This is a genomic window from Thioalkalivibrio sp. AKL19, assembly GCF_000420165.1.
Lineage (GTDB): Bacteria > Pseudomonadota > Gammaproteobacteria > Ectothiorhodospirales > Ectothiorhodospiraceae > Thioalkalivibrio.
Genome location: NZ_ATUK01000017.1, coordinates 57672 through 115342, shown reverse-complemented (window position 1 = coordinate 115342; position 57671 = coordinate 57672). Strand labels below are relative to the sequence as shown.

At 67.3% G+C, this 57671-nt stretch carries 51 protein-coding genes (2 of these 51 cut by a window edge); 14 read left to right on the top strand and 37 right to left on the bottom strand.

Annotated features, from left to right (window positions below):
• The 10 genes from F817_RS14450 to F817_RS0113055 all read right to left on the bottom strand — a co-directional run.
• Positions 1-2352, bottom strand: the 5' portion of a protein-coding gene (locus F817_RS14450; protein WP_024328071.1) for a retention module-containing protein. 708 nt of this gene lie to the left of the window's left edge; 2352 of the gene's 3060 nt are visible here — the first part of the coding sequence; its start codon is at positions 2350-2352; its stop codon lies beyond the left edge, outside the window.
• 316 nt (positions 2353-2668) lie between these two features.
• Entirely contained in the window at positions 2669-3283 is a 615-nt protein-coding gene (locus F817_RS0113095) for a response regulator transcription factor (RefSeq protein ID WP_019563532.1), read from the bottom strand.
• A gap of 5 nt (positions 3284-3288) precedes the next feature.
• Positions 3289-4707 (bottom strand): HlyD family type I secretion periplasmic adaptor subunit, encoded by a 1419-nt coding sequence (locus F817_RS0113090; protein ID WP_024328070.1) that lies wholly within the window; start codon positions 4705-4707, stop codon positions 3289-3291.
• Entirely contained in the window at positions 4704-6836 is a 2133-nt protein-coding gene (locus F817_RS0113085; RefSeq protein ID WP_024328069.1) for a type I secretion system permease/ATPase, read from the bottom strand. The genes F817_RS0113090 and F817_RS0113085 overlap by 4 nt, the downstream gene beginning before the upstream one ends.
• Positions 6837-7083: 247 nt before the next feature.
• Positions 7084-7605 carry a tRNA adenosine(34) deaminase TadA gene (gene tadA, locus F817_RS0113080; RefSeq protein ID WP_024328068.1) on the bottom strand — a complete coding sequence of 174 codons (522 nt, stop codon included), beginning with the start codon at positions 7603-7605 and terminating at the stop codon, positions 7084-7086.
• The gene (locus tag F817_RS0113075; RefSeq protein WP_024328067.1) at positions 7592-8101 is read right to left on the bottom strand and encodes a glutathione peroxidase; all 510 of its coding nucleotides are present in this window, start codon (positions 8099-8101) and stop codon (positions 7592-7594) included. Before F817_RS0113075 ends, tadA begins: the two co-directional genes overlap by 14 nt.
• Complete coding sequence (locus F817_RS0113070; RefSeq protein WP_024328066.1) at positions 8098-8769, bottom strand: membrane integrity-associated transporter subunit PqiC; 672 nt, start codon at positions 8767-8769, stop codon at positions 8098-8100. The genes F817_RS0113075 and F817_RS0113070 overlap by 4 nt, the downstream gene beginning before the upstream one ends.
• Positions 8770-8772: 3 nt before the next feature.
• Entirely contained in the window at positions 8773-9786 is a 1014-nt protein-coding gene (locus F817_RS0113065; RefSeq protein ID WP_024328065.1) for an MlaD family protein, read from the bottom strand.
• Positions 9783-10583, bottom strand: coding sequence for an ABC transporter ATP-binding protein (locus F817_RS0113060; RefSeq protein WP_024328064.1), 801 nt, complete (start codon positions 10581-10583; stop codon positions 9783-9785). Before F817_RS0113060 ends, F817_RS0113065 begins: the two co-directional genes overlap by 4 nt.
• 3 nt (positions 10584-10586) lie before the next feature.
• Positions 10587-11735, bottom strand: coding sequence for an MlaE family lipid ABC transporter permease subunit (locus F817_RS0113055; protein ID WP_024328063.1), 1149 nt, complete (start codon positions 11733-11735; stop codon positions 10587-10589).
• Positions 11736-11859: 124 nt separating this feature from the next.
• Here F817_RS0113055 and F817_RS0113050 point away from each other — a divergent pair, with 124 nt between their 5' ends.
• The 3 genes from F817_RS0113050 to F817_RS0113040 are packed head-to-tail and all read left to right on the top strand — an operon-like array spanning position 11860 to position 15844.
• Positions 11860-12798, top strand: coding sequence for a MoxR family ATPase (locus F817_RS0113050; protein WP_024328062.1), 939 nt, complete (start codon positions 11860-11862; stop codon positions 12796-12798).
• Entirely contained in the window at positions 12780-13799 is a 1020-nt protein-coding gene (locus tag F817_RS0113045; protein WP_024328061.1) for a DUF58 domain-containing protein, read from the top strand. The genes F817_RS0113050 and F817_RS0113045 overlap by 19 nt, the downstream gene beginning before the upstream one ends.
• Positions 13796-15844, top strand: coding sequence for a DUF3488 and transglutaminase-like domain-containing protein (locus tag F817_RS0113040; protein WP_024328060.1), 2049 nt, complete (start codon positions 13796-13798; stop codon positions 15842-15844). The genes F817_RS0113045 and F817_RS0113040 overlap by 4 nt, the downstream gene beginning before the upstream one ends.
• 106 nt (positions 15845-15950) lie before the next feature.
• On the opposite strand, the gene iscR is transcribed toward F817_RS0113040, so the two are convergent.
• The 17 genes from iscR to leuC all read right to left on the bottom strand — a co-directional run bounded on the left by iscR (position 15951) and on the right by leuC (position 34247).
• On the bottom strand, positions 15951-16430 hold the full coding sequence (iscR, locus tag F817_RS0113035; RefSeq protein WP_018145846.1) for a Fe-S cluster assembly transcriptional regulator IscR: 480 nt from the start codon (positions 16428-16430) through the stop codon (positions 15951-15953).
• 377 nt (positions 16431-16807) lie between these two features.
• Positions 16808-17383 (bottom strand): L,D-transpeptidase, encoded by a 576-nt coding sequence (locus F817_RS0113030; protein ID WP_024328059.1) that lies wholly within the window; start codon positions 17381-17383, stop codon positions 16808-16810.
• A 13-nt stretch (positions 17384-17396) separates the two neighbouring features.
• A complete protein-coding gene (purF, locus tag F817_RS0113025; RefSeq protein ID WP_024328058.1) occupies positions 17397-18905 on the bottom strand; it encodes an amidophosphoribosyltransferase in 1509 nt (502 codons plus the stop codon).
• A gap of 95 nt (positions 18906-19000) precedes the next feature.
• Positions 19001-19552 (bottom strand): CvpA family protein, encoded by a 552-nt coding sequence (locus tag F817_RS0113020; protein ID WP_024328057.1) that lies wholly within the window; start codon positions 19550-19552, stop codon positions 19001-19003.
• 79 nt (positions 19553-19631) lie between these two features.
• Positions 19632-20228 carry an SPOR domain-containing protein gene (locus F817_RS0113015; protein ID WP_024328056.1) on the bottom strand — a complete coding sequence of 199 codons (597 nt, stop codon included), beginning with the start codon at positions 20226-20228 and terminating at the stop codon, positions 19632-19634.
• 114 nt (positions 20229-20342) lie between these two features.
• Positions 20343-21680 carry a bifunctional tetrahydrofolate synthase/dihydrofolate synthase gene (gene folC / locus F817_RS0113010; protein ID WP_024328055.1) on the bottom strand — a complete coding sequence of 446 codons (1338 nt, stop codon included), beginning with the start codon at positions 21678-21680 and terminating at the stop codon, positions 20343-20345.
• 8 nt (positions 21681-21688) lie between these two features.
• On the bottom strand, positions 21689-22654 hold the full coding sequence (accD, locus tag F817_RS0113005; protein WP_024328054.1) for an acetyl-CoA carboxylase, carboxyltransferase subunit beta: 966 nt from the start codon (positions 22652-22654) through the stop codon (positions 21689-21691).
• Between the two features lie 36 nt (positions 22655-22690).
• Positions 22691-23524, bottom strand: coding sequence for a tryptophan synthase subunit alpha (gene trpA / locus F817_RS0113000; protein WP_024328053.1), 834 nt, complete (start codon positions 23522-23524; stop codon positions 22691-22693).
• The gene (gene trpB / locus F817_RS0112995) at positions 23521-24729 is read right to left on the bottom strand and encodes a tryptophan synthase subunit beta (RefSeq protein ID WP_024328052.1); all 1209 of its coding nucleotides are present in this window, start codon (positions 24727-24729) and stop codon (positions 23521-23523) included. The genes trpA and trpB overlap by 4 nt, the downstream gene beginning before the upstream one ends.
• On the bottom strand, positions 24716-25357 hold the full coding sequence (locus F817_RS0112990) for a phosphoribosylanthranilate isomerase (protein WP_024328051.1): 642 nt from the start codon (positions 25355-25357) through the stop codon (positions 24716-24718). The genes trpB and F817_RS0112990 overlap by 14 nt, the downstream gene beginning before the upstream one ends.
• 68 nt (positions 25358-25425) lie before the next feature.
• Positions 25426-26268 carry a tRNA pseudouridine(38-40) synthase TruA gene (gene truA, locus F817_RS0112985; RefSeq protein ID WP_024328050.1) on the bottom strand — a complete coding sequence of 281 codons (843 nt, stop codon included), beginning with the start codon at positions 26266-26268 and terminating at the stop codon, positions 25426-25428.
• Between the two features lie 7 nt (positions 26269-26275).
• Positions 26276-26977, bottom strand: a complete 702-nt coding sequence (locus tag F817_RS0112980) for a hypothetical protein (RefSeq protein ID WP_024328049.1) — start codon at positions 26975-26977, stop codon at positions 26276-26278.
• A gap of 156 nt (positions 26978-27133) precedes the next feature.
• Entirely contained in the window at positions 27134-29629 is a 2496-nt protein-coding gene (locus F817_RS0112975; RefSeq protein WP_024328048.1) for a FimV/HubP family polar landmark protein, read from the bottom strand.
• Positions 29630-29738: 109 nt separating this feature from the next.
• The gene (locus F817_RS0112970) at positions 29739-30764 is read right to left on the bottom strand and encodes an aspartate-semialdehyde dehydrogenase (RefSeq protein WP_024328047.1); all 1026 of its coding nucleotides are present in this window, start codon (positions 30762-30764) and stop codon (positions 29739-29741) included.
• 211 nt (positions 30765-30975) lie between these two features.
• Positions 30976-32049: a 3-isopropylmalate dehydrogenase gene (gene leuB, locus F817_RS0112965; RefSeq protein WP_196801221.1), complete on the bottom strand. Its 1074-nt coding sequence runs from the start codon at positions 32047-32049 to the stop codon at positions 30976-30978.
• A 131-nt stretch (positions 32050-32180) separates the two neighbouring features.
• Positions 32181-32831 (bottom strand): 3-isopropylmalate dehydratase small subunit, encoded by a 651-nt coding sequence (gene leuD / locus F817_RS0112960; protein WP_024328045.1) that lies wholly within the window; start codon positions 32829-32831, stop codon positions 32181-32183.
• A gap of 3 nt (positions 32832-32834) precedes the next feature.
• Positions 32835-34247, bottom strand: a complete 1413-nt coding sequence (leuC, locus tag F817_RS0112955) for a 3-isopropylmalate dehydratase large subunit (RefSeq protein WP_024328044.1) — start codon at positions 34245-34247, stop codon at positions 32835-32837.
• A 503-nt stretch (positions 34248-34750) separates the two neighbouring features.
• On the opposite strand from leuC, the gene F817_RS0112950 reads away from it, so the two are divergent.
• Entirely contained in the window at positions 34751-35632 is an 882-nt protein-coding gene (locus F817_RS0112950; protein ID WP_024328043.1) for a LysR family transcriptional regulator, read from the top strand.
• Between the two features lie 38 nt (positions 35633-35670).
• Here the strand turns inward: F817_RS0112950 and arsJ are convergent, their stop codons facing one another.
• From arsJ to F817_RS0112935, 3 genes are all read right to left on the bottom strand, one after another.
• Complete coding sequence (arsJ, locus tag F817_RS0112945; protein WP_024328042.1) at positions 35671-36906, bottom strand: organoarsenical effux MFS transporter ArsJ; 1236 nt, start codon at positions 36904-36906, stop codon at positions 35671-35673.
• A gap of 7 nt (positions 36907-36913) precedes the next feature.
• On the bottom strand, positions 36914-37927 hold the full coding sequence (locus F817_RS0112940) for an ArsJ-associated glyceraldehyde-3-phosphate dehydrogenase (RefSeq protein WP_024328041.1): 1014 nt from the start codon (positions 37925-37927) through the stop codon (positions 36914-36916).
• 84 nt (positions 37928-38011) lie between these two features.
• On the bottom strand, positions 38012-38470 hold the full coding sequence (locus tag F817_RS0112935; RefSeq protein ID WP_029681140.1) for a TspO/MBR family protein: 459 nt from the start codon (positions 38468-38470) through the stop codon (positions 38012-38014).
• 194 nt (positions 38471-38664) lie between these two features.
• Between F817_RS0112935 and F817_RS0112930 the strand changes: the two genes are divergently transcribed.
• The 3 genes from F817_RS0112930 to F817_RS0112920 are packed head-to-tail and all read left to right on the top strand — an operon-like array spanning position 38665 to position 44520.
• Entirely contained in the window at positions 38665-39885 is a 1221-nt protein-coding gene (locus F817_RS0112930; protein WP_024328039.1) for an efflux RND transporter periplasmic adaptor subunit, read from the top strand.
• On the top strand, positions 39882-42962 hold the full coding sequence (locus F817_RS0112925) for an efflux RND transporter permease subunit (protein WP_024328038.1): 3081 nt from the start codon (positions 39882-39884) through the stop codon (positions 42960-42962). Before F817_RS0112930 ends, F817_RS0112925 begins: the two co-directional genes overlap by 4 nt.
• The gene (locus F817_RS0112920; protein ID WP_024328037.1) at positions 42955-44520 is read left to right on the top strand and encodes a TolC family protein; all 1566 of its coding nucleotides are present in this window, start codon (positions 42955-42957) and stop codon (positions 44518-44520) included. Before F817_RS0112925 ends, F817_RS0112920 begins: the two co-directional genes overlap by 8 nt.
• Before the next feature lie 45 nt (positions 44521-44565).
• On the opposite strand, the gene F817_RS0112915 is transcribed toward F817_RS0112920, so the two are convergent.
• The 4 genes from F817_RS0112915 to F817_RS0112905 are packed head-to-tail and all read right to left on the bottom strand — an operon-like array spanning position 44566 to position 46043.
• Complete coding sequence (locus tag F817_RS0112915; RefSeq protein WP_024328036.1) at positions 44566-45144, bottom strand: histidine phosphatase family protein; 579 nt, start codon at positions 45142-45144, stop codon at positions 44566-44568.
• Complete coding sequence (locus F817_RS14445) at positions 45141-45293, bottom strand: DUF2256 domain-containing protein (RefSeq protein ID WP_081644512.1); 153 nt, start codon at positions 45291-45293, stop codon at positions 45141-45143. The genes F817_RS0112915 and F817_RS14445 overlap by 4 nt, the downstream gene beginning before the upstream one ends.
• 14 nt (positions 45294-45307) lie before the next feature.
• Positions 45308-45721, bottom strand: a complete 414-nt coding sequence (locus F817_RS0112910; protein WP_042799181.1) for a thiol-disulfide oxidoreductase DCC family protein — start codon at positions 45719-45721, stop codon at positions 45308-45310.
• Positions 45714-46043, bottom strand: coding sequence for a hypothetical protein (locus tag F817_RS0112905; protein WP_024328034.1), 330 nt, complete (start codon positions 46041-46043; stop codon positions 45714-45716). Before F817_RS0112905 ends, F817_RS0112910 begins: the two co-directional genes overlap by 8 nt.
• A 239-nt stretch (positions 46044-46282) precedes the next feature.
• On the opposite strand from F817_RS0112905, the gene mtgA reads away from it, so the two are divergent.
• The 6 genes from mtgA to F817_RS0112870 all read left to right on the top strand — a co-directional run bounded on the left by mtgA (position 46283) and on the right by F817_RS0112870 (position 52092).
• The gene (gene mtgA, locus F817_RS0112895; protein ID WP_024328033.1) at positions 46283-47005 is read left to right on the top strand and encodes a monofunctional biosynthetic peptidoglycan transglycosylase; all 723 of its coding nucleotides are present in this window, start codon (positions 46283-46285) and stop codon (positions 47003-47005) included.
• Between the two features lie 118 nt (positions 47006-47123).
• Entirely contained in the window at positions 47124-49436 is a 2313-nt protein-coding gene (locus F817_RS0112890) for a mechanosensitive ion channel domain-containing protein (protein WP_024328032.1), read from the top strand.
• A gap of 107 nt (positions 49437-49543) precedes the next feature.
• On the top strand, positions 49544-50230 hold the full coding sequence (locus tag F817_RS0112885; protein WP_024328031.1) for a zinc metallopeptidase: 687 nt from the start codon (positions 49544-49546) through the stop codon (positions 50228-50230).
• Positions 50227-50907 carry a class I SAM-dependent methyltransferase gene (locus tag F817_RS0112880; protein WP_369774227.1) on the top strand — a complete coding sequence of 227 codons (681 nt, stop codon included), beginning with the start codon at positions 50227-50229 and terminating at the stop codon, positions 50905-50907. Before F817_RS0112885 ends, F817_RS0112880 begins: the two co-directional genes overlap by 4 nt.
• Entirely contained in the window at positions 50904-51419 is a 516-nt protein-coding gene (locus tag F817_RS0112875; protein WP_024328029.1) for an MOSC domain-containing protein, read from the top strand. Before F817_RS0112880 ends, F817_RS0112875 begins: the two co-directional genes overlap by 4 nt.
• Before the next feature lie 73 nt (positions 51420-51492).
• Positions 51493-52092: a hypothetical protein gene (locus tag F817_RS0112870; protein WP_024328028.1), complete on the top strand. Its 600-nt coding sequence runs from the start codon at positions 51493-51495 to the stop codon at positions 52090-52092.
• 79 nt (positions 52093-52171) lie between these two features.
• On the opposite strand, the gene malQ is transcribed toward F817_RS0112870, so the two are convergent.
• From malQ to glgC, 3 genes are read right to left on the bottom strand one after another with little or no spacing between them, the layout of a single operon-like run.
• Positions 52172-53647 (bottom strand): 4-alpha-glucanotransferase, encoded by a 1476-nt coding sequence (gene malQ, locus F817_RS0112865; protein WP_024328027.1) that lies wholly within the window; start codon positions 53645-53647, stop codon positions 52172-52174.
• A gap of 3 nt (positions 53648-53650) precedes the next feature.
• On the bottom strand, positions 53651-55399 hold the full coding sequence (locus F817_RS0112860; protein ID WP_024328026.1) for a glycoside hydrolase family 57 protein: 1749 nt from the start codon (positions 55397-55399) through the stop codon (positions 53651-53653).
• Positions 55389-56654, bottom strand: coding sequence for a glucose-1-phosphate adenylyltransferase (glgC, locus tag F817_RS0112855; RefSeq protein ID WP_024328025.1), 1266 nt, complete (start codon positions 56652-56654; stop codon positions 55389-55391). The genes F817_RS0112860 and glgC overlap by 11 nt, the downstream gene beginning before the upstream one ends.
• A gap of 96 nt (positions 56655-56750) precedes the next feature.
• Between glgC and glgB the strand changes: the two genes are divergently transcribed.
• Positions 56751-57671: the beginning of a 1,4-alpha-glucan branching protein GlgB gene (glgB, locus tag F817_RS0112850; protein WP_081644511.1), read on the top strand. The gene runs 1293 nt beyond the window's last position; only the first 921 of its 2214 coding nucleotides appear in the window; the start codon lies at positions 56751-56753; the stop codon falls past the right edge of the window.

Sequence of the window (57671 nt, the reverse complement as noted above, 5' to 3'; positions counted from 1 at the left end):
CGTTCCGCTCTTCTGTTCCCCATTTGTGTAGATTACCGTGTACTCCACCTCAGTCGTCCCAGAAAATCGAATCTCCAAGGAGCTAAATAGGTTGGGATCACCGCTTTCAGCCGTATCATCGAGATCAAAGGTAACGCTATCGTTCACACTGTACTCGGGGGTACTAACACCGAACTCATTCGCATTCGAATTCAGTCGATTCGCTTGTGCTCCGTTCGCCTCGCTCGTTCCAGAGATCCGGATCGCCCAGGAATCCGAGCCAAGATCGGTCGAGAATTCTCCACTATCAGTGACATAAAAGAAGTCTTTTGGTCCACTGGCATTTTCGAAATTACCCTCCGAGATGTCCCGATCAACCGACGTAGTCAGGTCAATAGGACCAACCTGCTCAAACGTGTAGGAACCATCCGGGTGGCCAGTCAGTGTGAAGACCAAATCGCCATCTTCGCCGGCGAAGCCCTTGAGCACCGAACTATCGACCCCTTCGTAGTGTAGTGACACACCACCGGACGAAAGACCTTCGGGCGCCTTCGTCCATTTTAGTTCTGCCCCATCCTGATCGGCCCCCATTTGTACGGCCGCACCCTGGAAAACAGCCTCGCCGGTGTTCTCAAAAGTCACCACACGCGAGTCATCAACCGGCATATCGTCCACTATCGTGACGTCAATGCTGTTCTCGACCGTGCGGTCGTCATCATCCAGCACTGTCACAGTGATAGCATCCTTCTCCAACTTGTCCCGACCCTCGTCCGGGTGGTCCGCAGCCTCAGTCAACTCGTAGCTGTAGTTGACGGTATAGGTTCCGTCTCCGTCGTCAGTGAAGCTGGTGATCGACAACACCCCCTTGGTGGTGTCGATGGTCAGCGGATCAGACTCGGACGCCCCATTGAGCGCGTCGATGTCGAATAGCTCGTTGAAATCCGTACCAGCGTCCGCGTCACCTCCGGCGAACGTTAGGCTCGCCAGGCCCGAAACGGCGGTAATAGTAAAGCTTCCACCACTGGTAGTACCCGCATCATCCGGTGCATCATCCACGACGCCGGTGCCACCCTCAAGGAAAGCCTCGTAAACGATGGCGTCACCACCAGCGCCCACCAGCCCTTGGATGCTAGGTGCAGGGATGACTTCGATCGTGGCGGTGTCGCTGGCCGTGCGGCCGTCACCATCGCTGGCGGTGACTTCGATCTGCGGCAGCTCGTTGCCGCCATTCACGTGATCCGCACCCGCTTCGGTCAGGGTCACCGTCCCGGTGGCCGGATCGATCGCGTAGAAGCCAGCCTCATTGCTGTTCCCGGTGAACGCGTAGTCCAGCCCTGCACCCAGCGGATCCGAACTTTCCGTGATGGTGGCGACTTCATTGCCTGCCTCAGCATTGCCTTCCAGCAGGTCATCACCCGCCGTCAAGGTGATCGATGGCCCCCCGACCGTGCCGATCGTGGCGGTGTCGCTGGCCGTGCGGCCGTCACCATCGCTGGCGGTGACCTCGATCGTCGGCAGCTCGTTGCCGACATTCACGTGATCCGCACCCGCTTCGGTCAGGGTCACCGTCCCGGTGGCCGGGTCGATCGCGTAGAAGCCAGCCTCATTGCTGTTCCCGGTGAACGCGTAGTCCAGCCCTGCACCCAGCGGATCCGAACTTTCCGTGATGGTGGCGACTTCATTACCTGCCTCAGCATTGCCTTCCAGCAGGTCATCACCCGCCGTCAAGGTGATCGATGGGGCAGCGACTTCTTCCGGTTCGTCTTCTACCGGTTCGTCTTCTACCGGTTCGTCTTCTACCGGTTCGTCTTCTACCGGTTCGTCTTCTACCGGTTCGTCCTGCTCTGGATCATCCACAGTCGGCTCATCCACTGCCGCAGTATCTGCAGCGGCCAGTATGGCCCCGCCATCCGGGCCCTCACCCGCGCCACGGAGCGCGTTGGAGTCATAGGCGTAGGTGACCTCGCCCACTTCCTCGGAGCCGCGCGCGATACGGACGAAGCTACCGCCCTCACCGGCGACACCGCCGTCCAGACCGGCGGCCGGGGCCTCGATCAGATCGGTGATGTCTTCTCCCCGATCCAGAGCCGCAATGATCTCCTCAACGGTGGCGTCGGCCACCTCGGCGTCCTGGGGTTCGGGTTCGGCGGATTCGGCAAGGTCCGGGGTGATGGTGGCCGATTCGTTGCCGGCCAGCGTCATGGTGGACCCGTCCTCGAAGGCCATTTCGATGAAGGCGCCGTCTTCGGCGATCACTTCTTCGCCATGGAAGATTTGGTCGCCCGGCTGCAGGACGCGGGTGTTGCCGTCCTCGTCCCGCGCAATGACAGTGCCGACAATGGATTCAACGGTCGCTACGACGACTTCGGACATGACGATCCCCTTGGATACGGTACTAGTTGAAAGTTTTTGCTGGATAAGATGCTAGGGAAGCAGCCGCTGGCGCGACAGCTGTACTGAAGTACAGGGGGGCAGAAGGAACGGCCGTAGGACTCGACCGGGAAAACCAGATGCACTCGTAACGATGTGGGTCTCGATTTCGGGCGAGATGATTCGCCACATCCACGAACCGAGCGAGTCGAGCCCCGAAGGCGAGCCACCCGTCAGGCGGCGCGGCCCGCAGGATGGTCATGTGGGTCGCGAACCCCATCACCCCCGGACGACGACCAGAAGGATCGCCTGGACCGGATCAGGCCGTGGGCCAGGACTCGCGCAGACGCGTAAGGTGCAGGACGAGCTGGACGCGATCGTCGACGTTGAGCTTCTTGAAGACCGAACCTAGGTGCATCTTGACCGTGCGCTCGGTCATCCCGAGCTGGCGTGCGATTTCCTTGTTGTGCGCGCCTGTGGTCACGGCAAGGGCGACCTGGCGTTCGCGCGGGGTCAGTTCCTCGAAGCCCTCGGGCGGTGTTTCCGGATCACGCGGCTGCGCGCTGCGCACTGTGCGGATCATGCGGGTCATCAAATCCGGGCCCACCCACAGACCGCCCCCGGTGACGGTGGCTGCAATCGTTCGCAGCTGGGCGACGTTCGCCAGGGTGTGGCAGTAACCGTGCGCGCCGGCGTCGAAGGCACGGATGCCTTCTTCGTCGTTCGGGTGGCGGGAGTGCACGATCACGCGGTGCACCCGCGTGCGCTGCTTGACGTGCTGCTCCCAGTCGGCCAGATCCGTGCCCACCCAGCACGCCTCGGCGCCCTCGGGCAACGCCGCGGGAAACGGCGGCCGGAGTACCTGCGCGTCCGGAAACGCCGCCTCCCAGCGCGGCGACGGCCGCGAATCTCGATCGATCAGGAAGATCTGCATGTCTCTCAGCGCTCCGTAAAGGCCAGATCGCCCGCGCGGAGGATCGGCTTCAGCAGGTACTGCAGGATCGTTCGCCGACCGGTGATGATATCCACCTGGGCGACCATGCCGGTCATGATCTGATGTTCGTCGTCAAAGCCGGTCTCTTCGGTCCGCACGCGGACCTTGTAGAAGGTGTTGCCATCGTCGTCCGTGATCGTGTCCGGGCTGATGTGTTCGACCGTCGCCTCCAGCCCGCCATAGATCGCGAAGTCATACGCCGTGAACTTCACCCGCGCCTGCAGGCCCGGCCGTAGATAGGCGATATCCTGTGGCGATACTCGGGCCTCGATCAGGAGTTCGTCCTCCAACGGGACCACCTCCGCCACCTCGCGCCCCGGCGAGATCACGCCGCCCCGAGTGGTCACGAACATCCTCTGCACAATCCCGGTCATCGGGGAGCGCACCTCGGACAGGCGCACACGGTCCTCGAGCCCTTCGGTCCCCTCGGCCAGCTCCTGCAGGCGTCCAAGCGTGTCGGCCAGCTCGGCGCGCCACTGGTTGCGGAAATTGAGCCGCACCTCGCGGATCTTCTCTTCCGCCTCCTCGATGGCGGCATTCAGGCGGGCGATCTGCGCCGTAGCCTGGTCGCGATCCCCACGCGCGTTGGACACCTCCCGCTGCAGGCGGAGCACTTCCACCTCTGAAACCGCCCCGCTTTGAACCAGCGGCTCGGTAACGTCCAGTTCCCGGCTGGCCAGTTCCAGTGCCCGCACAGCCTGGGTGCGGCGCGCCCGTACCTCGTTCAACTCCTCCTGGCGCTGGCGCATCTGTTCCTCGGCAATCCGGATGCGCGAGTTCAGTTCCGCCAGGCTTTCTTCATACAGTTGCTGTTCCTGCTCGACGATAGCGGGTGGGCCCTGCTGCAAGTCCGGCGTAACCAGGAAGGGCGTATCCGAAAGCAACGCGATCAGCCGGGCTTGCCGGGCGCGGAGCGAAAATTCGCTCGCGCGCGCTTCGCCCAGATCGGAAAGGAAGCGGGTGGGGTCGATCCGCACCAGGACATCGCCGCGCTCAACGACGTCACCCTCGCGCGCCAGAATCTCCGAGACCACACCCCCATCCATCGATTGCAGCACCTGGAGGTTCTGTGAGGGGATCACGCGCCCATCGCCCCGCGCGACCTCGTCGATCTCCGCCACCGAGGCCCAGTACACGAGCAAGGCCAGCGTCACCAGAATCCCGTACAGCAGCGCACGGGCGCGCAAGGGCTTCTCCTGGATCTGGGTCCAGTCGGCATCCGAAGCCCAGTTCCGGTGGTCCGAGCCCCCCTTGGCCAGCCAGGGCCGAAAGATCCGGTCCACCATGGGCGCGCCAACCTTGCCGGCGCGATCCATCCCGCGCCCGAGGTCTTCGAACCCCTGTCCTTCCTTTCGCTTGCTCACGCCTGTGCCTTCCCGACGCGGCCTTCCCGCAGGGCCTGGACGACCTGGTCCTTCGGCCCATCCGCCACCACGCGGCCCTGATCCAGCACGATAATGCGGTCCACCAGTTCGAGCAGCGAAGTGCGATGGGTCACGATCACCGCCGTACGGCCCTCCATGAATTCGGCCAGGCGACGCTTCATCGCCTGCTCAGTCGAGTTGTCCATGGAGCTGGTAGGTTCGTCCAGCAGGAGCATGTTCGGCTCGTGCAGCACCGCGCGGGCCACCCCGACACTCTGTTTCTGGCCTCCCGACAGGCGCCCGCCGCGTTCCCCGACCTGCATGTCGATGCCCTGCGGATGGGTGTTGATCAGGTCCTCGATACCGGATATCCCGATCGCCTTCCGGATCGCCTCGTCCGACGCCAGCGGATCACTGGCGACCAGGTTTTCCCGGAGGCTGCCGTAGAACAGCGTCACTTCCTGGCCCACATACCCCATGGAACGACGCAGCTCCGCCGGGTCGAGCTGACGCACGTCGATGCCGTCGACCATCACCGCGCCGCCAGTCGGCTGGTACAGGCCCATGATCAGCTTGGCCAGTGTGCTCTTGCCGGAGCCCACCCGCCCCAGGATCGCCACATGCTCCCCCGGCTGGATGCGCAGCGAGACGTTGCGCAAGGCCGGGTTGGGCTGCTCGGGGTAGGCAAAATCCACATTGCGGAACTCGATCGCCCCCTCGAAGCGATCACGGCTGAGGAAATTGGATTCCGGTGGCCGCTCCACCGGCAGCGTCATGATCTCGTTAAGGGAGCCCAGCGCGGTGGAAGCCTGGTGATACTGCATCAACAGCCCCGCGGTCTGGCTGATCGGCGCCATGGCCCGGGAGGAAATCAGGTAGGCGGCAATCAGGCCGCCCATCGACAGATCGCCCTCCATCAGCAGGAACACCCCGAGGACAATAATGGCCACCCCGACCGTGTGCTGCGCCCATAGCGCGGTATGGGTAACGCTCGCCGTGAGCAGGCGATTCTGCGCGCTGGTACGGGCCAGGTGGGCCGTCGAACGCTCCCAGGTCGCCTGGACTCGCCCCTCGGCGCTCAGCGCCTTCAGGGTTTCCGCACCGGCAAGGCTTTCCACCAGCGTGGAGTTGCGCTGCGCTGCAACGCGGTAGCTCTCCTCCGCCAGCGCATGCAGCTTGCGGTGGATCGCCGTCGCGTACAGCAGCAGCACCAGCGCACCAATGACCACCGGTACCGCCAGCGGCCAGGCGATCAGCGCGATGATCGCAATGAACAACAGCGAAAAAGGCAGATCGACAAAGGCGATGATCGTCGCCGAAGAGATGAAGCTGCGCACCGACTCGAACGCGCCGATATTGGACGCGAACGAGCCCACCGAGGCCGGCCGATGCTCCATGCGCAGCCCCAGCACCCGCTCCATGATGTGCGAGGACAGCTTTACGTCCGCCCGCATCGCGGCCTTGTCGACAAAATGACTGCGCATGGTGCGCAAGATCAGGTCCGCGATCAGCACGATCACCACGCCCGCGGCGAACATGAAGAGTGTTTCCGTCGCGTGGTTGGGGACGACGCGGTCGTACACGTTCAGCACGAACAGCGGCATCGCCAGGGCAAAGAGATTGATCATGACCGCCGCCACGAGCACGTCGCGGTACAGCGGCCGATTCTCGCGAATGACCCGCCAGAACCAGTGCCCCTTGTCTTCCTTCGACACGCGTGGCGCCCGCGCGTCCATCCGGAATTCGGGGCGAACGTAGATCGCGCGGCCCAGATAGCGTGCCTTCAGGCGGTCGAGCGGGACTTCGATCACCGCGTCACCCACCTCCGGGTCGACGACGCGGGCCACGCTCTTGTCCTCGTTCCACCCCACCAGGACCCAGGCCTCGTGGTTGTCGAGCAGCAACAGCGCGGGCAGGAGGTCCTCTTTCAGCGCCCGCGGCTCGCGGCTCACCGTGCGCGTGGTCATGCCGGCGCGCCGGGCCGCACGATCCACCAGCGCCGGGCTGAGACGCCCGTCTTCCAACGGAAGGCCAGCACGGGCCGAGTCCGCCGTCAGGTTCAGGCCATGGGTACGCGCGATGAGAATCAGCCCCCCTAGAAGGGGGTCGGGACGATCGCTCCCATCCAGGACCGGTAGGGACTCCGTGGCGGCCGTTGCACCGACCGCAGGTTCTGCCGCGGCCCCTTGCTCGCCCGACTCCGGCCCGGCGGTGTCGTCCCGTTCATCGTGATCTTGGCGGTTGATAGGTATTCCTCGGAAGGCAGCTTCATCGCGGGAGGCGCGACCGATCCATCAACGCCCCCCGGTAACGTTAACCACGTCACAACCTTGCCCCGCACGGCCTCACAGCACAAGGCGGCCGCCCTCCCCCAACTCACGGCGAGCTAACGCCCCGGCGGGCACGAAAGAAACGGCGTAGCCGCTCGCCCGCCTCTTCTCCCCGAACACCGCGTAAAACCTCGATATGATGGTTGTGAGAGGGATGTTCAATCAGGTCCAGGGCGCCGCCGGCAGCCCCCGTCCGGGGGTCGGTGGCGCCGAAAACCAGGCGCCCCACCCTCGCGTGAATCATGGCTCCGGCACACATACTGCATGGCTCCAGGGTCACATAGAGCGTGGTACCCGGAAGCCGGTAATTCCCCAGTCGTTCGCCTGCCGCGCGCAACGCGCGGATCTCGGCGTGGGCGGTCGGGTCGTGCTGCGCGATGGGGGCATTGTGACAGGACGCCAGACAGGTTCCGTCGGCGGCCACCAGCACGGCCCCGACCGGGACCTCGCCCGATTCGGCGGCACGTTCGGCCTCCTCCAGGGCCCGAGCCATCCAGAAGTCGTGGGCCTCCGGTTGCTCCGGCCGAGGTCCATCGGCCCCGGCGGGCGCCGGACTAGCGTCCGCCATCGGCCTGCGGGCCGGGCTCGGCCAGCGCCGCCTCGATCGCGGGCACCAGGTCGGCCGGCTTTTTCTGCGGGGCAAACCGGTCAATCACGCGACCGTCGCGGCCGACCAGGAACTTGGTGAAATTCCACTTGATGCCCTGCGTGCCGAGGGCACCCGGCGCCTGTGCCTTGAGGTGCCGGTAGAGCGGATGCGCACCGTCCCCGTTCACTTCGATCCTGGCGAATACCGGGAACGAGGCCCCGAATTTCACCCCGCAGGCCCGAATCTGGTCCGCATCACCCGGTTCCTGCCCGCCAAACTGGTTGCAGGGAAACCCCAGCACCCGGAGCCCTTGTTCGGCGTAGCGATCATGCAGGGCCTGCAGGCCCTCGTACTGGGGGGTAAAACCGCACTCGCTCGCGACGTTCACGATGAGCAGGACATCGCCCCGCCAGTGGGCCAACGGCTGCTCGCCCCCCTCCGGCAACGGCGCGGAAAAGTCGAAGACGTCGCTCATTCGCGGGCCTCCCCTTCGGCTTCGCGCAGCAGTTCGTGCTCCAGCTCCGCGAGGACATCAGCGGTCGCCTGCGACAACGCGGAGACCAGGCGCGCCGCCGAACGCCGGTCGATGGTGTGTTGTGCCTCCATATGGGCCAGACGGGAACGTTCCGCCGTGCGCAACTGCGTGCGAAGGCCGACGCGACCCATTCCCCGCACGGGGTCATCCGCACCCGCCTCCGGGAGCGCGTCCAGGTTCGCACCGTCCAGATCGCCGTACAGGGCCGTTACCAGCAGGTGAAGCTGCACCGCGGGTCGCCCCTCGGCCCAGACGTCGGATGCGTTGTCGACCAGTTCGATGGCCGCACCCTCCCGCGTCCAGCGCTCGCGCAACAACTGCTCGATCTGATCGGCCGGGGTCAGAAACCATTCGTTGTAGTAGTCGGATTCGTAACGATGGTCGCCCAGACGATAGACCAACCCCTTGCCGGAGTAGGCGGGTGCCACGCGTACCGAACCCAGCTCGACCGCCAGGGGACGATCCGTTTCGGTCTGCAGGGGGGCCGGTTCGGCCGGCAGCTCCAGCAGGAACCATGACCGGTCCACCGCCTCGCGCTCGGGAATCAGCGTGCACCCGCCCAGAAGCCAGGCCGTCAGCAGCACTGCGGGTAAGGTCCATCGGATCATCAGCTACTCCTCGTCCATCGTGCTGCGCGGCGGCGGCGCACCAAACAGTGCACCGCCCGGATTGCGGCGGACATCGTCCGACAGGCTGCGCAATCCACCGATCGCGGCCTGCAGTTCGTCGAGGGTTTCCAGCAACTTGCCCTCGCTCACGTCCATTCCCCGATTCAGGCGCTCCACCATCGAATCCATCCGGTCCACCAGGCGGCCGACGTCCGCGGCCTCGGCCGTCTCGCGCAATTCGCGCAGCGCGGCGCGGGTCTCGCTGGGCAGTGCCTGGGTATCCGGGTGCTCGACCAGACGCTCCACCGACTCCATCACCCGGTTCGCCGTTCGCGCCGTGGCCTTCAGTTCCTCGATCATCTCATCCGCCTGCCCGGCCAGGCGCTCGGTGTCGAGGTCGCCGATGGTCGAATCCACTGTGACCAGCAGGTTCGTCAGGTTGTCGACGACCCCCTCGATATCCAGCTCGTCGATGCGGCGCAGGAAATTTTCCGCGTACTCCAGAAACTGCATCGCGGTACTCGGTGACGACGGGATGTAGATCGCCTCCGGCTCCCAGTCATGGACCAGCGGCGGGTGCGCCCCCGGGTCCGCGAAGTCGGCCTCGAGGTAGTTCATGCCGGTGATGCCCTGGGCCGCCATGCGGACCCGCAACCCGGCATCGATCAGCGTCTGGAAGACATCGGCCCGGAACTCGCCCTCCTGCGCGCTCGCGGCGAAGCGGTCGGGATACAGCCTTGCCCGCACCATCACGTAGCGCTTGCGGTCGCGCGGGGCCACGTCGGATTCGTAAACCACCGAGGTGAACGTCAGATCGGTCACCTCGCCAATGTTTACCCCGCGGAACTTCACCGGCGCGCCGATCTCCAGTCCCTGGATCGAGGAGTCCATGTAGGTCTCGATCTGGATCGACGGGCGCAGCAGGTTACCCGCGGTCAGGATCAGCAACGCCGCCACCAGCGCCGCCAGACCGCCGAGAATGAAAAGCCCCAGCCGGAAATGATGTCGGGCACTCATGCGGGCCTCTCCTCGTCGGAATCCGTCCGCCGCAGGAAACGCTGCACCCACGGATGGTTCGATGTATCGCGCAGGGTGGCCGGGTCACCCTCGGCCGCAATCCCCTGACTCTCCTTGTCGAGCATAATCACCCGGTCGGCGATCGCAAAAATGCTGGCCAGCTCGTGACTGACGATCACGATGGTCATGTCCAGGGTGCGGGCCAGACGCTGGATCAGCCGGTCCAGGTCCGCCGAGGTGATCGGGTCGAGCCCCGCCGAGGGCTCGTCCAGGAACAGGACCTCCGGGTCCCGCACCATGGCCCGCGCAATCGCCGCGCGCTTCTGCATGCCGCCGCTGATCTCCGACGGCATGAAGTCGGCAAACGCGCCCAGCCCCACCAGTTGCAGGCGGGCCCGCGCGATCGCGTCGATCGCCTCGCGTGGCAGATCAGTATGCACCTCCAGCGGCAGACGCACGTTCTCCAGCAGCGTCATCGACCCGAACAGCGCGCCCATCTGGTACATCACGCCGACCCGCTGGAGGATCGCCTCGCGCTGCGCACCGTCGGCCTCCGCGATATCCGCGCCCGCCACCCAGATGTGTCCGGCCAGCGGCTGGTAAAGCCCGATCATGTGCTTGAGCAGCGTACTCTTGCCACTACCGGAACCGCCGAGAATCACGAAAATCTCGCCCCGGCGCACGTCGAAATCCAGATCGCGCATCAGCACCAGATCGTCGAAGCCCATGGTCAGGCCCCGGACGCGGATCACCACATCGGCGTCCTCGCTCACCCTGGCCATCCCCGAGTCCGTCATGCCTCAGACCCCCAGATGGTAGAACAGCACGGCGAACACACCGTCCAGCACCACGATCAGGATAATGGACGTCACCACCGCACTGGTGGTCGACAGCCCCACCGAGGCGGCCCCGCTGCCGGTCTGCAGCCCGCGCAGGCACCCCACTCCCGCAACTACCAGACCGAACACCACGGCCTTGACCAGGCCGGAAACCAGGTCCGAAAGTGTCAGCGCGGATGTGACCTGATTGAAGAACGCCACCCACGGGATGCCGAAGCCCTGCATCACCACCGCGGCGCCGATCAGGCCGATCATGTTGGCGTACAGCGCCAGCAGCGGTGCCACCAGCAAGCCGGCCAGCACCTTGGGCAGCACGAGAAAGCGCATCGGGTCCAGCCCCATGGTCTTCAGGGCGTTCACCTCCTCGTTCACCTTCATCGTCCCGATCTCGGCCGCGAACGCCGCCCCCGAGCGGCCCGCCAGAAGGATCGCCATCATCAACGGGCCCAGTTCCCGGAACAGCGAGACCGCCACCAGGTTCGCCACGAAGATCTCGCCGCCGAACTGGCGCATGGCGATGGCCGACTGGAAGGCCAGAATCACCCCCAGCAGGAAGGCAATCAGCGAGACGATCGGCAATGCCTGAAAGCCCGCGGCCTCCGCCACGCGCAGGGTATCGCCCCAGCGCACCTGGCGCGGATGACGCAGCGAGCTGCCGATCGCGCGGGTCAGCTCGCCGACGAACGAGAATTGCGAATGCGCCGCCTGTCCCACCCGGTCAATGCCGTCCAGCAGCCCCGGCCACCAGCCACGCCCATGCACCCCGCGCGCCGGTTCGACCGACTCCAGCTCGCGATACGGAGCCAGCTGCTCCCGCACCATCCGGCCCATGCCCTCGAACCAGACCTCGGCACCCCCCGTCGCCAGGTCCTGCTCCAGCGCGTGCAGAAGGGCCGCCCCCGCACCGTCGCAGTACTCGACCCCGTCCAGGTCCACGGATACCGCACCCGCCCCCTGACGGGCCAGTTCGCGGGCACGGCGGCGCAACGGGCCCCAGTGCCGCTCCACCGCGTGCACATCCAGCCGCCCCGCCAGGCGCAGGCGGGGCCCAGGCTCGGCTGTGGCATCATATTCGAACGGGTGTTCCGCACCGGCGGCCGTGGAATCCATCGCGTGACTCGCGGAGAACGTGTCTTCATGGTAGCCGCATCCTGGTACCTGGAACCATTCGCCGGTGAAGTACTCTTCACGGCAGACTGCCAACCCATCCGCCGCAACCAACAACGAGGCTCGAATGTCATCGGCCAAGGACACCCTGCAACAGGTAGAACACGCACTGAACGAGGTCCTCCTTGGCAAACCCGAGCCGGTGCGCCTGGCACTGGCCTGCCTGCTGGCCAACGGGCATCTGCTGATCGAGGATCAGCCCGGTGTCGGCAAGACCACCCTGGCCCACGCGCTGGCCCGCGCGATGAACCTCGAGTACCAGCGCGTCCAGTTCACCAGTGACCTGCTGCCCGGCGACGTCCTGGGGGTCTCCGTCTTCGAGCAGGGTAGCGGCCAGTTCCGCTTTCACCCCGGTCCGGTCTTCACCCAGGTGCTGCTGGCCGACGAGATCAACCGCGCCCCGCCAAAGACGCAAAGCGCCCTGCTGGAGGCGATGGAGGAGCGCCAGGTGAGCGTAGAGGGAGCCACCCGCGAGCTGCCCGTGCCGTTTTTCGTGATCGCTACCCAGAACCCGGAGGAGCAGGTCGGCACACACCCGCTGCCGGAGTCGCAGCTCGACCGCTTCCTCATGCGCATCCAGCTCGGATATCCGGACGCCGGGGCCGAACGGGCCCTGCTGGAACGCAGCGGCCCCACCTCCAAGGCCGCTCCGGCCCAGGAGACCCACCCGAGCCCCCCCAGCCTGGCGGCACCACACCAGCTGCGCGAGTGGCAGGACCGCGTGGCCGAGATCCACGCGGACGGGGCGGTCCTGGATTACCTGCAGGGACTGCTGAGCGCCAGCCGGGACCGCGCGCGGTTCGCCCACGGCCTGTCGCCTCGCGCGGGGCTCGGGCTGCTGCGCGCCGCGCGGGCGCATGCCTTCCTGGATGGCCGCGACTACACCACCCCGGACGACATTGCCCGCGTGCTGCCTTCGGTCGCCGGCCACCGTCTCCGGGCACGCGAGCCGGAAGCCCCCGGACGCACGGTTTCGCGCCTGATGGAATGCGTCCCGACTCCGTGACCCAACCCGGCCCGGCACGCCGCCGCGCACGCCTGCGCGATGACGCGATCCGCTGGATCACCCGGCGCCACGCCCAGGACGGCGAGCAGGCGCGCCTGGGGCGCGACCGTATCTACATTCTGCCCACACGGGCCGGCTACACCCTGCTCGGCATCATCCTGGTGATGCTGCTGGGCTCGATCAACTACTCCAACAACATGGCGTTCCTGCTCACCTTTCTGCTGGTAGGCATCGGTCACAACGCCATGTGGTACACCCACCGCAACCTGCTGGGCCTGCAGGTCTCCACGCTCCCGGTCCCGCCGGTGTTCGCCGGCCAGCCGGTTGCCCTTCCGCTGCGCCTGACAGAGACCGCTGGCCGCGCCCGCGAGGCCGTGGTCCTGCGCATCGGGGGCAACGCCACGGCGCCCTTTCCGGTCCCGGCCCGGGGCACGCACAGCGCCCGACTGGACCTGCCCGGGCTTGCACGCGGGATCTACCGCCTGCCCCGCCAGCGCCTCGACACGCGCTACCCCCTGGGCATCCTGGAGGCCTGGAGCTGGCTGACCCTGAATCCGGAGATCGTGGTCTACCCCGCCCCGATCGACCCCGGCGCGGCCACGGGTGGAACGGGCGAAGACGATCCACACACCCGGGACCGGCGCGAAGGCGACGCCCCGGACCAGATCCGGCCCTACCGTCCGGGCGACCCACCGGGCCGCATCGTCTGGAAGGCGTTCGCCCGCAGCGGGAAGCTGTATGTGCGCGAAGCCGCCGGTGGTCAGGGCGATCGTCTGTGGCTGGAATGGGACGCCATGCCCGCCACCGACACCGAGACCCGCCTGTCCATGCTCTGTCACCAGGTCCTCGCGGCACATTCCGAGGGTCGCACCTACGGCCTGCGCCTGCCCGACCAGACCCTGGACCCGGCCCAGGGGGTTACCCAGCGCGATCACTGCCTGCAGGCCCTTGCACGCTTTCGCGCCGACGTGGTCGAACTCGATCCGGAGCCGGCCACGTGAACCGGCCGGCCACCCCGCATGGGGACCTGCGCGGGCTCGACCTGGCCCTGATCGCCCTGCCGGTCGCCGCCCTGCCGCACGTCTGGCACCAGCCGCCCTGGATCACGGCCCTCGTTGTGCTGGCCATTGCCACCCGCGCATGGCTGCTCGCCACCGGCCGCGCCGCACCCTCCCTGGCCGTCATGAGCGTACTGGCGGTGATCGCCGGCGGCCTGACCCTTGCCCAGTTCGGGACGGTATTCGGACAGGAGGCCGGGACGGCCCTGCTGCTGGTGATGATCGCCTTCAAGCTGCTGGAGACCCGCAACCGCCGGGACATCGTCATCGCGCTGTTCCTCGGCTATTTCGTGGTCGTTACCACCTATTTCTTCGATCAATCGATCCTGATCGCGGCTTATTCCCTCCTGGCGACGGGCCTGCTCACGGCCGCGCTGATCCAGGTCCACGCCGGGCGTTTCATCCCCCGGCGACACCTGGCGCGGCAGGCCGGGGCCATGCTGCTGCATGCCCTGCCCTTCATGCTGATCCTGTTCTTCGTCTTCCCGCGCATCGAGGGCCCGCTGTGGGGGGATCCACAGCGCGAGGAAAGCGCGCGCACCGGATTGTCCGGCGAACTCAACCCCGGCGATATCGCCAGTCTGCTGCAGGACGAATCCACGGCCCTGCGAGTCGAGTTCGATGACGACGTGCCACCTCTGCGCGCGCAGTACTGGCGCGCCCTGGTGATGACGGATTTCGACGGCCGGCGCTGGTCCGCGGACGAAAACCGCTCGGTGATCGACCTGCCCGTCGCCGACGATGACGACCGCGTTGTCCACTACACGGCCACCCTCGAACCGACCCGGGCCCGCTATCTCCCCGTACTGGACTACCCAAGCGCCCTGCCGGAAGACGCCGATCTGCGCGCCAACTATCAGGTCCTGCGCGATCGCCGCATCACCAGCCGGATCCAGTACAGCGCGGCGGCCGACCTCGTCAGCGCGCCGGGGGCCGGCGAGGCCGCGCTGGACCCGCAGGAGCGCGGCCGCGCCCTGCACCTGCCAACCTCCGCCGCACCCCGCGCGCGGGCCGAGGTCGCCTTGTGGCGTGCAACCCATGGCGACGACGACCGCGCCATCATTCAGGAGGCATTGCGCCGGTTCGCCAGCGAACCCTACCGCTACACCCTCCAGCCCCCGCGTCTGCAGGACGACACCACCGACCGGTTCCTGTTCGAGACCCAGGCCGGGTATTGCGAACACTATGCCTCCGCGTTCGCGGTGCTGATGCGGGCGGCCGGCATCCCCGCCCGGGTGGTCACCGGCTACCAGGGGGGTGCCTGGCAGACGCGCGGCGAATACCTGCGCCTGCGCAACGCCGACGCGCACGCCTGGAACGAGGTCTGGCTGGATGGCGAAGGCTGGGTGCGCGTCGACCCCACGGCCGCTATCGCCCCGGAACGCATCGAGCAGGGGCTTGCCGGCCTGGCCAGCGACACCGGCGAGGAGATTCCCGGTTTCCTCCGTCGGGGCGAAGGGCTTTCCTGGCTGCAGCGCGCGCGCTTCGGGCTGGAGGACTGGGGCGACTTCGTGCGTTTTCGCTGGGAGAGCTGGGTCCTGGCCTTCGACCCCGAACGCCAGCGCGAGTTATTCGCCCGCCTGGGGCTGGATGCCCAGGACTGGCGATCGGTGCTGATTGCACTCGGCGTCGGGTTTGGTGGCCTGGCCCTGCTGGCGTTCGCCTGGGTCTGGCTGCGTCGCCCGCGCCTGCGGCGCTCGCCCGCCGATCGCCTGCTCCAGAGGCTGTCGCGCCGCATCGCGCGCCACGACCGTGGCCTGGCGCGCCAGCCGCACGAACCCGTGGACGCCTGGACCCGACGTGTCCGCCAGGCACGGCCGGATCTGGCGGAGCCGCTTGCGGCCTTCGCCGGCGTCTACAACCACCAGCGCTTCGCCCCCCTGTCCCCGGATCAGAGATCCGATGACCTCGACCGCCTGCGCAGCTTGCTGCAACAGGTACCGCGCGGAAAGCCGCCCACCACCAAACCGCAGGCCGGGCGCGCATAACCCGCGACACGCCCCGCAAACCAATCGGGGCCGACCGGTCATGCAGACCCGGTCGGCCCCGTTCGCCGTTCACGATCCGGTTTTCCGGATCGAACCGTGTGACGCGCTATGCCGCGTCGTTGCGGAAGATGAAGTGGTGGCGGGCACCACGCCGCTCGTCCTGGCGCCGCGCAACTTTCTGCACCTCCGGACGGTTGGCGAACTGCGCCAGGGTAATCCCGTCCAGGAAGTCATACAGCTGCTGGCTGAGGTCGTCCCACAGTTCGTGGGTCAGGCAGCGATCGCCGTCCTGACAGTCCTTGTGGCCCTTGCAGCGGGTCACATCGACCGACTCGTCCACCGCCGTGATGATGTTCGCGATGCTGATCTGGTCCGCGCGCTTGGCCAGGCGATAACCACCGCCCGGGCCCCGCACACCTTCCACCAGATCGGCCTTGCGCAGCTTGGCGAACAGCTGCTCGAGGTAGGACAGCGAAATGCCCTGGCACTGCGAGATGTCGGCAAGCGTCACAGGTCCGATCCGGTCGTGAATCGCCAGATCCATCATGGCCGTCACTGCATAGCGGCCCTTGGTTGAGAGTTTCATGCTTGTTGCCTCCGAATAACCTTGAGTATGTGTCCTGCTCGACATCCGTTCGCAGGCTCGCATCCATTCTTAATTCCTGACAACACACGTCAGGAATAATTCCCGTCTTAGTTGACAGCACTAGTCGGGAATAATTCCCTTATTCTAGCAGGCGAATGGCCAAAAATCATGGAATGCTAACGCAGGTATTCAGAGCCACCCCGATGGCGGGAGTTCCCGGAGACCGCACCGCCGCATGATGCCTCCGGCATCGGCCTGAACGGGCTGGTTACCCCGGAGGCGTCACACAGCCCGGGCGGGCGCATGGCATGGAGCCGGAACGTCAGGCGCCAATCGCTTGCACGCGGGGCGCGTACTCCGGGGTGGCCGTCGCCCGGTTACCCGAGATCCGGCACGGCGGGACCGTCCAGAATCACCACCAGGGTCCCGACCGGGAGGCGCGGGAACAGCTCGATCACCTCGTCGTTGCGCATGCGCACACACCCTTCCGAGGCGGGCTCGCCAATGCGTCCCTCCTCGTCGGTGCCGTGGATATAGATGTACCGGCGCCGCGAATCGACATTGCCACCCCGGTTGATACCCGGCTCCAGGCCTTCCAGCCAGAGGATGCGCGAGGTGATGTTGTCGCGCGGGCTGCGGGTACCCGGCTCGGTCAGGATATCCGCGATCTGGCCGGTATTGCCCCGGGCCCGGAAGATCGTCCCTTTCGGGGCACCGTCACCGAAGCGTTCGGCAATTCGATGCAGGCCCAGCGGGGTCTTGAAGGTCCCCTCCTCGAAACCCACGCCGCGGGCCGAGGTGGACACATCGAAGATGTCGGTGACCCGCTCGCCCTCCCACACATACAGCCGCTGCTGGTCCACTCGGACCACCACGACCGGCACATCGTCGGCATTCGGGGCCCGCTCCCGGGCATCCCGCACCACGGGTTCGATCCATCGGAGACTGGGCAAGAGCACCTCGCGTCTACTTCTTGTTGGCCAGGTCCAGCACCTCGCCGGCCACCGGCGTATTCACCAGCCCATCACCGCGCAGGGCCGCCAGGTGCTCCAGGTAGTCCGGGGGCAGCCCGGTCACGTACTCCCCGGTGAAGACCGAGCAGTCGAACGTCTGGATGTTCTTGTTGCCGCGACGCACGGCCTTCTGCAGGTCCTCGAGATCCTGGTAGATCAGGCGGTCGGCGGCAATGGCCTCGCAGACCTGCTCCTCGTCGCGCCCATGGGCGATCAGCTCGTCGGCCGCCGGCATATCGATCCCGTACACGTTGGGATAGCGCACCGGCGGCGCGGCGGAGGCGAAATAGACCTTCTTCGCCCCAGCCTCGCGCGCCATCATCACGATCTCGCGCGAGGTGGTGCCGCGCACGATGGAATCGTCCACCAGCATCACGTTCTTGCCACGGAACTCCAGCGAGATCGCGTTCAGCTTCTGGCGTACCGATTTCCGCCGCTTGGTCTGGCCCGGCATGATGAAGGTACGACCGATGTAGCGGTTCTTGATGAACCCCTCGCGGTACTTGATGTTCAGTTCGTGCGCCATCTCCAGCGCCACCGTGCGCCCGGTGTCCGGGATCGGCACGATCACGTCGATGTCATGGTCCGGCCAGATGCGCCGGATCTTCTCGCCCAGCGCGGTCCCCATGCGCATGCGCGCGCGGTGGACAAACACGTTGTCGATCACCGAGTCCGGGCGGGCGAAGTAGACGTGCTCGAAGATGCACGGGTTCAGACGGGTCTCCGTGGCACACACGCGCGTATTGACCTCACCCTCGGGCGTGATGAACACCGCCTCGCCCGGCGCCAGGTCCCGCTCAAGATCGAAGCCCTGGGACTCCAGCGCGGCACTTTCAGAGGCGACCATCCATTCGCGCCCGCCCTCTTCGGCCTCGCGCGAGCCATAAACAATGGGCCGAATGCCGTGCGGATCGCGGAACGCCAGAAGACCGCCTCCGGCAATCATCGCGACCACCGCGTATGCGCCTTCGGCCCGCTGGTGCACGCGCTCCACCGCATCGAACACGGAATCCGGCGTCAGCCCGTTGTCGAGGAAGCGCAGCAGCTCCTGGGCGAAGACGTTCAGGAGGATCTCGGAGTCCGAGTCGGTATTGATATGCCGGCGATCCGTGGCGTACAGCGCCTGCTTGAGCTCGCGCGCATTGGTCAGGTTGCCGTTGTGCCCCAGCGTAATCCCGAATGGCGAGTTCACGTAGAACGGCTGCGCCTCGGCCGAGCTCGACGAACCGGCCGTTGGGTAGCGCACGTGGCCGATACCCATATGGCCCGTCAGGCTCTGCATGTGCTGGTTGTTGAACACATCGCGCACCAGACCGTTGTCCTTGCGCAGGTGCAGCCGGCCGTCATCGTCACAGGTCACAATGCCCGCGGCATCCTGCCCCCGGTGCTGCAGCACCAGGAGGGCGTCATAAAGGGGCTGGTTCACCGGGCTGCGCCCGACGATTCCGACAACTCCACACATACGATTTCAGGCTCCAGGGTTTTGCAAACGCTGACCAAATCCGTTCACGGCCTGCCAGCACAGGTTGCGCTGCCAATGCCGTTTGCAGCTCGCTTCTAGGGCGTCGCCGGTTCGTCGGCGTCGGGGATTACTTCTTCGACCGGCTCGTCGCTCGCCAGCAGGTCATGGATCTGGTCCTGCCAGCCTTCCGGCAACTGGGCAATCAGCCAGTCCACCAGGCGCTCGAACTCCGGGATCAGGCGGCTGTTTTCCCACCAGGACTCGTCCGGCATCAAGGTCAGCGAGGCAAGGAAGATCAAGACCGCCACCAGCAACACACCGCGCAGCAGTCCGAAGATCACGCCCAGCGAGCGGTCGGTACCGGTCAGGCCGCTGCCCTTGACCAGGCGGTTCGCCAGCACGCCGAGGATGCCGCCCACGATCAGGACGCCGATGAAGATCAGGGCGAAGCCAATGCCCAGGCGCAGGGTGGCATCCGAAACCGCCTGGGGGATTTGTTCCGCCACCTCGGCCGCGTAGCGAATACCCAGCCACACCCCCACGATCCACGTGGCGAGCGAAAAGGACTCGCGCACGAAGCCGCGGAAAAGGCTGATCAGCCCGGATACGACGATCAGGGCAATGATGACGAGGTCGATCCAGTTCACGGGGCCGGTATCGCGTTCTGAAGGGGCGCGTAGTTTACCGCAGCCATCCGTTCCTCGCAGGGCCGCGCCATCGCGGCCATCAGGGGTGCGCCACCACGATACCGGACAGTTCCAGCTCGTCCTCGAGGCGTTCGCCCAGCTTCACAGCCTCCTCGCGTTGCGCCAGCGGTCCCACCTTCACCCGGTAGATCGGGCGACCATCGGCCGTGGAGTCATCAATGAAGGCGGGCCAGCCGGCGTCGCGCAGACGGGACACTTGCTCGCGCGCGTTGTCCTCGCCGCGAAAACTCCCGACCTGCACCGCCCAGCCGGCCTGCACCGGCTGGTCCGGTTCCATCGAACGCATCGGGGCCGGCGCCTGCGGCGCTTGCGCATCCCCGGACTCGGCGCCGTTGGACGCGGCCCCGCCGTTTTCCAGGCTGTGAAGCTCCGCCACCGGCGCGTCCCGCTCCGCGGCCGGCGCATCCGGTGCGATGTCCCGGCGCGGCGCCGGGCGCTCGGATGGCAGGGCGATATCGGGTTCCGCAAAACTGGGTGTCGCCGGCACCGGGTCGTCGATGCCGCTCATGTATTCGTAACCCGCCCCGTCGAACAGCCAGGGCAGGAAGATGACCGCGAGCACGATCAGGATGACCGCGCCTACCAGGCGAAAGCGAATGGGGTTGTCGCTGGTCATGCGGTCATCCGGCGGCGGCTGGGTTGGACACGGTTGCGGGCACGCTCCTGTGCCCGTGACAGTACGCTCGCTCGCGACGTGGCCGCAAGCCATCCCGGGAACCCCCTGTGCCGCTCACGCCCCATGCGCCACCTCGCCGGACCGCGGGCCCGCCACGGCCTGCCCGGACAAGGCCGCGCGGGCCAGCTCCGGGGCCTGTTCCAGGACGGCCGCCACGGTGTAGAACGAGCCAAACACCAGCACCCGCCCGGCGGGCCCCGCACGGCGCTTCGCTTCCTCGAGGGCCCCGGCCACATCCTTCACGCGCACCACCGACGGTTGCCCCGCAGCTTCCAGCTCGGCGGCCAGGGCCCCGGCCGGCAAAGCCCTTGGCAGCTCCAGCGGGACCGGCACCCAGGCGTCGATCCGTCCGTCCAGACGGGACCACATCGCCGCGCGTTCCTTGTCGGCCATCACGGCGACCAGCGCCACCACGGGACCGTCCACCGGGTGCGTCGCCAGCCAGCGCGCCAGCTCCCCCACCGCGTGCACGTTGTGGGCCACGTCCAGCAGCCATTGCGGCGCGCCCTGCACCACCTGCAGGCGCCCGGGCGCGGAAATCCCGAGGGCCTCGCTGACCGTCGCGTCGGTGAGGCCCTCGCCAAAGCCCAGGGATTCAACCACCGCCAGGGCGGTCGCCGTGTTCAGCAGCGCCGCCCCGTCGATTTCCGCGGCGGCGCCCCGTACGTGCCATACGCGCGACCGACCCTGCCAGGACCAGTGCAATGCCGCCCCCTCCCGGGTCAGCACGAAATCCGGGCCGCTACGCAGGGCCTGGGCACCCAGTTGCCGGGCGTGGTCCAGCACGCTCGCGGGCGGTTCCCGTTCGCCCAGCACCACCGGGCGCCCGGCCCGCATCACCCCGGCCTTCTCGCGACCGATCGCCTCGCGGCTGTCACCCAGCCAGGTCTGATGGTCCAGGTCCACCGCGGTAATCGCGGCGACGTCGGCGTCCCAAATGTTGACGGCATCCAGGCGTCCGCCCAGCCCCACCTCCAGCACCTGGACCGCAACACCCTGCTCGCGGAACAGCCAGGCCGCGGCAAGGGCGCCGAACTCGAAATAGGTCAGGGAATCGTCCGCGCGCGCCTGGTCGATCGCGTCGAAGGCCCGACACAGGTCGGCATCGGACACGGGTTCGCCATCGATGCGGATGCGTTCGTTGTAGCGCAGCAGATGCGGCGAGGTGAACAGACCGACCTTCAGGCCCTGGGCCTGCAGCAACGCGGCAGTTCGTGTCGCCACCGTCCCCTTGCCGTTGGTGCCGGCCACGATCACCGTCCGCGGGACACCCGCGTCGCGCAATCCGAGGCGATCGGCGACCAGCGCGATGCGCTCCAGGGTCAGGTCCATGCCCACGGGGTGCAGCTGCTCCTGGAAGGAGAGCCACTCCGCCAGGGTGGTGAAACGCACTGGCGGCCTCAGGAGGACTGCGACGGAGAAACGCGCTCGACGTCCACCCCGTCCTCGGGGCTGATCACCTCGACCGTGCCCTCGCCCTCGGCGGTCTCCGCGTCCGGCCCGGTGCCCGGCGCCGGCGCGTGGGTCAGCATGCCCAGTACCGCGGCCAGACGGCTGCGCATGTCGCGACGGTCGACAATCATGTCGACCGCGCCGTGTTCCAGCAGGAACTCCGAACGCTGGAAGCCCTCCGGCAGGGTCTCGCGCACGGTCTGCTGGATCACGCGGGGTCCGGCAAAGCCGATCAGGGCATTCGGCTCGGCCACGTTGAGATCGCCGAGCATGGCCAGGCTCGCGGACACCCCGCCCATGGTCGGGTCGGTCATCACCGAGATAAACGGGATGCGCTCTTCCTGCATGCGCGCCAGGACCGCGCTGGTCTTGGCCATCTGCAACAGCGAGAACAGGGCCTCCTGCATGCGCGCGCCGCCGGAGGCACTGAAGCACACCAGGGGGATGCCCTGTTCGAGCGAGCGGTTGGCGCCGCGCACGAAGCGCTCGCCCACCGCGGAACCCATGGAACCGCCCATAAAGCGGAAATCGAAGGCGGAGGCCACCAGCGGGCGCCCCAGCAGCTGGCCCTGCATCACCACCAGGGCGTCGCGTTCGCCGGTGGCCTTCTGGGCGGCTGTCAGGCGGTCCTTGTACTTCTTGGAGTCGCGGAATTTCAGGACGTCGGAGGACTCGATATCCGCCGCGATCTCCTCGCGGCCCTCGGCGTCCAGGAAGGTCTCCAGGCGCCGGCGCGCGCTCATGCGGCGGTGGTGACTGCATTTCGGACAGACGTCGAGATTGCGCTCCACCTCGGGGCGGTACAGTGTCGCGTCACAGCCCTCGCAGCGGACCCACAAGCCCTCGGGCACGCCCCGCTTGGTGGCGTTGTCGGTGCGGATGCGCGAAGGCATCAACTTCTCGAACCAGCTCATGCCGTCTCCCCGTAATCCGAATCGGCGCCGCGCATTCTACACCGTGGCCGCCGCGCCCGGGGACCGCGCTGCGTCCATGGCCCGACGCATCTCGCCCACCACCGCCGCGGCGGCGCGGGCATAACCGGCGCCGTCACCGTCATGTTCCTCGGCCAGGCGCACAATGGCACTGCCCACCACCACCGCGTCGGCCACCCGCGCCACCTGCGCCGCGGTTTCCGCATCGCGGATGCCAAAACCCACCCCCAGCGGCAGGCCGGTGTGGCGTCGCAGGCGCTCCAGGCGCTCGGCCAGGGCCGACACATCCAGGCTCTGCGAACCGGTCACGCCCTTGAGCGAGACGTAGTAGACGAAGCCGCGCGCCGCCCGGGCCACATGGTCAATCCGTGCCTCCGAGGTGGTCGGCGCGATCAGGAAGATCGGATCGATGGCGGACTGCTCCAGCAAGTCCACCACGTCCTCGCTTTCCTCCGGCGGAAGATCCACCGTCAGCAGACCATCCAGCCCGGCCGCCTTCGCCGTTTCGGCGAAGGTGTCGTACCCCATGCGTTCCACCGGGTTCAGATAGCCCATCAGGACCACCGGGGTGGTGGTGTCCCGCTTGCGGAACTCGGCCACCATCGCCAGCACGTCGCGCAGGCCGGTCCCGAAGCGCAGGGCCCGCTCGCAGGCCTTCTGGATCACCGGACCATCGGCCATCGGGTCGGAGAACGGGACACCCAGCTCGATCAGGTCGGCCCCGGCCTCCACCAGTGCGTGCATCAGGGGCACGGTAGCGCCCGGTTCCGGATCGCCCGCGGTCACGTACGGGATCAATGCCGCCCGGTTCTGTTCGCGCAATTCGGCGAAGCGCTGTTCGATCCGACTCATAGCGTAATCCCCTCGCGTTCGGCCACGGTGTTCAGGTCCTTGTCGCCACGCCCGGACAGATTGATGATGATGCTCTGATCCGGCCGCATCCGCGGGGCCAGATCCAGCACGTGGGCGATCGCGTGGCTGGTCTCCAGTGCCGGGATGATGCCCTCGGTGCGCGTCAGGCGGTGGAACCCGGCCAGGGCCTGGTCATCCGTGACCGAGACGTAGTTCACCCGGCCGATATCCTTGAGCCACGCATGCTCCGGCCCCACGCCCGGGTAGTCGAGCCCGGCCGAGACCGAGTGCGTGCCGATGATCTGGCCGTTCTCGTCTTCCATCAGGTAAGTGCGGTTGCCGTGCAGTACGCCCGGCTGACCGGCACAAAGCGGCGCGGAGTGCCGGCCCGTCTCGACACCGTCACCGCCAGCCTCGACACCGATCATCTCGACCGATTCGTCCGCCAGGAACGGATGGAACAGTCCGATCGCGTTGGACCCACCCCCGACACAGGCCACCAGGGTATCCGGCAGCCTGCCGGTCATCGCCAGGTGCTGCTCGCGCGCCTCGCGACCAATCACCGCCTGGAAGTCCCGCACCATCGCCGGATATGGATGCGGTCCGGCGACCGTGCCGATGATGTAAAAGGTATCGTCGACATTCGTCACCCAGTCGCGCATCGCCTCGTTGAGGGCATCCTTCAGCGTACGCGTCCCGGATTTCACCCCCACCACCTCGGCACCCAGCAGGCGCATGCGGTAGACGTTCTGCGATTGCCGGCGGGTGTCTTCCTCGCCCATGTAGATCACGCATTCCAGGCCCAGACGCGCGGCCACGGTCGCCGTGGCCACCCCGTGCTGGCCGGCGCCGGTCTCGGCAATGATGCGGGTCTTGCCCAGCTTCTTCGCCAGCAGCGCCTGGCCGATGGTGTTGTTCACCTTGTGCGCACCGGTGTGGTTCAGATCCTCGCGCTTGAGGTAGATCTGCGCGCCTCCCAGCTCCTGCGACAGGCGCTCGGCGTGATACAGCGGGTTCGGTCGTCCCACGAACTGCTTCAAGTCGTGGTCCAGCTCCGCCATGAACTCGGGATCCCCGATGTACTGCTCGTACACCTGCTGCAACTCGTCCAGCGCCCCCATCAGGGTCTCGGACACGAAACGCCCGCCATACGGCCCGAAGTGCCCGCGGGCATCCGGAAATGCCGCCCAGTCAATCTTGTCCATCAATCTCCACCTCGCATTGGCGCACGGCCTGCACGAAGGCCCGCATGCGCCGTGCATCCTTGATCCCCGGTGCGGATTCCACCCCGGAACTCACATCGACCCCGTACGGGCGCAGGTGTTCCAGCGCCACGCGCACCGAGTCGGCATCCAGCCCGCCGGCCAGCAACCAGGGCCGGTCCAGGGCATCGGGCACGCGCTGCCAGTCGAAGCGATGCCCCGACCCGCCACTGCGCCCTCCGCCATGGCTGTCCAGCAGGAAACCCTGGGCATCCGCGTGCGCATCCATCACCGGACGTGGGTCCTGCCCTTCGCCCATCGCGATGGCCTTCAGATAGGGCCGCCCGAAGCGCGCGCAGGACGGTGCGGTCTCGTGCCCGTGAAACTGAAGGCAGTCCAGCCCCACCGTCTGCAGCACCTGCTCGACCCGGGAGGGTTCCGGGTCCACGAACAACCCCACCGTGGTCACGAACGGCGGCAGGGCCGCCACGATGGCCGCGGCCCGGGCCGGCTCCACCGCCCGGCGGCTCGGGGCGTGAAACACCAGCCCGATCGCATCCGCCCCGGCCTGCGCCGCGGCACGCGCCTGTTCCGGGGTGGTGACTCCGCAGATCTTGACCCTGTACCGCATGCCCGCCGACTCGAAGAAACGAGCCGCAAGCCTACCAGAACCCGGCCCCTGATCCGGCTTTCCCGCAATCACCCCGCTCCATTCCCCGGAATACCTTCCAGCACCGGCCCGCTCGCGATCGGCAACTCGAACTCCGCCGAGTACTCGACCTGGACGAAATAGAGCCCACCGGCCGGGGCCGTAATACCCGACGCGCGCCGATCCCGCGCCGCCAGCACCTCCATCGGCCAGCCCACTTCGGCCCGACCCTCCCCAACCGCCAGCAGAACGCCGGCGATATTCCGCACCATGTGGTGCAGAAAGGCATTCGCGTGGATATCCAGGATGACGTAGGCGCCGCGCCGGGTCACCGACAGCGAATGCACCCGCCGCACGGGGGACTTGGCCTGGCACGCCGCCGCCCGCAGGCTGCTGAAATCGTGCTCCCCCACGAAGGCCTGACCGGCCTGATGCATGCGCTGGGCATCCAGCGGCCGTCGCCACCACGATACCCGCCCGGCCTCGAGCGCCGGCCGGACCTCGCGATTCGCGATCACATAGCGGTAGCGCCTCCCGAATGCCCCGAACCGGGCATGGAAGGTATCGGGCACCGGCTGCGCCCAGGTCAGCGCGATCGCGTCCGGCAGGCGACTGTTGCTCCCCAGGACCCAGGCGTGTGGTTCGCGTTGCGCCGGGGTGTCAAAGTGCACCACCTGCGCGGTGGCATGCACCCCCGCATCGGTACGCCCCGCACAACTCAGGTCCACCGGGTGATTCGCCACGAAGCCCAGCGCCGCCTCCAGGTGTCCCTGCACGCTTGGACCGTCCTTTTGTCGTTGCCAGCCCAGCAGCCCGCGGCCATCGTATTCCACACCCAGCGCCCAGCGCTGGCGCGTGGCCGGCTCCAACCCCAATCCGGACGACACCGACATCTGACCCCTACTCAATCCCTGTTCCCAGTGCCACGCACCAGACCGCCACCACGCCCGCCCACAGCCAGACCAGCGCACCCTTGGGGATTCGCCCGCCCAAAGGGATCCCGGATTCCGCCGGGATATCTGCCGCGACATCGCCACTCCCCGCGAGTGCCTGATCCAGGCGCAGGACTAGCCATTCCCGGACCTGTGCCAAGCGTGCTCGACGCACTCCGCGCAGGCCCGCCCGGCGTTGCTCCAGCGCCGACCGCTCACCCTCGAAAATGGCCAGTGCCAGAAACAGGCGTCGCGCGAAGCGCTCGCCCCAGCGCCCCAGCACCTGGCGAGGGCCGCTCAGAATACCGCCAAGGGCGCGCACCAGGGCCGGCCGCGGGAAGCGTCCGGTCAGCCAGACCACCAGGACTACTACCAGCATCAGTGCGACGATCCGCCATCCGGCCTCCTGCAGCCCCGTGACCCAGTCTCCGGACCCCGTGGGCCACAACCCGTAGAACACCAACAGCGAGAGATAAAACCATTTCAGGCGCAGTACCAGCCGGCCCACACGCCCCCAGTCCAGACCGGTCAAGGCCAGCCCACCGGCCACCACACCGGCGACGGCCACCGCCAGCGGCCCGGCCGGCACCAGCGCCGCGGAGACTCCCAGCACTCCCAGCAGCGCCGCCCCCGCGGATGCGGCCTCGCCCGCGGTGGGGGCTGAACTGATCGGTTGCTCCGGGCTCGTCACCACTCAGCGTCTATCTCCAACCTCGAAACCAAAAGGCCCCGCCCGGGAGATCCTCTCCGGGCGGGGCCGTACGTCGCAGCCATGATCGGTCCTCGGTGCCGGCCTCACGCGCCCGGCACGCCCAGGCTCCAGCAATCAGCTTCCCTGAATCTGATCCCGGATCGCCTCGGCCTCCCGCTTCTGTTCGTCGGTACCGGAGGCCAGAACCTCGTCGATGAGCTCCTGCGCGCCCTCCGCGTCGCCCATGTCCGCGTAGGCCTGGGCCAGACTCAGCCGCGTGACGTTCTCGTCATCGCCAGCCCCATCCGGACCTTCCCCGGCATCGGCCGATTCCGGCGCTGCGAACGCCTCGCCCGAAGCCGGAAGCTCCTCGTCCACATCCAGCCCGGTCTCCTGCCCTTCGCCACTGTCACCGCCACTGGCGGGCGCATCGAGATCCGGAAGCTCGTTCTCGTCGAGGTCGAAGGACAGGTTATTCAGATCATCGTCCGTCTGCCCTTCTTCCGCACCCGCCTCGGCCGCACTGGCCAGGTCCTGTTCCAGGTTCTCGTCGATATCGAACGACAGCCCCTGATCTTCTCCCGCGCCCGGCTCTTGCGCATCCGCTCGCGGCTCGGCCTCGTCGGTTTCCGGCAACTCCAGACCGGAGAAATCGATCTCGTTGCTGTCCGCATCGTCCCCGGCAGTCCCCGGCTCCATTGAAGCCGGCTCGTCAAGGGAGTCGGCGCTGGCGACGCCGGCCGCCCCGGACGCGCCGCCCAACTTCGACTCCAGCTCCGAGAGGCGATCGCGCAGGGCATCGTCGTCCGGACCCAGGCGATCGCGCAGGGCGGTCGCCGCCTCGCGTGCGCCCGCCTCGTCCTCGAGCGCCACATGGGCCTCGACCAGCTTGAGCCGGTACTGCTTGTTGTCCGGGTTCTCCTTCAGGGCGGCGTTCAGCGTCTCGACCGCCTGGTCGTTCATGCCATAGGCCAGGCAGACATCCACCTCGGCCAGCACGTCGTCCATGCCCGCCGCACCCTCGCCGGTGCTGGAGACGACCACTTCACCGACCCCTTCCTCGGGCTCGGCCGGGGGATGCGCGGATTCCTCCTGCGTGGTCTCTTCCACATCGTCCGAGCGCGAAGCGGCCGTCCCCACGATCGTTCCGGCCGCAGCCGCGGTCGCGGCCCCGGACGCCCCGGCACCCGCGCCACGATCGCTGCCCTCGACTTCACGCGCCTCGTACCCCGCGGTGGCCATGGTCGACGCCTGCACCTTGCTGTTGTCGGCCCGCGGCTTCAGACCGGTACCGCGATCATCCGCCATGACCTCGCGACGACCGCCACGGGCGAAGGCGAGCAGCACCAGCAGCAGCAGAATCACCAGCGCGATCGCCATCATCAGCAACAGCGGATCGTTCATGATGCGCTCGTGCAGCGGCGCATTGCGCTCCGCATCCGCCCGATCCAGACGGGTGCGCAGCTGTTCGCGTTCGGCACGCAGCTGGCTCAGCTGCTCCTCGAGTTCGGCCATGTTCTCGCTGGAAATATCGGCCAGGCGACCGCGCTCGCCGAGTTCGTCGCGCAGTTCGGAGAGCTCTTGGCGCATCCCTTCCATCTCGGCGCGCTGGGACAGCAGGGCCTCCTGCAACAGCTCCTCGGAACCGCCCTGCGCGGCGCCCGCCTCGGCGTCTTCCGGCAGCAGGTCGGCCACGATCTCCAGCCGGTCTTCCGCCGCCGCTTCCTCGCTCACGGACTCCTCGACTGCAGCGGCATCGTCCTCGCTCACGGCCGGGTCGGCGTCCGCGACCGCCGCCTCGTCATCCTCGACCGCCGTGGCAGGTTCTTCCGCTGCTACTGCTTCTTCGTCCACCGCCTCGGCTTCGTCCTCGACTGCGGCGACATCGTCCTCGGCCGGAGCGGGTTCGGGCTCTTCGCGAGCCGCGCGAGTGGATTCCTGCCAGGAGCGGGTCTGGTCGGCTACCTCGGCACGCGCCTCGGCGGTGCTGCGGGCATCCAGCTGCTCGCGGGTTGGCGTGCGCAGTTCGGCATCCGCGCGCAGGGAATTGATGTTGTTGCCGATGAAGGCCTGCGGGTTGGCGTCCAGGAACGCGAGCATGGCTTGCTCGTCGCTGTACCCCGAGATCCCGCTGCGGCGCACAACCGCGTAAAGCGTGTCGCCACTGCGCACCCGGATGGTTTCGCCCTCGCGGGGCGTGCGCGGTGCCGTATCCGGCGCCTGACTCACGGACGGAGACGCGGCGCCCGAGGGCATGGTGCCCGGGGGATCCAGCAGCAGCGAGACCTCGCGCATTGAACGACCACCGTCCCAGCGGGCTTCCAGCAGGATGCCGACATAGGGCTCGCGCACCGGCCGCCGGGTGGTCAGGACGACCCGGTCCCCTTCGACCTCGATGTTCAGGTCGCCCGGAACACCGCCACGATTCAGGCCGGCCCGGCGGTATGCATCCTCGGATGCCTGGCGAATGCGCAGGGAATCCGCGACCGCCGCCGCGCCCCGCAAGGGAATCTCCGCCCGCAAGGGTTGATTCAGGAAGGATTGAAGGTCGACTTCACCGAAGCCCACGGAGTTCGAGGACGCCGGGGCCACCAGCAGCAAGAACAAAAACCCAACCAATAACTTGCGCACGAATTCCCCCTGAAAGTGCCGCGTGGCCGCAATGCCCCGGCCGGCACGGCCGACGACCCCCTGGCCACGGATGTGCCGGGGAAGCTCCCCGGCGTTTTCCCGGATTAAATCACAGGTAATCCCGGATCAAAACCTCCGCGATCTGGATCGTGTTCAGCGCGGCACCCTTGCGCACGTTGTCGGACACCACCCACAGGTCCAGTCCACGGGGATGCGAAATGTCCTCGCGGATGCGGCCCACGAACACCGCATCCTTGCCGGAGCCCTCGGTGACGGCGGTCGGATAGCCGCCATCCTCGTGCTTGTCCAGGACGGTGATCCCCGGCGCGGCGGACAGGATCTCGCGCGCCTTCTCGGCGCTGATCTTCTCGCGGGTCTCGATGTGCAGCGCCTCGGAGTGCCCGTAAAACACCGGAATGCGCACCGCGGTCGGGTTCACCAGGATGGATTCGTCGCCCATGATCTTGCGGGTCTCCCACACCATCTTCATCTCTTCCTTGGTGTAGCCATTGTCCTGGAAGACGTCGATGTGCGGCAGTGCGTTGAAGGCAATCTGCTTGGGATACACGTTGCACTCCACCGGACGGCCATTCAGCAACGCCGCCGTCTGGTGCGCGAGCTCCTCGATCGCCTCCTTGCCGGTACCGGACACGGCCTGATAGGTCGCCACGTTGATACGTTCGATACCCACCGCGTCGTGCAGCGGCTTCAGCGCCACCAGCATCTGGATGGTCGAGCAGTTCGGGTTCGCGATGATCCCGTGTTTCGTGTAATCGCCGACCGCGTCCGGGTTCACCTCCGGTATCACCAGCGGGATCTCCGGGTCGTAGCGGAACTGCGAGGTGTTATCGATCACCACGCAGCCCGCGGCCGCGGCCTTCGGTGCGTACTCCGCCGAAACCGAGGCGCCCGGCGAGAACAGCCCGATCTGCACCGTGGAGAAGTCGAAGGTCGCCAGGTCCTCGACCTCCAGTTCGCGATTCCCGAAGGCGACCGTCTTGCCCACCGAGCGGGCGCTGGCCAGCGCATGCACTCGCCCCAGCGGCAGATCACGCTCGGCCAGGATGGCCAGCAGGGTCTCGCCGACGGCGCCCGTTGCACCGACCACGGCCACGTCAAACTTGCGGTCACTCATCGTTAATTCCCGGTTTAATTTTAATCTTCAAGCTATTGATATTAGTTCCAGACCGTAGGATGCGACGAGCGCAGCGAATCGCATCAATCTCTTCCCCGGCGGACGCAATGATGCGTTTCACTGCGTTCAACACATCCTACGGTCCTGTTGATTTGTCGTTCCACCCGTAGGATGCGCTGAGCACAGCGAGACGCATCATCTGCTACAAGACCTAGCTTTCCAGCGCAGCGACCAGGGCATCACCCATGCCCTGCGTGCCCACCAGCGTCATGCCGTCACCGAAGATATCCGGCGTGCGCAGGCCCTGATCCAGCACCCGGCCCACGGCGGCCTCGACGCGTTCGGCCAGGTCGTTGCGGTTCAGGCTGTGCCGCAACAGCATCGCGACCGACAGCACCGTCGCCATCGGGTTGGCCTTGCCCTGTCCGGCAATGTCGGGCGCCGAGCCGTGGATCGGCTCGTACAGGCCCACGCCCTCGCTGTTCAGCGACGCGGACGGTAGCATGCCGATGGAGCCGGTCAGCATCGCGGCGGCATCCGACAGGATGTCGCCGAACATGTTGCCGGTCACCATCACGTCGAACTGCTTGGGATCACGCACCAGCTGCATCGCGGCGTTGTCCACATACATGTGCGAAAGCTCGACCTCGGGGAATTCCTTTCCGACGCGCTCGACCACCTCGCGCCACAGCTCGGAGACCTCCAGCACATTCGCCTTGTCCACGGAACACACGCGCTTGTTCCGGCGCATTGCAGCCTCGAAACCCGCGCGGGCGATGCGTTCGATCTCGGATTCGCTGTAAACCAGCGTATTGAACCCGACCCGCTCGCCATGGCGCTCCTCGATGCCGCGTGGCTGGCCAAAGTAGATCCCCCCGGTCAGCTCGCGCACGATCAGGATGTCGAGCCCGCTGACCACCTCGGGCTTGAGCGTGGAGGCCGAGGCCAGCTGCGGATACAGGATCGCCGGGCGCAGGTTCGCGAACAGGCCGAGATCCGAGCGGATGCCCAGCAGCCCACGCTCGGGGCGCAGGTCGCGCTCCAGCGACTCGTATTGCGGGCCGCCCACCGCGCCCAGCAGGATCGCGTCTGCACGACGCGCCGCCTCGCGGGTGGCCTCCGGATAGGGGTGCCCGGCCGCGTCATGCGCCGCGCCCCCGATCAGGCCCTGCTCGACCTCCAGATCCAGACCGCCGATCTCGCCCACGCGCTCCAGCACCTTCAGCGCCTCGGCCACGATCTCGGGCCCAATCCCGTCCCCGGGCAACACCAGAATTCGGCTCACAAACCTCTCCTGACTACATGATTACTCTGTAATTTATCCGCCGCCCCTGTAGGAGCCGAGCCCTCTCGGCGATCGGGCCTGACCAGCGCCCCATCGGCCAGAGAGCTGGCCTCCTACACAGGGGGTACGATTCAGCCCTGCGCGCGCTCCGCCATCCACGGCCATTCGCGGCGCTGGCGCTCCTCGAAGGCGCGGATATCGTCCGCGAACTGCAGCGTCAGGGCGATATCGTCCAGCCCGTTCAGCAGCCGATGGCGGCGGTCCTCGTCCAGCGTAAAGTCGAATACCGTACCGTCCGGCGCGGTCACGGTCATCTCTTCCAGATTCACCTCGACCTGTGCACCCGGATTCGCCTCCACCTGTTCGAACAGGTTCTGCACCTCGTCCTCGGCCAGCACGACCGGCAGCAGACCATTCTTGCAGCTGTTGGAGAAGAAGATGTCCGCGAACGACGGCGCAATCACCGCACGAAAGCCGAAGTCCGTCAGTGCCCACACCGCGTGCTCCCGCGAGGAGCCGCAGCCGAAATTCTTGCGCGCCAGCAGGATGGTCGCCTGGTCAAACGGCGCCTGATTCAGCACAAAGTCCGGATTCGGCCGGCGCTTCGAGCCGTCCATGCCCGGCTCGCCCGGGTCCAGGTAGCGCCAGTCGTCGAAGGCATTGGGGCCGAAGCCCGTGCGCTTGACCGACTTCAGGTACTGCTTGGGGATGATCGCGTCGGTATCCACGTTGGAGCGGTCCAGCGGCGCGACGATCCCCTTGTGTACGGTAAAGGCCTGCATCGCTTACGCCTCCTTCAACGCGGACGGTTCAATGAAGTGCCCGGCCACCGCGGCCGCGGCGGCCAGCGACGGGCTGACCAGATGCGTGCGCCCACCCTGCCCCTGACGCCCCTCGAAGTTGCGGTTCGAGGTCGAGGCGCAGCGCTCGCCCGGCTCCAGGCGGTCGGCGTTCATCGCCAGGCACATCGAACAGCCCGGCTCGCGCCACTCGAAGCCGGCATCCAGGAAGATGCGGTCCAGCCCCTCCTGCTCCGCCTGCTGCTTCACCAGCCCGGAGCCCGGCACCACCATCGCCAGCTTGATGTTGTCGGCCTTCTTGCGGCCCTTCACCACCTCGGCAGCGGCACGCAGGTCCTCGATCCGCGAATTGGTGCAGGAACCGATGAACACCTTGTCCGGACGGATCTCCGTCATCGGGGTATTCGCCTTCAGGTCCATGTACTCCAGGGCCCGCTGCATGCCCTCGGCGCGCACCGGATCGGACTCGGCCGCCGGGTCCGGCACCCGCCCGTCGATCGGCGCGACCATCTCCGGCGAGGTGCCCCAGCTAACCTGCGGGGCGATCTCGGCGGCGTCCATCTCCACCACCGCGTCGAACTCGGCATCCGGGTCGGAGACCAGCGTGCGCCAGTACTCGGCCGCGCGCTCGAACATCTCGCCGGTCGGCGCCTGCGGCTTGCCGCGCACGTATTCGATGGTCTTCTCGTCCACCGCGACCATGCCCGCACGGGCCCCGGCCTCGATCGACATGTTGCAGATACTCATGCGGCCCTCGATCGACAGGCTGCGGATCGCGGAGCCGGCAAACTCGATCGCGTAGCCGGTACCCCCGGCGGTGCCGATGCGGCCGATGATGGCCAGCACCACGTCCTTGGCGGTGACGCCCGGGCGCAGCTCGCCTTCCACACGGATCTGCATGGCCTTGGTCTTCTTTTGCCACAGGCACTGGGTGGCCAGGACATGCTCCACCTCTGAGGTGCCGATGCCGAAGGCCAGCGCGCCCAGCGCGCCATGCGTGGAGGTATGCGAGTCGCCGCAGACCACGGTCATCCCCGGCAGGGTCGCGCCCTGCTCCGGGCCGATCACGTGCACGATGCCCTGGCGCACATCCGCCATCGGGAAGAACTTCAGCCCGAGGCTCGTGACGTTGCTCTCCAGCGTCTCCACCTGGATGCGCGAGACCGGGTCGGCAATCCCCTTGTCGCGGTCGGCAGTGGGCACATTGTGGTCCGGCACCGCCAGCACGGAATCCCCGCGCCACGGCTTGCGCCCGGCCAGCCGCAGCCCCTCGAAGGCCTGCGGGCTGGTCACCTCGTGCACCAGGTGGCGGTCGATGTAGAGCAGCGTCGAGCCATCCGGCTCCTCGCGCACCCCATGCGCCTCCCACAACTTGTCATACAGGGTCTTGCCAGCCATTACCTACTCCCGCGGCCATGCCGCGTTCTGTCGTTCTTGCGTCCCACCGCCGGCGATCTACCGGCGCGATACAGGCTCGCCCTTGCACGGCGTCGCCACTGGCACCGTCATTGCGAGGCCCCGCAGGGGCCGTGGCAACCTCCGTCCGGAACCACCGGATCCCGGTACTGGCGCTCTGCTAGCTTCAGGAGGTTACTCGCTGCGCTCGCCCTTCGGGCCGGCCTGCGGCCGTTCAACGCGCTTCGCGCTTTTGTGCCGCGTCGCCTTCGGCTCCTCGCAATGACGGTGCCAGTGGCGACGCCGTGCCATGACGGTGACTTCTCCAGCGCCTCGCAATGACGTCATTTCAGGACGACCGTTTAACGGAGTCTGCGGTCACCCCGGTATTCTTTCAAATCCGATTTCTTATCCGTATCATTCCAGACGGTTATATAGGTGCCGGGTCATGCCGAGCCCGACCATCGAACGGACCATTATCTCACGCAGGGACTGGAGAGACACGGATGCGCCCAGAACAACTGAGTGTCGAATCCCTGCAAGCCTTCGTCGCGGTCGTCGACACCGGCGCCTTCTCCGCCGCGGCCGAACGGCTGCACCTGACCCAACCCGCGATCAGCAAGCGCATCCAGTCCCTGGAGGCCACGCTGGAGCGCCCGCTGTTCGAGCGCCAGGGCCGCCGCGTACGCCCCACCGAGGTCGCGGAGCGCCTGCTGCCCGAGGCCCGCGAAATCCTCGCCCGCCTGCGTGCCATCGAGCAGCAGGTCGCCGACCTCGACCAGGTGGTGCGCGGCCGCATCCGCCTGGCCACCTCGCACCACATCGCCCTGCACCGCCTGCCCACGCCTCTGTCCGCCCTGCGCGAGCGCTACCCGGAGCTGGAGCTGGAACTGGCATTCATGGATTCCGAGGCCGGCATCGAGGCCGTCATGCACGGCGATGCCGATCTGGCCCTGGCGACCCTGCCCGAGGATCTGCCGAAGGGCGCCGAGGCGCACACTGTCTGGACCGACGACCTCGTCCCCATGGTCGCCCGCAACCGTGCTGCTGATACCCCGCTGGATACCCTGCGGCGCCTGCACGACTGGCCGGCCATCCTGCCGCCCGCGGATTCCACCACCCGGCGCCAGATCGACCAGGCCCTGGCCGCACAGGGCCTGCACCCCACGGCCGCCCAGGAAAGTCCCTACCTGGAAGTCATCCGCATGATGATCGCGGCCGGCCTCGGCATCGGCTTCCTCCCCCGCACCATGGCCACCGACGACCTCGCCGTACTCGACTGGCCCGGCGCGCCCGTCGCCCGCCAGCTCGGCTGGGTCCGCCATGCCGAGCGCTACCGCTCCCGCACCCTGGAGGCTGTCATCGAGGCGTTACTGCGGCCGCAGTAACCGGATGGCCGCCTCCTTCCAGGCCGGCAGCCGCGCGGTCAGGCGCGGGCGGCCTCGCGCGGAAGGAGGGACGAGATCATCCAGGTGGCGAAGATGAAGAAGGTGGAAGCGATCAGGGCACCTTCCAGGCCCCAGACCATGAAGATGGCGCCGGAGGCGACGGTGCCGACCAGGCGGCCGCCGGCGTTGGCCATGTAGTAGAAGCCGACCTTCATCGCGACGCGGTCCGCCTCGGCGTAGTCGAGGATCAGGAAGGAGTGGACGGCCGAGTTGATTGCGAACACCACGCCGAACACGCCCAGCCCGACCATCAATACCCAGGCCGGGTCCAGGCCCACCTCCAGCCCGATCACGATGGCAATTGGCAGCAGCATCAGGATGAAGGCCCACAGGCGCGCGGTGAGCCCGGTCGGATGCACCCCGCCCTTGCCCAGCAGGCGCGGCACGGACGCCTGCACGACGCCGTAGCCGATCACCCACAGCGCGAGGAACGCGCCCACCTGCATGTGGTTCCAGTCGAGCGTGGCGCTGAGGAACACCGGCAGCGCGACCACGAACCACACATCGCGCGCGCCGAACAGGAAGAAGCGTGCGGCCGAGAGCACGTTGATCGCGGCGGAGTTGGAGAACATCTGGGTGAACTTCGGCTTGCCGCCGACACGCCCCAGCCCGCGCGGCAACCCGACCACCGAGAACAGCATGACCAGCGCCAGCATCCCGGCCAGGATGACCAGCGCCATCTGGAAGCCCACGCTGTAGAGCAACGCCCCGCCGACAAAGAAGCCGACCCCCTTCAGCGCATTCTTGGAGCCGGTGAGCACCGCCACCCAGCGAAACAGCCGCCCCTCTCCGTCGCCGGCGATCAGCTTCACGCCGGACTTCGCGCTCATCTTGTTCAGATCCTTGGCGATCCCGGACAGCGCCTGGGCGAACATCACGTAGGCCACGCCCAGCCAGGCCTCGGGCACCGTGAGCATCAGCAGGGCCGCCACCTGCAGCAGCGTCCCGCCAATCATGGTGGTGTTCACCCCCAGCCGCGCGGCCAGCCAGCCGCCAGTCAGGTTGGTGATGACCCCGAACAGCTCGTAGAACAGGAACAGAAAGGCGATCTCCAGCGGGCTGTAGCCAAGCTGGTGGAAGAACAGCACGACCAGCATGCGGATCGCGCCGTCGGTGACGGTGAACGCCCAGTAGTTCGCGGTGATCCGCGCGTAGGCACCCAGCCCCAGGGCGGGCGGCCCGCCCGGGTTTGGCTCGTCGGCCGCTCCGCTCACGACGGCCTCAAACCCCCAGCTTGGCGACGCGGGCGACCAGCTCGACCAGCCGGTTCGCGTAGCCCCATTCGTTGTCGTACCAGGCCAGCACCTTCACCTGCGTGCCATCGACCACCATGGTCGACTGGGCATCCACGATGGACGAGCGCGGGTCGGTGCGGAAATCGCTGGAGACCAGCGGGCGCTCCTCGTAGCCGAGGATGCCGTTCAGATCGCCGTTCGCGGCCTCGCGCAGCAGGCCGTTGACCTCCTCCGCCGTCGTCTCGCGCGCGGCCTCGAAGGTGAAATCGGTCAGCGACGCGTTCATCAACGGCACGCGCACCGCATGGCCGTTCAGGCGGCCGTTCAACTCGGGGAAGATGTCGCCGATCGCCTTCGCCGAGCCGGTGGTGGTCGGGATCAAGTTCAACCCGGCCGCACGAGCCCGGCGCAGGTTGTCGCGCGGCAGGTCCACCGGCGACTGTGTGGCGGTCATGTCGTGGACGGTCAGGATGGTCCCGTGGCGGATCGACAGCGCCGGGTGCAGCACCTTCACCAGCGGCGCCAGGCAATTGGTGGTGCAGGAGGCAGCCGTCACGACGTGGTGCTTCGCGGGATCGTAAGCGGCGTCGTTCACGCCCATCACCACGTTCAGCGCGCGCTCATCCTTCACCGGCGCCGCGACCACCACGCGCTTCGCGCCCCGGGTGAAATGCGGCTCCAGCGTGTCCATGGTGCGGAAGGCGCCAGTGGCGTCGATCACGATGTCCACGTCCGACTCGCCCCACGGCACCTGCGCCGGCTCGGCCAGGCTCGTGTGGCGCAGCTCGCGCCCGTCGACCCGGATCCGGTCCGCTTGGGCCTCGGGCTCGCGACCCCAACGCCCGTGAACGGAATCAAACTCCAGCAGGTGTCCGGTGACGGTCCCGTCGGCCGCGACCTCGTTCAGATGCACGATCTCGATGTCGTCCCGGTCCCATGCCGCGCGCAACGCCAAGCGACCAATCCGCCCCATCCCGTTGATCCCTACGCGCACCGCCATGGAGCCCCTCCCAGGAAAAATCGCGTCAGCATACCCCGCCCAAATGACAACCGCATGACGCCCAACCGCTGAAGACCCGGCTCGTCAGTTGAGCCAGACGATCCCCGCGTTGAGGTAGATGGCGAAGGCGACCCACAACAGGTACGGCACCAGCAGCGCGCCGGCGATACGGTCAATGCGCCAGAAAGCGATCAGTGTGGCCAGGATCAGCGGCCACAGGATCAGGATCTCGACGAGCGCCAGATCCGGGCGTTGCATGCCGAAGAACAGCACCGACCAGCCGAGATTTAGCGCGAGCTGGGCCAGGAACAACCCCAACGCAATCGGGGCGCCGGTCAGGCCGACGCGCCGCCAGACATGCCAGGCGGCGAGACCCATCAGGCCGAACAGCACACTCCAGACCGGGCCGAATACCGCATCCGGCGGATTCAGTGGTGGACGCGCCAGTGTCGGATACCAGTCGCCCACCGAGAGACTGGTTGCCCAGCCACCCAGCCCGGCCACGGCAAACACCAGCACCATCCAGCCCAGGAGCCCGAGCATGTCCGTGGCAAAGGAGCGCCGCCGCGGGCGCGGGGGACGGGCCGAATCGGATGTCGTCACGGAATTCTCCTTGTACTCGGGGGTCCTAGTCCGGGCTTCATCGAATCGGCGCCGGATTCCGAACGGAATTCATGCACGATTCAGTCAACCACGCGACACTCTAACCTGACCACCCCGCACACAAGCGAGTAGCAATGCCCCGCCCCGCCACACTGATCACCGCGCTCCTGTTTCTCCTGGCCGCTGGCATCCTCGCCTGGATGCTGCTGGGCCCGGAAGACGACGCGGCCCCTTCCAGTCGTCCGGGCGGTGGCGAGACCCGCCCGGTCGCGGTCGCCATCGCCGGCATCGAGACCCGCGACCTGGTCGAACGGCGGCGCTTCACCGGCAGCATCGAGGGCGCCGACCGGATCGAGATCACCCCCCGCGTGGGCGGGCGGGTTGCCGAGGTATTCGTCAATCTGGGCGACCGGGTGGAGCCCGGTGATCCGCTGCTGCAGCTGGATACCGAGGAATTCGAGCAGGACGTGGCCCAGGCCGCGGCGGAGCTGGAAGTCGCCGAGGCCAGCCTGGCCGAGGCCCTGGCCAGCCGCGATGCGACCCGGCGCGAACTGCAGCGCACCCGCGAGCTGCGCGACCAGGGGATCGCCTCGCGCTCGGAGCTGGAGGCCGCGGAAACCGAACTCGCCCTGGCACAGACGCGCGTCGCCCTGGCCGAGTCGCAGATCCGCCAGCGGCGCTCCGCGCTGCGCACCCGCGAGATCCAGTTGAGCTACACCCGCATCGAGGCGGGTACGGCCGACAGCACCCGCTGGGTCGCCGAACGCCACGTGGATCCCGGCACGGTCATCAGCGCCAACGACACCGCACTGGCGCTGGTCCGGCTGCAGCCGGTGCGCGCCATCCTGGCCGTGACCGAGGCCGACTACGGCCGGCTGTCGCCGAGCCAGGGGGCACAGGTCTACACCGCCGCCTATCCGGACGCCGGATTTGCCGGCACCATCGCCCGCATCGCCCCGGAATTCCGGCCCGGTTCACGTCAGGCGCGGGTCGAGGTGGAGATCCCCAACGAACGCGACCAGCTGCGCCCGGGCATGTTCGTGGAGGCCGCCATTACCCTGGGGGAACGCGACGCCGTCCGGGCCATACCGCGCGACGCGATCATCCAGCGCGAGGCCGGCCCGACCCTGTTCAGCGTGGATCGCAGCGGCGAGCGCCCGCAGGCCCGCCGCCATCAGGCGGTTACCGGCGTGCGTGACGGCGACTGGGTCGAACTGCTGGAACCCGAGCTACCGGAAGGCACCGAGGTCGTGGTGCTCGGCCAGCACCTGCTCGCGGACGGCACCCCGCTGCGCGTGACCGACCCGCGCAACGTGCCGGGTGGAGACGACACACCCGAGTCGGACACCCCGTGAATCCGGCCCGCGTAACGGTCCACCGCCCCGTGCTGACCAGCATGGTGGCCCTGATCGTGGTGATCCTCGGCCTGACCGCGCTGACCCGCCTGCCGGTGGATCTGCTGCCGAATATCACCTACCCGGTGGTCACGGTGATGACGTCCTACCCCAATGCCGGGGCCGAGGAAGTCGAACAACTCGTCACGCGCCAGGTGGAGCAGGCCGCGGCCGCCATTACCGGTGCCCAGGAGATCCGCTCGACCTCCGCCGAGGGCAACAGCAACGTCCGCATCAACTTTGCCTGGGGCACGGACATCCGCCAGGCGGTGGACGACCTGCGCGATCGCCTGGCGCGCATCGAGGACCGCCTGCCCGATGACGCCGATCGCCCGCTGGTACGCCAGTTCGACACCCAGGACTCGCCCATCATGCGTCTGGGCATCGGCTCGCAACTGGACGCCATCCACCTGCGCACCCTGATCGACAACCGTATCGCCCCGCGTCTGGAACGCATCCCCGGCGTGGCAGCTGTGGATACCTTTGGCGGCCTGGAGCGCGAGGTCCGCGTCGAGGTGGACCCGGAACGCATCGAGGCCATCGACCTCGGCCTGGACGACCTGCGTGATCGCATCCGAAACGCCAACGTGATCACCCCCGGCGGCCCGATCATGGATGGGCGCCGCGAATACCGCCTGCGCACCCCGGCCGAGTTCCGCTCGGTGGACGAGGTCCGCGACACCATCGTGCAGCGCAGCGAGGACGGTGTGACCTACCTGCACCAGGTGGCCGACGTGCGCGACACCCACCAGCGCGTTACCCGCCGGTTCCGGGTCAACCAGGAGGAAGGCGTGCAGCTCGCCGTGCGCAAGCTGGCCGACGCCAACACCGTAGAGGTCTCCGAGGCGGTCCACGCCGAACTGGTGCGCCTGAACCGCGACTTCCCCCAGATCGACATCCGCGCCGTCACCGACGAGGCCGGTTTTATCCGCAACTCCATCACCAATGTCGGTCGTTCGATCCTCTACGGCAGTGCCCTGGCCGTGCTGGTGCTGCTCGTGTTCCTGCGCAACATCCGCTACACGCTGGTCGCGGCCACCGCAATCCCGCTGGCGGTGATCGCCACCTTCGGCCTGGTCTACTTCGGCGGCTACTCGCTCAACCTGATGACCCTCGGCGGGATCGCGCTGGGCGTGGGCCTGATGGTGGACAACGCCATCGTGGTGATCGAGAGCATTGCCCGACGGCGCGAGGAACATGCCGAGCAGACCGCCGCCGAGGCCGCCATCAGCGGCACCGGGCGCGTCGCACCCGCCATCGTCGCCAGCACCCTGACCACCGTGGCGATCTTCCTGCCGCTGTTCTTCGCCGAGGAACTGGCCGGCCAGCTGTTCAAGCCGCTGGCGGCGGTGGTCGCCTTTGCCCTGGCGGGCTCACTGATTGTCGCGCTGACCCTGGTCCCGATGCTGATGGCCCGCGCCCCGATGCCCAAGCGCGACACCAGTGCCCTCGCGCGCATGGAGCAACGCTACCAGGGGCTGCTGCGGCGCACCCTGGCCCAGCCGTGGATGGTCATCGGCATCAGCCTCCTGCTGCTGATGATCGCCCTGGCGGGGCTGCGCGGCGTGGGCACGGAATTCCTGCCCGCCACCGACGAAGGCGAATTGCGCGTGCATGTCGCCATGGAGCCCGGCACCCCCCTGGAAGAGCTCTACGCCACCATGTCCGGCCTCGAGGCGATCATCCACGACGAGGTCCCGGAACTGGAAAACCTGGTCTCCAGCTCCGGCGCCTCGGCGTTCCGGGCCTCCTCGCCCGCCTCCGGCAACATGCGCGTGATGGTCGGCTCGCGCGACAGTCGCAGCCGCTCCTCCGACGACATCGCCGCGGCCCTGCGCGACGCGCTGGGCAGCCCGCCGGGGGTCGAGATCCGCGTGCGCGCCTCCAGCGGGATCTTCTTCCGCGGCTTCGGGCGCGGCGCCGACGAGGAAAGCCTGTCCATCGAGGTCCGCGGCTTCGAGCTGCCGACGATGAACGCCGTCATCGAGCGCTTCGAGAGCGCGCTGGCGGACGTCCCCGGCGTCACCGACACCCGTGTCGGTTCCGACGGCGGGCAGCCGGAATTCGCCACCCGCATCCACCGCGACCGCGCCGCCGACCTGGGCGTGGACGTGCGCACCATCGCCCAGACCCTGGAAACCGCCCTGGGCGGCTCCGGCGCCGGCCAGCTGCGCGCGGGCGGCGACGAGACGCGCATCTGGGTCCAACTACGCGACGCCGACCGGAGCTCGCTGGACGACCTCCTCAACCTGACCGTGCGCAGCGAGGACGGCGAACGCGTGGCATTGCGCAGCCTGGTCACGTTCGATACGGCGATCGGCCCGGACAGCATCCAGCGCCGCGAACAGGCGCGCATCAGCACCTTGTTCGTGAACATCGGCGACCGCTCGCTGGGCGAGGTCGCCGCCGACGTGCGTGCGGCGCTGGCCGATATCCCGCTGCCGGAGGAGATCGACTTCTCGGTCACCGGCGACATCGAGGAGCAGGAAGCCGCGTTCTCCGAACTGCTGCTGGGCACCCTGCTCGCGACGTTACTGGTCTACATGGTGATGGCCAGCCTGTACGAGTCCCTGCGCGACCCGCTGATCGTGATGTTCTCCATCCCACTGGCGATCATTGGTGTAACCGGCGCACTCCTGATCACCGACACCACGCTCAACGTGCAGTCGCTGATCGGCATCCTGCTGCTGGTCGGGATCGTGGTGAACAACGCGATCCTGCTGGTGGACCGCATGGCGCGGCGCCACCGCGAAGACGGCATGGAACTGCAAGCGGCCATCGTCGCCGCTGCCGGCGAGCGCCTGCGCCCGATCCTGATGACCACGCTGACCACTATCCTGGCGCTGTCGCCGCTGGCCATCGGCATGGGCGACGGCGGCGAGGCCCAGGCCCCGATGGCCCGGGTCGTGATCGGCGGGCTGCTCTCGTCTACCCTGATCACCCTGGTGCTGATCCCGACGCTGTACCTGCTGTTTCATCGTCGAAGCCAACAGCACGGCCATGAACCCGTCTACCGGATGCCCCTCGACCATGCGTAGCCTTACCCCTGCCCTTCCGCTCTTCATCCTGGCACTGACCGCAACGGCCAACGGAGAGGACTCGACCGATGACGGCCTGCGTCTGACGCTGTCCGCCGAAGAATTGCTGGAACAACGCCCGTTCGCCCGCAACGAAGTGGCAGAAGAGAGCCTATCTCTTGAAGAAGCGGTAGCGCGCGCCCTGGAAGGCAACCGAGGCCTGCGGGCCGAGCGACTGCAAACTGCAATCGCCGGTACCTTTGAGGTTCAGGAACGTGCGGTTTTCGACCCTGCGCTATTTGCCGACATCGATATCTATCGCGACCGCGAGACTGATGAATCCGAGGGCTTTACACGGGATTCCTTCTTTAGCGAAAGACGGGGCCAAGTCGGATTGCAACAGTCCCTGCCGACTGGCACTGACCTAACCTTGTCCGTTCGCAGCTCTCGTGCCAACAGCTCTTTTCAAGACCAGAGCGAATACACCACCCGCGCCGGCCTGAGCCTGACTCAGGCATTACTGCGCGGAGGGCGGATCGAGTCCAACCTGGTGCGCCTGCGGCAGGCCAGCCTGGACGTGGAGGCCTCGGAATACGAGGTGCGCGGGTTCGTCGAACAACTGATCACCGATGTGGAAAGCCGCTACTGGGACCTCGTACTGGCCGACGAACAGATAGCGATCTTCGAGGAGGCCCTGGCCGTCGCAAGCCAGCAGCTTGACGAGACAGAACGCCGTATCCGTGCCGGAGACCGCCCGGAGACCGAGGCCGTCTCGGCCCGCGCCGAGATGGCACTGCGCCGCCAGGGCCTGATCGATGCCCGCAGCGAACGAGCCCTCGCACAGGATGCGCTGGCTCGCCTGTTGCAGGGGGACGGCGATCTGTGGGATACCCGCCTGGAGGCCCGTTCGGAGCCGGATCTGCAGCGCTACCACCTCGAGCCGCTGGATACCTATGTCGCTCTCGCCCGCGATCACCGCGCCGACCTCAACGAGACCCGGCTGCGCGTGCAACGCGACGAGCTGGAGGTCATCCGCACCCGTAACGGACTACTGCCACGCCTGGACTTCTTTGTGACCGTTGGTCAGTCCGGCTATGCCGAAACCTTCGGCCAGACCTTCCGCGCCAGCCAGGGCGACGGCTATGACCTGGCGGCCGGCCTGCGCTTCGACATGCCGATCGGCAACCGCGCGGCCGAGGCGCAACACACCCGCGCCCGTCTGACGCGCCTGCAGATCCAGGAGACCCTCGCCAATATTGAACAGCTGGCAATCGAGGACGTCCGTGCGCGCTGGTTCGACGCGGCCCGCATCCGCGAACAAATTCAGGCACAGAAGGAAACCGTCGAGTTGCAGGAAGAGCTGCTGCGGGTGGAACAGACGCGCTTCCGCGTCGGCGCCGGGACCGCGCTGGCCGTCTCCCAGGCCCAGCGCGACCTGCTGGAGAGCCGCCTGAACCTGACCGAGACGGTGGTGCGTTTCCGCCAGTTGAGCACCGAACTGCTCAATGCCAGCGGCACCCTGCTGCTGCACCGCGGCATCGACGCCCCGGGCGCCGAGCGCGTGGAGATTCGCCTGTAGCGCGAGGAGCCCAAGGGCCAACGAGACCCCGGTCAGGCCGCGCGGCTATTGAGTCACAGGCCGGGCGTTGCCCTGCGGGTCGATCTCGACGACGAGCATCGCCCCCGCGCCAATGCTGCGGCCACTCAGCTCCATGATGTTCGCCCGGTGGGTCACGTAGACCGCAGGCCCCGCCGCCTGCCGGTATTCCTCCGCCAGGTGTTCCCGCCACGCCCGCATACGCCGCTCCCGATGCGGGGCATTGGTGCGAAAAACCGAGCCCAGCGCCTCCAGGACCTCCGGTTCTCCATAGCCCAGCAGCTTCGCGGTATCCCGGTTCCGGCACCAGGGGCCCGCGAACACGCGTATCGAATCCAGCCCGGCGGCCCGCAGGCGCTCGCCAGCCTCGCGGGCCTGCGCGCGGCCTTCGTCGGAGAGATTGCGCTGGGTGGCGCAGTCCGTGACGTCGAAACCCGCGGGGTCGCCAATCCCCGGTGCGATGGCGTGGCGCATCAGCAGGATGCGGTACGGCTCCTGCAACTGCTCCGCAATCGCGCGTTCCGTCGCGCGATCACCCGCCACCACCGGCGCCGCAAGCGCCAGCACCAGCACGACCCAGAACCCCGGGAATACAGAGCGTTTCATGACGCCAATTTCCTCGTACGGCGACGCCCGCAGGCGTCGGAACAGTAGCGCACCTCTCGCCAGCAGCGCGCCCATTTCTTCCGCCAGGAAAACGGCCGGCCGCAGACCGCGCAGATCTTTTCCGGCAGATGCGGCTTGGCCTGCGCCATATCCGGGAATGCGGTCAGCGATCCGGGTGACAGACCCCGTCGTCGCAGCGCGAGCGCCAGCGATAACGCGCAATCACGTTGTAGACGCGATCCATCAGCCAGACGATCGGCGGCAGGCGGTGCAGCACGCCGCCCAGCCAGCGGTAGTACGGCAGATGCCGCCATACCAGGACGAAGGCAAACGCACCACTGCGCATGCGACCCCCGGGGCTGATGGCGTGCATGCGCTGCATGGCCTGATCCCAGGTGATCCCCCAATGCGCGAGCGGCGCCGCATCGGCGTGGATGTCGCGCCAGTCGATCGCATCGGCCGTATCCAGGCGCTGGTAATGCCCGATCTCCCGCCGGCACAGGGGGCACCCACCGTCGAAGAACACGATCGGCCGTCCCGGGTCCCGCGGTTGCGGTTCCGGGTCGCGCTCAGGCATGACCCACCGGTCCGGTCTGCTGGTGCTGCGCCTCGTTCAGCGACTTGAGCGCACGCTCCACCACATCCCGCGCGAGGCCCTGGGTCATATCGGGGTTGGCCGGGATCATCTCCGTGCGCACGGCGAGCGCCATCGCCAGGGCCTGGAGTACGTCGCCGTTGCAGGTGTCCCCAAGCACACCGATCTCGTTGTCCAGGGTGTCGGTCAGGCGGTCGAGCAACTGCTGTACCCGCACCGCGGAGCCGGTCTCGGGGTGCAGGCGAAATTCGAAGGACACGGCCTCGCCGCTCGGTGTGACATAGCGATAGGGCAATACGTCCATGGCTCTCTCCTTCGCGAATGGTCGGCTTGGCGGGGCGGATTCCGGGGTCGGTCGCCCAACCCCTCCGCCATTGGGCCACGAAACCGGCAAACAGTTCGACCGGGACGGTACCGCAGGACCCAATCGCGTCGCGAAACCCATCCCGGCCGGCACGCGCAGGCGTTATCCTTGCGACTCATGAAGCGCCACAACCAGAAACCCGACTCTTTCAGCCCGCCGCGCGCGGCGGGGGCGCGCTAATGGCCCCTCGCCGCAAGCGCCGCCCGCTGCGCCGGTTGCTCTACTGGACGGGCGGACTGGCCGCATTCGTCCTGGCACTGGGAATCGGGGCGATGTTCGCTCTGGTGGTGCTTTTTGCCCGGGTCGACCCGCCCTACGGCATGGCCATGGTGGTGGCCACCGACTGGCAGACCGCCTCCAACCGGCGCCCGGACTGGCAACGCCTGGACGACCTGCCGCGCCACCTGATGCTGGCCGTCATCGCGGCCGAGGACCAGCACTTCCCCAACCACCGCGGCTTCGACTGGGGCTCGGTACGCCAGGCGCTGGGCGATCACGTTCGCGGCGGACGCCTGCGCGGCGCCAGCACCATCAGCCAGCAAACCGCCAAGAACCTGTTTCTGTGGCACGGCCGCTCCTGGGTGCGCAAGACGCTGGAGGCCGGATTCACCTTCGGCATGGAAACCCTCTGGCCGAAGCGGCGCATCCTCGAGATCTATCTGAACCTGGCGGAATGGGGCCCCGGCATTTACGGCATCGAGAACGCCGCCCAACACTACTTCGGGATCTCCGCCACCGAGCTGGATCGCCACCAGTCCGCGCGCCTGGCCGCCATCCTGCCCAGCCCTGGCCGCATGAACCCCGTGCAACCCGGACCACAGCTGGATCGCCGGATCGCCTGGGTCGAGCGCCAGATGGCCCAGCTCGGCATCGCCTGGCTGGATCCGATGCTGCTGGAATAAAGCCTGTGCGCAGGCCACCGAAATTGTGGCACGGAACTTCCAGCCATTAGACTGCCTCGGACTGACTGACCGTACCGGGGGCTCGCATGGATGTCCCGCCCAGACATGGAGGTTTGCCGTGACCCATCTGCGCGCGCCGCGTATCGACTTCTCCCGCCTGCTGGTACTTTTCGCCCTTCTACTGATCCTGCCCCTCGGGGCCGTTTCCGCACAGGACACCGGTCAGCAGGGTTCCGGCAGCGATCTGCGCCAGATGCTCATCCACGCGCTGGAGAACGAGGAGGCGCGCGAAGACCTGCTCGAGGCCCTGCGCTCCGGCGACGGCTCCAGCGCGAAGGACTCCGCCACGGATGACCTGCCGGTCGAAACCGGCGACAGCGAATCCGTCGCGCGTCAGATTGCCCAGCTCACCCAGTCGCTGGCCGAAGGGACCGTGGCCGAGGTCCGCGCCCTGAACGACATCGCCACGGACATCGCCGAGCGCGTTCGCGCGATCGAACCGACCGTGTTCGGAATGGCCGTGCTCGATCTCGCCATCATCATCGTGTTCACCGTGGCGGTGTTCCTGGTGCTGCGCCGGATGGGCGCGCCGCTGTTCACGGCGCTCGACCGCTGGGCGCTGAATGCCGCGGAACACATGCGCCTGATGCGGGCGCTTCCGGCCGTGATCCTGGCGGCCGCCATCGACTTCCTCGTGGTCATCCTCGCCTGGCTGGCCGGCTATGCGCTGGCGCTGTTCGTGCTGGGCGATACCGGCGAGATGAACACGCGTCATTCGCTGTTCCTCAACGCCTTCCTCCTGATCGAAGTCACCAAGGCGGCCCTGCGTCTGATCTTCGCCACGCGCTACCACGGCCTGCGCCTGCTGCCCATGGCCGGGGACGAGGCCGCCTACTGGAATGCCTGGCTGGCCCGTATCGTGGGCTATATTGGCTACGGCCTGTTGCTGCTGGTGCCGGTCGCCAACAACCAGATCTCCTCCGAGGCCGGGCGCTCCCTGGGCCTGATCGTGATGCTGACGGCGTTCCTCTACGCCGCCGTGATCATCCTGCAGAACCGGACGCGGGTGCATGACCGCCTGATGGCCCTCGCCATCCGCGCCGAGTTCGCCTTCACCCGCATCGTGACCACGCTTCTCGCGAAGTCCTGGCACTGGATTGCCCTAGTCTATTTCCTCGCCCTGGCCGTGGTCAGCATCACCCGCCCGGAAGACGCCCTGCCCTTCATGGCCAAGGCCACCGGGCAGACCCTGCTTGCTGCGTTCGTCGGCGTCTTTGTGGCCAATCTCCTGACCCAGCTGATTGGCCGCCAGATTCGGGTCCCCGAAGAGACGCGGGAGAAATTCCCGTCGCTGGAACTGCGCCTGAACTCGTATATCCCGAAGGCACTGCGGATGATGCGCCTGGTGATCCTGCTGATCGTGCTGGCAGTGATCGCGGACGCCTGGGGCGCCTTCAGCCTGACCACCTGGCTGGCCTCCGATATTGGCATGGCGGTGTTGGGCACCGCGATCTCCGTGGCACTGATCCTGCTGGGCGTCCTGGCGATCTGGCTGGTCTTCGCCAGCTGGATCGAGCACCGCATGAATCCCAATACCGGGGCGGGCGGTCCCACCGCCCGCGAGGCCACGCTGCTGACGATCTTCCGCAATGCGATGGCCATCGTGCTGATCGTGATGACCACCATGATCGTGCTGGCCGAGGTCGGCGTGAACATCGGCCCGCTGCTGGCCGGTGCCGGTGTCCTCGGTCTGGCGATCGGTTTCGGGGCGCAGAAGCTGGTCCAGGACGTGATCACCGGCGTCTTCATCCAGCTGGAGAACGCCATCAACGTCGGTGACGTCGTCACGGTCGCCGGCATAACCGGCGTGGTGGAACGCCTGACCATCCGCTCGCTCGGCGTACGCGACCTCTCCGGGACCTATCACCTGATCCCGTTCTCGTCGGTGGATGCGGTCTCCAACTACATGCGCGAGTTCGCCTACCACGTGGGCGAATACGGCGTGGCCTATCGCGAGGACATCGACGAGGTCATCGTGCGCCTGCGCGAGGCCTTCGAGGAACTGAAACTGGACCCCGACCAGGGGCCCAACATCCTCGACGAGATGGAGGTGCACGGTGTCACCGCCCTGGCGGACAGCTCGGTCAACGTCCGGATCCGGATCAAGACCCTGCCGGGCACCCAGTTCGGCCTGGGCCGCGCGTTCAACCGCCTGGTCAAGCGTCACTTCGACGCCGCCGGCATCGAGATCCCGTTCCCGCACCAGACCATCTACTTCGGTCAGGAGAAGGACGGCTCCGCGCCGGCCGCCAACCTGCGCGTCCTCGAGACCGGCCCCGAGGACGCGGGCGACGACCACGACTACTCGGACGACCGCCGCGCCCGCCCGAACCCGAAGCACAAGGGCGATTACGACGAGGCCGACGACTGATGGGTACGGCGCCCCGACTGGCTCGCCGACGACCCTGCGGCGACATGGACGCCCGCCGGGCGGGGTGACCCTTTCCGGCATGAGGGGATTTGGGTCACTATAGCCGCATGCGACTGTTGATCCTGCTCGCTCCCCTCTTGCTGCTCGTGGCCTGGGCACCGGGCCTCTGGGTTCGCCATATCATGCGGAAATATCACCAGCCCCCGGATCGCTACGAGGGTAATGGGGCCGAGCTGGCGCGCGATATCCTGGATCGGCACGGACTGCACAAGGTCAGGATCGAGACCACCAAGGACGGGGATCATTACGACCCGGAGTCCCGCACCATCCGCCTGTCGCCCGAGAACCACGACGGCCACTCGCTCACGGCCGTCACCGTCGCCGCTCACGAAGTCGGTCACGCCTTGCAGCATGCCGAGGGCTACGCCCCGCTCCGGATGCGCAGCTACCTGGTTTGCGTCGCGGGGTATGGTCAGCAGATTGGCGCCTGGCTGCTGGTCGCCATCCCCTTCGTCACCCTTATCGCCCGGCATCCGGCGCCCGCGATCCTGTTCCTGCTGGCCGGGGTGCTGTCCATGGGGCTCGCCGCGCTGGTCCACTTCATCACGCTGCCCACCGAGTTCGACGCCAGCTTCCGCCGTGCGATGCCCATACTGCGCGAGGGAAAGTACCTGCACCCGCCCGACTACTCCCATGCGGAGCGGATCCTGAAGGCCGCCGCCTACACCTACCTGTCGCAATCGCTGATGAGCCTTCTGAACATCGCCACGTGGTTCCGGTATCTGCGCCGATGAGCGGGCCCGACCCGACGACATGTCCGTTGTGCGCGGCAACCAGCCGGCCGTTTCACCACCGCGGGATTGGCGACGCCTCGCCCGGCGACTATCGCCGTTGCCTGGCGTGCCGCCTGATCGCGCTCGAACGTGCCGCCTGGCCCCGGCGCGATGTGGAACGGGCCTACTATCGCACGCACGAAAACCGGCCCGATGATCCCGGCTACCGGAAACACCTGCAGCGCCTGATCACGCCACTGCTCGCGGCGTTGCCGCCCCCGGCCCATGGGCTCGACTGGGGTTGCGGGCCGCGGCCCGTTCTGGCGAACCTGCTGCGCCAGCAGGGCTACACCATGGACACCTGGGACCCGGCCTTTGCCCCGGAAATGCCCCGCGCACCCGATGGCGGCTGGGACTTCGTTACCTGTACCGAGGTGCTGGAGCACCTGCACGCCCCGATGAAATCGCTGCGGACCATGCTGGACGCCCTGCGCCCCCACGGCCGTCTCGCCGTGATGACCGAATGGCCGCCCGTAGCGTCCCGGTTTCGCCGCTGGCATTACCGCCGCGACCCCACCCATGTCGCCTTTTACGGACCGGCGAGCCTGCACTGGATCGCCGAACGGCTGGACTGCACCCTCGCGCTGCCCGCGCGCGACATCGCCCTGTTCACGCGAACGGAGGGTCGGCCGCGATGATCGACCGCCTGCGCGCCTGGCGCCCGGACTGGTTCGGTCCGCCCGCCGCGCGGCTGCAGGCGATCCATGTCTGCACCACCGCGGGCGAGCCCATGGAATCCGTGGACGCGATCGAAGCCATCGCGGGGAGCGGGCTGCGCGGCGACCGCTACGCCACGAACCGGGGCCACTGGCATGCGGTGGAGAGTTGCCCGGTTACGCTGATTACTGCCTCCGAACTGCAACGGGCGTCACAGCGCCGCGGCGGCCCCATCGCACCCGGGGAACACCGCCGCAATCTTGTGGTCTCCGGGTGGTATCGCATGCCGCGCCAGAGTGGTTTCCTCCGCATCGGCGACGCCGTCCTGAAGATCGGACGACCCCGTCCGCCCTGTGGGTATCTCAATCAGTTAACGGGGGACAACCTCGCACGGGCCCTTGGCCTCGACAGCGGCATTTGTCTCGACGTGGTGCGCTCCGGGACGCTGCGTGCCGGGGCCCGGGTCACCTGGCACTCGCGCGCGCCGGCATGAGCGGGCCACGCTTGTTAAGCTGGGGTTAAGTGCGATTGTCTACTCTATACATCTACTCACGAGGAGAAATTCTATGAAGATTCGTTCCCAGTCCCTCGCCGGACTGATCGCCGCGGCCGCGCTCGCACTGGCCAGTCCGCTCGCCATGGCCCAGGGCATGGGCCAGCAGGGCCAGGGCGGCATGGGCATGCAGGGTGGCCAGGGCGGCAACCCGCAGATGGAGATGCAGCAACTCCAGCAGACCCTTGCCGAAACCCAGCAGCAGGCCATCGAGAACAACCCGCAGCTGGAACAAAAAGGCGAAGAACTCGAAAACCTGGTTCTGGACAAGATGGAGTCCGCCGGCTACCAGCCGCGCCGCGATCTGGAGACCCTGGAATCCGCCGAAGAGCAGCTGCGCGACCCCGATCTGAGCGCGGAGCAGCGCCAGGAAGTCATCCAGTCCGAGGATGTGCAGCAGGCACAGATGAACCTGCAGGAGGCCCAGCAGGCCGTCGCGCAGGACGAGGAGGTCCTGGAAGCCCAGGAATCCCTGCGTGAAGACCTGATGGCCGCCATGCGCCAGCAAAACGCCGACATCGACGACGTGATCGAGCGCATGCAGAGCCTGCAGCAACAGATGCAGCAGCAACAGCAACAGCAACAAGGTGGCCAGGGCGGCATGATGCGCTGATCGCACAGCCTCCTCCGGCAAACGGAAAGGCCCGGCCCCCGCGAAGGGACCGGGCCTTTTTCATGTCCGGGCCGGACCGTCAGTCGAGGCGACCCGTCTCCTGCGCCAGCGCACGCAGCGCCTCGGTCTGCCCCTCCGGCAGCTGGCCCCAGTCAAAGCGCCAACTCCAGTTGCCATTGGCCACCGTGCCCGGCGTATTCATCCGGGCTTCCGAACCGAGCTGCAGGGCATCCTGCATCGGCAGGATCGCCAGCTGTGCCGGTGAGTGGCAGGCCGCACGGATCAGCGGCCAGGGCATCTCCCCGGCCGGTCCCTGGTCCAGCGTCTCGACCACGTGCTGCTGCATGGCCGGCTCCAGGGAGTGAAACCAGCCCAGTGTGGTGTCGTTGTCATGCGTGCCGGTGTACACGGCACTCAGTTCGTCGTGGTTCGCCGGCAGGTAGGGGTTATCCGGCCCGCCCTCGAACGCGAACTGCAGGATGCGCATGCCCGGCAGATCGAAGCGCAGGCGCAGCGCGGTCACCTCCGGGGTGATCACGCCCAGGTCCTCGGCCAGCAGGGGCAGCACCCCCAGGCGGTCCTGCAGCTGTTCGAAGAAATCGGCGCCCGGTCCCGGGACCCAGTGGCCCTGCGTGGCATCCGGCTCGCTCGCCGGCACGGCCCAGCTGGCCTCGAAGCCGCGGAAGTGGTCGATGCGCACGGCGTCCACCGTCTCCAGCGTCCAGCGCATGCGCTCCACCCACCAGTCGTATCCGCGCTCTGCAAGACGATCCCAACGGTAATGCGGATTGCCCCAGCGCTGCCCGGTCTCGGAGAAATAGTCCGGCGGCACGCCGGCCACGGTCAGGGGGTGCCCCGTGGCATCCAGATCAAACAGATCGCGGTGGGCCCAGACCTCGGCGGAGTCGTGGGCCACGAAGATCGGCATGTCCCCGAGGATCAGGATGTCCCGGGAGCGCGCATGCTCGCGCACATCCTGCCACTGGTCGAACAGGACAAACTGGGCGAAGCGGACCGCCTCCAGTTCCTGCGCCGCCTCGCGCTCGACGGCGGCAAGGGCCTCCGGATCGCGGTCGCGAAGAGCAGCCGGCCATTCCCACCACGGGCGGCCCGCCTCGCGGGCGCGGATGACCACGAAGCGGGCAAAGTCATCCAGCCAGGCCGGCCCCTGCGCATCGCAGAAGGCCTGATAGGCCTGCGCCCAGCCATCGCCGGCCTGCTCCAGGCCTTCCCGGGCCTGTTGCAGCAGGGCCTCGACCGACCCATGGGCCGCGTCCAGGCCCGCCCGTTCGGCCAGCCGCTGCGGATCGATCAGGCGCACATCCCCGGCGAACGCCGAGATGCTGGCGTAGGGGGAGCCGTCCTCCTGCGGCGGGTGCAGCGGAAGGATCTGCCAAAGGCTGAACCCCGCATCCCGCGCCCAGTCGAGGAAACGGAAGGCCTCCTGCCCCAGCGTGCCCACCGGACCCGGCCCCGGCAACGAGACCGGATGCAGCAACACGCCGGCCCGGCGGCGCTGCATCAGCGGATTACAGTGTTCTTCACCCGCCTCCATGGACTACTGTCCCTTCCGCATGGTCCCACCCGCAGCCGGATCGCCACCGCCAACCGAAAGCACCTCGCCCAGGGACTCCGGCACTTCCAGGTCCGCCAGCTGGTACATCCGCGCCAGGTGGCGGCGGTAAAGTTGTTCGAAGTCGCTCACCGAGCCGGCCGGGTTGTATTCCCCGAACCACCAGCACCAGTCGGAGCCCTCGCACACCGCCAGCTGCCTGCGCAGGGCCGGCGTATCCAGCGCGGGATGCCGGGCAACCGCCTGATCCACCGCGGTCCACGCCTCGATCAGGCGATCCCAGCCCAGGTTCTTGTCCGGATCGCCGATCCAGGTGGAAAAGGTCCCGTACACCCAGGAACCCGCCACCAGCCCGGACAGTTCACCCCGGTCGGCCCGCGGGCCGGTACGCTGGCAGACGTCCGAAAAGGTGCACAGGTTGAGCCTCGGGTTCGCCGCCAGACGCTCGTACAGCGCCTGCAGGAAGTGAAAGCCGTTGTCCGGGTAGTACTCCCAGGCGTTCTCGCCATCCAGGATGACGGCCACCACGCCACCCTCGGGCGAAACGGAGGCGATATTCTCCAGGTGATGCACGAAATCGCCGACGGCGTCGTCCGCATGCCAGTCGGCGTAGCGAAATCCGATGGCATCGGACAAGCCGTCATCGCGGAAGAACAACTCGGTCCTGGCACCTTCGAGACAGTAGGGCCGATGCAGCCAGCCCTCCTGTTCCGCCGACCCGGTATGCGACTCGGCCGTCTGTCCGGCCGCGGCCAGGCTGTTGCCCAGCACGGTCTGGCCGCTGGCCGTCCAGCAGATCCCGTAATCATCCAGCAGGCGCACGGTCGCCTCGCTGATCCCCCCTTCCGACGGCCAGCAGCCGCGTGGACGAAACCCGAAGTACTGCTCGAACACCTCCAGCCCGCGCTCGATATGCCAGCGCACCCGCGCCTCGCCATCCGGATAGGCGGGGGCCTGCGGCAGCTCGACATCGGGCATGGCCTCGCGCGCCGACTGCAGGTCCAGCAGCAGCGGCATGATCGGGTGGGCGTACGGTGTGAACGACAGCTCCACCCGTTCCTGCTCCGCCAGGGCGCGGTAGCGCGGGAGGATCGCCTTGACCTCGTCCCGGATCAGTTTCAACAGCCGTCCGCGGACATCACGATTGAATCCCGTGTCCGCCTTCAACCAGCCCTGCACCTCCGGGTACGCCCGACGCACGGTCTCGCCCAGCCAGGCCAGGTGGTAGCAGGTCGCCAGGTCCTGGAAGTAGCGGTTGTCCAGATGCGACAGCAGCACCGGGTCCTCCAGCGCCTGGCGCGCCAGCGCCGCCAGGCGCTCGAACAGCGGGAACGGCTCGATCATCCGCGGGGCGTGCGCCCGCAGGCAGACGCGCAGGATCTCGCGGCGCTGCACCGGGTCCACCGGCACGATGTCCATCTGCAGCAGATCCAGCACCGGGTCCCCGAAGCTCGAGCGGTTGCCGATGCCGCTCTCCAGCCGCTCGCCGTAATCGGCAATCTGCTCCAGCAAAATGGGGGCGAAGTTCACCACCGCGCGCGCCTGGGGACAGGCCTCCAGGTGCGCGGCCATGTCGGTGTAATCCTTCAGGGCATGCAGGTAGGTCCACGGCAGCACGTACTCGCCCGCGCCCGAGTCGTAGTACTGCGGCTGGTGCATGTGCCAGCACAGCACCACATCGAGCTGCGGCGGCTGGGCGGCAAGCGCGGTGGTACTGCCGGATTCAGCGGACATGGTGGGTGGCCTGTCCGAGCATCTCCGGTGTCACCACGCGCACCCCGCCCGGGGAGATGAAGTAGTCGCGGGCATCGGCCTCGTCGTCCACCCCGATCTCGGTCCCGTCCGGCACCTTGCAGCCCTTGTCGATCACTGCGTTGCGGATCACGCAATTCTCGCCAATCGTGACACTGGGCAGGATCACCGAATCCTCCACCGTGGCGCAGGCGTTCACCTGCACGTTGGAGAACAGCAGCGAGTGGCGCACAGTACTGCCGGAAATGATGCAGCCGCCGGAGACCATGGAGTCGATCGCCATGCCGCGCCGGTCCTCGTCGTCGAACACGAACTTGGCCGGCGGCAGCTGTTCCTGGTAGGTCCAGATCGGCCATTCCGAATCGTACAGATTCAGTTCCGGGGTCACGCCGATCAGCTCCAGGTTGGCCTGCCAGTAGGAATCGATCGTCCCCACGTCGCGCCAGTAGCCCTGGCGCACGCCCTGTTCGTCGCGGAACGGATAGGCCATTACCTGATGCCGCTCGATGATCTCGGGGATAATGTCCTTGCCGAAATCATGGCTGGAGAAGGTGTCGTCGGCATCCTTGACCAGCTGCTCGAACAGGAATTCGGTGTTGATCACGTAGATCCCCATGGAGGCCAGCGAGTGGGTCTTGCTGCCGGGGATCAGCGCCGGGTCCTCCGGCTTCTCGGCAAACGAGGTGATGCGGCTGGAGGCATCCACGCCCATGACGCCGAAGGCCTTCGCGCGCTCCTGCTCCACCTCCAGGCAGCCTACCGTCATGTCGGCCCCGCTCTCCACGTGGAAGGCGATCATCTGGCCGTAGTCCATCTTGTAGATGTGGTCGCCGGCCAGGATCAGCACATAGCGCGGGTTGTGCTGCCGGATGATGTCGATGTTCTGGTAGACCGCATCGGCCGTCCCGGCGTACCAGGACGTCTCGATGCGCTGTTGCGCCGGCAACAGCTCGATGAACTCGCCAAACTCCCCGCGCAGGAAGCTCCAGCCACGCTGCATGTGCTGGATCAGCGAATGTGCCTTGTACTGGGTGACCACCGCCACCTGGCGAATCCCGGAGTTGATGCAGTTGGACAGGGGGAAGTCGATGATGCGGAACTTCCCGCCGAAGGGCACAGCCGGCTTGGCCCGCCACAGTGTCAATTGTTTCAGTCGCGAACCACGTCCGCCGGCCAGGATCAGGGCGAGGGTCTCCCGGGTCAGGCGGCTAACGTAACGTTGCGGTTGCGGAGTCATGCATCCATCCTTGCCTAGTAAAGTGTTACCCACGTGTTCGGCTGACCCAGCCCGAACCCTGCTGTTCCACATCCGAAACGCGAGTTTGATCCGAGTATGGCAACAGCCCCCGACAAATGCACCCGTTCCGTCGCCGATTCATTACGACGTCTGACCGAGGCACGGCTACATGATCCCCACAGCCTCCTCGGGCGCCATGCGCTGGATCAACAAACCATCTGCTACCGGGCCTGGCTGCCACATGCGAGCGCGGCGTCCGTCACACTTTGTGACGGTCGTCTCACGACGCTGGAACCGGCCACCGGGTTCCCGGGGCTGTTCCTCTGGCAGGGATCGGCGGACGACCTCCCCGCGCACCCGCAACTGGACTGGCAGCCCGAGGGTGGCACAACAACAATGCAGCAGGTCGATCCCTGGGCCTTCGCCCCGGATATCCCCGAATTCGACCGCCACCTGTTCGCCGAAGGCCGCCACTGGCATGCCCACCGCATGCTGGGTGCCCATCCGCTCACCCGCGACGGCATCGAAGGCGTGCGCTTTGCCGTCTGGGCACCCAATGCCGAACGCGTCTCGGTAGTCGGCGACTTCAACCGCTGGGACGGCCGCTGCCACCCGATGACCGTCCACCCCGGCAGCGGCATATGGGAGCTCTTTATCCCGGGACTGGCCGCGGAGACGCTGTACAAGTTCGAAATCCGCAACCGCGACCAGGGAAGTCTGCACCTGAAAGCCGATCCCTACGCCCGCGCCTACCAGCTCCGCCCCGAGACCGCCTCGCGAATCCAGCCCCCCAGCCGCTACGCCTGGGACGACGACCACTGGATGCGCAATCGCGACCCCGAGGCCTGGAAGCACCGGCCCATGAGCATCTACGAGGTGCACCTGGGCTCCTGGCAGCGCAGCCCCGAGGGCGAATGGCCCAACTACCGCGACCTGGCCGAGCGTCTGGTGCCCTACGCGCGCGACCTGGGCTTCACCCACCTCGAGTTGCTGCCGATCACCGAGCACCCGTTCGAC

What these genes read in the sequence shown, in the direction of transcription:
- trpA (WP_024328053.1), bottom strand. Translation starts at nt 23,524, where the DNA reads ATGAGTCGGATCGAACAGCGCTTCGCCGAATTGCGCGAACAGAACCGG.
- F817_RS0112910 (WP_042799181.1), bottom strand. Translation starts at nt 45,721, where the DNA reads ATGCCTGAGCGCGACCCGGAACCGCAACCGCGGGACCCGGGACGGCCG.
- F817_RS0113060 (WP_024328064.1), bottom strand. Translation starts at nt 10,583, where the DNA reads ATGACGGACTCGGGGATGGCCAGGGTGAGCGAGGACGCCGATGTGGTG.
- glgC (WP_024328025.1), bottom strand. Translation starts at nt 56,654, where the DNA reads ATGACTCCGCAACCGCAACGTTACGTTAGCCGCCTGACCCGGGAGACC.
- iscR (WP_018145846.1), bottom strand. Translation starts at nt 16,430, where the DNA reads ATGAAACTCTCAACCAAGGGCCGCTATGCAGTGACGGCCATGATGGAT.
- F817_RS0112880 (WP_369774227.1), top strand. Translation starts at nt 50,227, where the DNA reads ATGAGCGGGCCCGACCCGACGACATGTCCGTTGTGCGCGGCAACCAGC.
- F817_RS0112875 (WP_024328029.1), top strand. Translation starts at nt 50,904, where the DNA reads ATGATCGACCGCCTGCGCGCCTGGCGCCCGGACTGGTTCGGTCCGCCC.
- F817_RS0113045 (WP_024328061.1), top strand. Translation starts at nt 12,780, where the DNA reads ATGCGTCCCGACTCCGTGACCCAACCCGGCCCGGCACGCCGCCGCGCA.
- F817_RS0113050 (WP_024328062.1), top strand. Translation starts at nt 11,860, where the DNA reads ATGTCATCGGCCAAGGACACCCTGCAACAGGTAGAACACGCACTGAAC.
- F817_RS0112950 (WP_024328043.1), top strand. Translation starts at nt 34,751, where the DNA reads ATGCGCCCAGAACAACTGAGTGTCGAATCCCTGCAAGCCTTCGTCGCG.
- purF (WP_024328058.1), bottom strand. Translation starts at nt 18,905, where the DNA reads ATGTGTGGAGTTGTCGGAATCGTCGGGCGCAGCCCGGTGAACCAGCCC.
- leuC (WP_024328044.1), bottom strand. Translation starts at nt 34,247, where the DNA reads ATGGCTGGCAAGACCCTGTATGACAAGTTGTGGGAGGCGCATGGGGTG.
- F817_RS0112870 (WP_024328028.1), top strand. Translation starts at nt 51,493, where the DNA reads ATGAAGATTCGTTCCCAGTCCCTCGCCGGACTGATCGCCGCGGCCGCG.
- F817_RS0112885 (WP_024328031.1), top strand. Translation starts at nt 49,544, where the DNA reads ATGCGACTGTTGATCCTGCTCGCTCCCCTCTTGCTGCTCGTGGCCTGG.
- F817_RS0112990 (WP_024328051.1), bottom strand. Translation starts at nt 25,357, where the DNA reads ATGCGGTACAGGGTCAAGATCTGCGGAGTCACCACCCCGGAACAGGCG.
- F817_RS0113015 (WP_024328056.1), bottom strand. Translation starts at nt 20,228, where the DNA reads ATGACCAGCGACAACCCCATTCGCTTTCGCCTGGTAGGCGCGGTCATC.
- F817_RS0112860 (WP_024328026.1), bottom strand. Translation starts at nt 55,399, where the DNA reads ATGTCCGCTGAATCCGGCAGTACCACCGCGCTTGCCGCCCAGCCGCCG.
- F817_RS0113075 (WP_024328067.1), bottom strand. Translation starts at nt 8,101, where the DNA reads ATGAGCGACGTCTTCGACTTTTCCGCGCCGTTGCCGGAGGGGGGCGAG.
- F817_RS0112920 (WP_024328037.1), top strand. Translation starts at nt 42,955, where the DNA reads ATGCGTAGCCTTACCCCTGCCCTTCCGCTCTTCATCCTGGCACTGACC.
- F817_RS0112905 (WP_024328034.1), bottom strand. Translation starts at nt 46,043, where the DNA reads ATGGACGTATTGCCCTATCGCTATGTCACACCGAGCGGCGAGGCCGTG.
- F817_RS0113095 (WP_019563532.1), bottom strand. Translation starts at nt 3,283, where the DNA reads ATGCAGATCTTCCTGATCGATCGAGATTCGCGGCCGTCGCCGCGCTGG.
- F817_RS0113055 (WP_024328063.1), bottom strand. Translation starts at nt 11,735, where the DNA reads ATGGATTCCACGGCCGCCGGTGCGGAACACCCGTTCGAATATGATGCC.
- tadA (WP_024328068.1), bottom strand. Translation starts at nt 7,605, where the DNA reads ATGGCGGACGCTAGTCCGGCGCCCGCCGGGGCCGATGGACCTCGGCCG.
- F817_RS14445 (WP_081644512.1), bottom strand. Translation starts at nt 45,293, where the DNA reads ATGGCGCAGGCCAAGCCGCATCTGCCGGAAAAGATCTGCGCGGTCTGC.
- F817_RS0112935 (WP_029681140.1), bottom strand. Translation starts at nt 38,470, where the DNA reads ATGCTCGGGCTCCTGGGCTGGATGGTGCTGGTGTTTGCCGTGGCCGGG.
- F817_RS0113070 (WP_024328066.1), bottom strand. Translation starts at nt 8,769, where the DNA reads ATGATCCGATGGACCTTACCCGCAGTGCTGCTGACGGCCTGGCTTCTG.
- truA (WP_024328050.1), bottom strand. Translation starts at nt 26,268, where the DNA reads ATGTCGGTGTCGTCCGGATTGGGGTTGGAGCCGGCCACGCGCCAGCGC.
- F817_RS0112970 (WP_024328047.1), bottom strand. Translation starts at nt 30,764, where the DNA reads ATGAGTGACCGCAAGTTTGACGTGGCCGTGGTCGGTGCAACGGGCGCC.
- malQ (WP_024328027.1), bottom strand. Translation starts at nt 53,647, where the DNA reads ATGGAGGCGGGTGAAGAACACTGTAATCCGCTGATGCAGCGCCGCCGG.
- mtgA (WP_024328033.1), top strand. Translation starts at nt 46,283, where the DNA reads ATGGCCCCTCGCCGCAAGCGCCGCCCGCTGCGCCGGTTGCTCTACTGG.
- F817_RS0112915 (WP_024328036.1), bottom strand. Translation starts at nt 45,144, where the DNA reads ATGAAACGCTCTGTATTCCCGGGGTTCTGGGTCGTGCTGGTGCTGGCG.
- leuD (WP_024328045.1), bottom strand. Translation starts at nt 32,831, where the DNA reads ATGCAGGCCTTTACCGTACACAAGGGGATCGTCGCGCCGCTGGACCGC.
- accD (WP_024328054.1), bottom strand. Translation starts at nt 22,654, where the DNA reads ATGAGCTGGTTCGAGAAGTTGATGCCTTCGCGCATCCGCACCGACAAC.
- F817_RS0112940 (WP_024328041.1), bottom strand. Translation starts at nt 37,927, where the DNA reads ATGGCGGTGCGCGTAGGGATCAACGGGATGGGGCGGATTGGTCGCTTG.
- trpB (WP_024328052.1), bottom strand. Translation starts at nt 24,729, where the DNA reads ATGGACAAGATTGACTGGGCGGCATTTCCGGATGCCCGCGGGCACTTC.
- F817_RS0112930 (WP_024328039.1), top strand. Translation starts at nt 38,665, where the DNA reads ATGCCCCGCCCCGCCACACTGATCACCGCGCTCCTGTTTCTCCTGGCC.
- F817_RS0113065 (WP_024328065.1), bottom strand. Translation starts at nt 9,786, where the DNA reads ATGAGTGCCCGACATCATTTCCGGCTGGGGCTTTTCATTCTCGGCGGT.